Source organism: Salinicola salarius (assembly GCF_002179555.1).
GTDB lineage: Bacteria > Pseudomonadota > Gammaproteobacteria > Pseudomonadales > Halomonadaceae > Salinicola > Salinicola salarius_A.
This window is the reverse complement of the sequence record NZ_NHOU01000023.1, coordinates 1-50,530: the sequence shown is the minus strand read 5'-3', so window position 1 is coordinate 50,530 and position 50,530 is coordinate 1. Positions and strand designations below refer to the sequence as shown.

At 62.1% G+C, this 50,530-nt stretch carries 35 protein-coding genes and 1 pseudogene; 16 read left to right on the top strand and 20 right to left on the bottom strand.

Features of this window, described 5'->3' with window-relative positions; all coding sequences use genetic code 11:
- Positions 1-447: 447 nt before the first annotated feature.
- Together CCD76_RS14970 and CCD76_RS14965 are read right to left on the bottom strand one after the other, a co-directional pair.
- On the bottom strand, positions 448-4,959 hold the full coding sequence (locus CCD76_RS14970) for an O-linked N-acetylglucosamine transferase family protein (protein ID WP_179208941.1): 4,512 nt from the start codon (positions 4,957-4,959) through the stop codon (positions 448-450).
- Between the two features lie 184 nt (positions 4,960-5,143).
- Complete coding sequence (locus CCD76_RS14965) at positions 5,144-6,295, bottom strand: FliC/FljB family flagellin (RefSeq protein WP_087720259.1); 1,152 nt, start codon at positions 6,293-6,295, stop codon at positions 5,144-5,146.
- A gap of 387 nt (positions 6,296-6,682) precedes the next feature.
- On the opposite strand from CCD76_RS14965, the gene CCD76_RS14960 reads away from it, so the two are divergent.
- From CCD76_RS14960 to CCD76_RS14915, 10 genes are all read left to right on the top strand, one after another.
- Positions 6,683-7,255, top strand: coding sequence for a hypothetical protein (locus CCD76_RS14960; protein ID WP_087720258.1), 573 nt, complete (start codon positions 6,683-6,685; stop codon positions 7,253-7,255).
- Positions 7,252-8,073: a cellulose biosynthesis protein BcsQ gene (bcsQ, locus tag CCD76_RS14955; protein ID WP_087720256.1), complete on the top strand. Its 822-nt coding sequence runs from the start codon at positions 7,252-7,254 to the stop codon at positions 8,071-8,073. Before CCD76_RS14960 ends, bcsQ begins: the two co-directional genes overlap by 4 nt.
- Before the next feature lies 1 nt (position 8,074).
- A complete protein-coding gene (gene bcsA, locus CCD76_RS14950; RefSeq protein ID WP_179208940.1) occupies positions 8,075-12,739 on the top strand; it encodes a UDP-forming cellulose synthase catalytic subunit in 4,665 nt (1,554 codons plus the stop codon).
- Positions 12,736-16,944, top strand: coding sequence for a cellulose biosynthesis protein BcsC (locus tag CCD76_RS14945; protein WP_087720253.1), 4,209 nt, complete (start codon positions 12,736-12,738; stop codon positions 16,942-16,944). Before bcsA ends, CCD76_RS14945 begins: the two co-directional genes overlap by 4 nt.
- The gene (gene bcsD / locus CCD76_RS14940) at positions 16,941-17,492 is read left to right on the top strand and encodes a cellulose biosynthesis protein BcsD (RefSeq protein ID WP_087720251.1); all 552 of its coding nucleotides are present in this window, start codon (positions 16,941-16,943) and stop codon (positions 17,490-17,492) included. The genes CCD76_RS14945 and bcsD overlap by 4 nt, the downstream gene beginning before the upstream one ends.
- A 26-nt stretch (positions 17,493-17,518) precedes the next feature.
- Positions 17,519-18,571 carry a glycosyl hydrolase family 8 gene (locus CCD76_RS14935; protein WP_179208939.1) on the top strand — a complete coding sequence of 351 codons (1,053 nt, stop codon included), beginning with the start codon at positions 17,519-17,521 and terminating at the stop codon, positions 18,569-18,571.
- Between the two features lie 426 nt (positions 18,572-18,997).
- On the top strand, positions 18,998-19,231 hold the full coding sequence (locus tag CCD76_RS14930; RefSeq protein WP_087720248.1) for a hypothetical protein: 234 nt from the start codon (positions 18,998-19,000) through the stop codon (positions 19,229-19,231).
- A 597-nt stretch (positions 19,232-19,828) separates the two neighbouring features.
- Positions 19,829-21,142, top strand: a complete 1,314-nt coding sequence (locus CCD76_RS14925; RefSeq protein WP_256961326.1) for an O-antigen ligase family protein — start codon at positions 19,829-19,831, stop codon at positions 21,140-21,142.
- A 76-nt stretch (positions 21,143-21,218) separates the two neighbouring features.
- Entirely contained in the window at positions 21,219-22,574 is a 1,356-nt protein-coding gene (locus CCD76_RS14920; RefSeq protein ID WP_087720246.1) for a UDP-glucose dehydrogenase family protein, read from the top strand.
- 118 nt (positions 22,575-22,692) lie between these two features.
- Positions 22,693-24,126, top strand: coding sequence for a mannose-1-phosphate guanylyltransferase/mannose-6-phosphate isomerase (locus CCD76_RS14915; protein WP_087720244.1), 1,434 nt, complete (start codon positions 22,693-22,695; stop codon positions 24,124-24,126).
- Between the two features lie 89 nt (positions 24,127-24,215).
- Here CCD76_RS14915 and CCD76_RS14910 read toward each other — a convergent pair whose 3' ends face one another.
- The 3 genes from CCD76_RS14910 to CCD76_RS14900 all read right to left on the bottom strand — a co-directional run bounded on the left by CCD76_RS14910 (position 24,216) and on the right by CCD76_RS14900 (position 27,936).
- Entirely contained in the window at positions 24,216-25,622 is a 1,407-nt protein-coding gene (locus CCD76_RS14910; RefSeq protein ID WP_087720243.1) for a mechanosensitive ion channel family protein, read from the bottom strand.
- Between the two features lie 159 nt (positions 25,623-25,781).
- Positions 25,782-26,768, bottom strand: a complete 987-nt coding sequence (locus CCD76_RS14905) for a Bug family tripartite tricarboxylate transporter substrate binding protein (protein WP_087720241.1) — start codon at positions 26,766-26,768, stop codon at positions 25,782-25,784.
- A gap of 193 nt (positions 26,769-26,961) precedes the next feature.
- Complete coding sequence (locus tag CCD76_RS14900) at positions 26,962-27,936, bottom strand: LysR family transcriptional regulator (protein WP_087720240.1); 975 nt, start codon at positions 27,934-27,936, stop codon at positions 26,962-26,964.
- A gap of 217 nt (positions 27,937-28,153) precedes the next feature.
- Between CCD76_RS14900 and CCD76_RS14895 the strand changes: the two genes are divergently transcribed.
- Together CCD76_RS14895 and CCD76_RS14890 are read left to right on the top strand one after the other, a co-directional pair.
- Positions 28,154-29,371 carry a CaiB/BaiF CoA transferase family protein gene (locus CCD76_RS14895; protein ID WP_087720268.1) on the top strand — a complete coding sequence of 406 codons (1,218 nt, stop codon included), beginning with the start codon at positions 28,154-28,156 and terminating at the stop codon, positions 29,369-29,371.
- A complete protein-coding gene (locus tag CCD76_RS14890) occupies positions 29,371-30,336 on the top strand; it encodes a hydroxymethylglutaryl-CoA lyase (protein WP_256961325.1) in 966 nt (321 codons plus the stop codon). The genes CCD76_RS14895 and CCD76_RS14890 overlap by 1 nt, the downstream gene beginning before the upstream one ends.
- 44 nt (positions 30,337-30,380) lie before the next feature.
- On the opposite strand, the gene guaD is transcribed toward CCD76_RS14890, so the two are convergent.
- From guaD to xdhA, 4 genes are read right to left on the bottom strand one after another with little or no spacing between them, the layout of a single operon-like run.
- Positions 30,381-31,706, bottom strand: a complete 1,326-nt coding sequence (guaD, locus tag CCD76_RS14885) for a guanine deaminase (RefSeq protein ID WP_087720239.1) — start codon at positions 31,704-31,706, stop codon at positions 30,381-30,383.
- A 33-nt stretch (positions 31,707-31,739) separates the two neighbouring features.
- Entirely contained in the window at positions 31,740-32,696 is a 957-nt protein-coding gene (gene xdhC / locus CCD76_RS14880) for a xanthine dehydrogenase accessory protein XdhC (RefSeq protein WP_087720237.1), read from the bottom strand.
- Complete coding sequence (xdhB, locus tag CCD76_RS14875; RefSeq protein WP_373419426.1) at positions 32,693-35,257, bottom strand: xanthine dehydrogenase molybdopterin binding subunit; 2,565 nt, start codon at positions 35,255-35,257, stop codon at positions 32,693-32,695. Before xdhB ends, xdhC begins: the two co-directional genes overlap by 4 nt.
- Positions 35,241-36,728: a xanthine dehydrogenase small subunit gene (gene xdhA, locus CCD76_RS14870; protein ID WP_087720235.1), complete on the bottom strand. Its 1,488-nt coding sequence runs from the start codon at positions 36,726-36,728 to the stop codon at positions 35,241-35,243. The genes xdhB and xdhA overlap by 17 nt, the downstream gene beginning before the upstream one ends.
- 317 nt (positions 36,729-37,045) lie before the next feature.
- On the opposite strand from xdhA, the gene CCD76_RS14865 reads away from it, so the two are divergent.
- Positions 37,046-37,693: a TetR family transcriptional regulator C-terminal domain-containing protein gene (locus CCD76_RS14865; protein ID WP_087720234.1), complete on the top strand. Its 648-nt coding sequence runs from the start codon at positions 37,046-37,048 to the stop codon at positions 37,691-37,693.
- Between the two features lie 394 nt (positions 37,694-38,087).
- Here CCD76_RS14865 and modC read toward each other — a convergent pair whose 3' ends face one another.
- The 8 genes from modC to CCD76_RS14825 all read right to left on the bottom strand — a co-directional run bounded on the left by modC (position 38,088) and on the right by CCD76_RS14825 (position 45,317).
- Complete coding sequence (gene modC / locus CCD76_RS14860; protein ID WP_087720233.1) at positions 38,088-39,257, bottom strand: molybdenum ABC transporter ATP-binding protein; 1,170 nt, start codon at positions 39,255-39,257, stop codon at positions 38,088-38,090.
- Positions 39,254-39,967, bottom strand: a complete 714-nt coding sequence (gene modB, locus CCD76_RS14855; protein WP_256961324.1) for a molybdate ABC transporter permease subunit — start codon at positions 39,965-39,967, stop codon at positions 39,254-39,256. The genes modC and modB overlap by 4 nt, the downstream gene beginning before the upstream one ends.
- A gap of 14 nt (positions 39,968-39,981) precedes the next feature.
- Positions 39,982-40,767, bottom strand: coding sequence for a molybdate ABC transporter substrate-binding protein (gene modA / locus CCD76_RS14850; RefSeq protein WP_256961323.1), 786 nt, complete (start codon positions 40,765-40,767; stop codon positions 39,982-39,984).
- Positions 40,768-40,858: 91 nt separating this feature from the next.
- Positions 40,859-41,275, bottom strand: a complete 417-nt coding sequence (locus CCD76_RS14845; protein ID WP_087720222.1) for a winged helix-turn-helix domain-containing protein — start codon at positions 41,273-41,275, stop codon at positions 40,859-40,861.
- Between the two features lie 98 nt (positions 41,276-41,373).
- Positions 41,374-42,792 carry a PepSY-associated TM helix domain-containing protein gene (locus CCD76_RS14840; protein WP_087720221.1) on the bottom strand — a complete coding sequence of 473 codons (1,419 nt, stop codon included), beginning with the start codon at positions 42,790-42,792 and terminating at the stop codon, positions 41,374-41,376.
- Between the two features lie 122 nt (positions 42,793-42,914).
- Positions 42,915-43,310 carry a DUF2946 domain-containing protein gene (locus tag CCD76_RS14835; protein ID WP_087720220.1) on the bottom strand — a complete coding sequence of 132 codons (396 nt, stop codon included), beginning with the start codon at positions 43,308-43,310 and terminating at the stop codon, positions 42,915-42,917.
- 82 nt (positions 43,311-43,392) lie between these two features.
- Entirely contained in the window at positions 43,393-43,953 is a 561-nt protein-coding gene (locus CCD76_RS14830) for a methylated-DNA--[protein]-cysteine S-methyltransferase (protein ID WP_087720218.1), read from the bottom strand.
- Complete coding sequence (locus CCD76_RS14825) at positions 43,950-45,317, bottom strand: AlkA N-terminal domain-containing protein (RefSeq protein ID WP_087720263.1); 1,368 nt, start codon at positions 45,315-45,317, stop codon at positions 43,950-43,952. The genes CCD76_RS14830 and CCD76_RS14825 overlap by 4 nt, the downstream gene beginning before the upstream one ends.
- A gap of 310 nt (positions 45,318-45,627) precedes the next feature.
- Between CCD76_RS14825 and kdsA the strand changes: the two genes are divergently transcribed.
- Together kdsA and CCD76_RS14815 are read left to right on the top strand one after the other, a co-directional pair.
- Positions 45,628-46,473 (top strand): 3-deoxy-8-phosphooctulonate synthase, encoded by an 846-nt coding sequence (kdsA, locus tag CCD76_RS14820; RefSeq protein ID WP_087720216.1) that lies wholly within the window; start codon positions 45,628-45,630, stop codon positions 46,471-46,473.
- A gap of 20 nt (positions 46,474-46,493) precedes the next feature.
- A complete protein-coding gene (locus CCD76_RS14815; protein WP_087720215.1) occupies positions 46,494-47,048 on the top strand; it encodes a KdsC family phosphatase in 555 nt (184 codons plus the stop codon).
- Positions 47,049-47,169: 121 nt separating this feature from the next.
- Here CCD76_RS14815 and CCD76_RS14810 read toward each other — a convergent pair whose 3' ends face one another.
- Together CCD76_RS14810 and CCD76_RS14805 are read right to left on the bottom strand one after the other, a co-directional pair.
- A complete protein-coding gene (locus tag CCD76_RS14810) occupies positions 47,170-47,898 on the bottom strand; it encodes an LrgB family protein (protein WP_087720213.1) in 729 nt (242 codons plus the stop codon).
- Positions 47,895-48,263, bottom strand: a complete 369-nt coding sequence (locus CCD76_RS14805; RefSeq protein WP_087720212.1) for a CidA/LrgA family protein — start codon at positions 48,261-48,263, stop codon at positions 47,895-47,897. Before CCD76_RS14805 ends, CCD76_RS14810 begins: the two co-directional genes overlap by 4 nt.
- Positions 48,264-48,386: 123 nt before the next feature.
- Between CCD76_RS14805 and CCD76_RS14800 the strand changes: the two are divergent.
- A pseudogene (locus CCD76_RS14800) lies at positions 48,387-49,465 on the top strand (IS3 family transposase).
- 252 nt (positions 49,466-49,717) lie between these two features.
- Here CCD76_RS14800 and csiR read toward each other — a convergent pair.
- The gene (gene csiR / locus CCD76_RS14795) at positions 49,718-50,407 is read right to left on the bottom strand and encodes a DNA-binding transcriptional regulator CsiR (protein ID WP_087720210.1); all 690 of its coding nucleotides are present in this window, start codon (positions 50,405-50,407) and stop codon (positions 49,718-49,720) included.
- Positions 50,408-50,530 lie beyond the last annotated feature (123 nt).

The following is a 50,530-nucleotide window of genomic DNA, read 5'->3' as shown; positions in this document are numbered from 1 at the left end:
CGAGGACCTGGAACAGACGCTGAAACGCTATCCGAGTTTTTGCAACTATGATTAAATAACGTATTTCATTTTGTTGAGGATTTCGAAAGGCAGCGTGCCCGTTCCCCATCGATAGCTAAAAGAGCGCAATGGTTTAGAGAATGATGAGTGTAATCGCTTAGAAATTCTTGAACTGCCTTTATATCGTTACTATCTTTTTCTTTTGTCAGTGTGAAATTCCGTCGCGTTAAGAGTGCTATGCTCTAGTATTTGTATATTGCAGTTGTAACATTAAATTTATTTAAAAATATCTTTTTGTGTGTATTTTGTAAAAAATGATGCAGTATCCAAGATTTTTTAACCCTGCTATTGGAAGTATTAAAATTATGGATATGTGTTCTTGAGGTGGGAAGGGTTTATTAATTCATCTCTAGCTGCACAGTTAGCCGCAGCTAGAGATGAACGTATTTACAGGTCCGGCGAGATTTTGTTTATCAGCGCTATGGTCTCGGCGAATTGCTTGCTGAATTTAGAGCTTCTCTCAATAGTTTCTAATATTCTGCCTTTTTCAATTCTTTTTATTTTTTCGCTAAATTTTGTATTCAAATGGGGTGTTTCATTAAGTTTGATTCCAAGAAAATCTTCTGCTCTCTTTGTGTCTAGACTTTCAATGTTTAAGATTATGCTCTTTTTTTTCTTGATCTTTTCTGAAATCAAATTGTTCCATAAGAAGTAATAGGAAATGGAGTTATACAGTTCATCGTCTGTGTTTATGTCGCTAAAAATTTCTTGAGCGAAGCGTATACTTGGCGATAAAGAATTTTTATGCATAACACCTAAATCATAGAAAGAGCTTATGACCTTAATGGGGTCGCGAACTAAATATATAAACTTTGTTTCATCCGAAAACATGTCAATAAATGGCGCGGCGAGCCATGAGGACTCTCCGTCTAGTTCGAAGGGTACCTTGAGGCTGGCAACATATTCTTTATTGAATGTGTTTGTAATGGAGCCAGGCGCCCATTTGTTCCCCGTGCCTAAGTTCCAGCGAAAATAGTTTTCGTGAACAATGTTTAATCCTGATTTTGTCAATAACTCAGCCATAGATTTGGTTCCACTTCTTCCGCAACCAACTATCATATAGTTGAGATCTAACGCATTTTTGTCTCGCAGCCATACCTGTGCAGGCTTATTATTTCTTTTTTTATGGCTGGTTTTATTGCTTTCCCATTTAACCTTGTCCCATCCAGGGGCAATATGACTGATGAGAAAGGAAGACGCTGCCAAGCGTTGCATCTTGGTTTCAAGGTGAGCGCTGCCATGATAATAATTATGCCTTAGGCATGGCTTCGGATGATATATTTGTCTGCTTTGATCATAGTCAAGCTTGAGTAACCTATAGGCCAGTTCTAACCCTTCGTGACCATACATAATCCGATCTTCCCAGCCGCCTATAGCATAAAACTGAATAGATTTATAAGAAGAGTTTCCCTCTAAATTTACTGGCATAATACAAGGTGTTTTTGATGGATTGTAATGAGGCGGTATTGTACCTTCTTCGAAAGGAAGGCACTTTCCCCTAACAGATAAAATATTATTGTTAGCATGAGCGGCTATGTGCGAACTAATAAAATCTTTTTCTGGCAATCCATCATCGTCAACAAACAGTAGCAATGGTGAATTGGCAAATAATGCACCTACATTACGCCCATGTGAAGCACCAGCATTACCCTTTAGCTGTATGTAGTTATTCACGTAGCTATTCAGAAGCGGAAAGTCATCTTTGCATGGACCATTGCTGACAAAAATGATTTGAGCGATGTTTTTTCCTTGCGAATTTAGCGCTTTCAAGCACTCTAAAACTTTTTTGTTCGGTACTGCGCTTACAACGATGATGCTGATTCTTGGAGATTCTACTTTAGAAATCACTTCATGATAACTGAACCAGTATTGGAAGATAGAGCGTTTGTCGCTCCAGCCAATACTCTTTAATTTTTCATCAAGTGAGTGTTCAATAGCCGGTTTTGCTTTGATTGCTTGGATTAATAAGAAGAATGAGATATTGTCTCTGGGGTCTTGGGTTAGTGCTTTTTCATATTTGGAAACTGTCTCTTCCAGTTGCTCTTTGGATTGAAGGTAAAAGTGTTCGGATTCCTCCAAAACCGATTTGAGATCTTGCGATGAGTTTAGCTGAGATGGGGTTTCAGGTGTGTTGGTGTTTACTGCTAAGTTTTCTTTCGCTAGATACTTTTCTGCTTTTTTACCTCCGGTAAAAGAGGCTAATAGGGCATACGCCATATCCTTCACGCCATAAGCCGTGTGCAGCAAAAACGCGAGCCGCGTGCGCTGATTATCGGAGAGCGTTTCCATTCGGGCGTGGCTGGGCAACAGCAGTGCATCGGCACTTGTCAGCTCGGTAGCCTGACGTTGCGTCTCCGGTATGTCCTCGGGGAGGTGGCTGCGGTGTTGCGGCTCGTGTAGCCGATAAAACCGAAAACCGTTTCGGCTTGCCCAGTGTTGCAGTTCCGCCAGGTTGGGTTGGCGTTCGTGGGTGGGCTGAAACGCGACCTCCACCTGGAGCAGCAGGGTCTCTTTCAGCGCCTGGGTGCCGTTGTCGAGGATCGCAGCGGCGTCGTTCAGCGCATCCAGTACCAGCCAGTCGATGGCGGGCAGGCCCTGGATGCTATCCAACGCGATGGTGTTGAGCGGTAGCCGGGTGAGTACCTGGCTGCCTTTACGGATGGCCTCGGGCTGGTGCTCGTCGCCCAGGGGCGCCAGGCTCGCGCTCAAATTGGGATCGAGACAGGCATACAGTTGGCCTGGCTGGCCGTCTCCCAGTGTCGCATTGGGATAGTAATGCACGCCTTTGTATTGCTTGAGCGAGGTATCCAGTGCCTGGCTGCTGGGGTCGAAGGCGATCAGCTCGAGTACCTCCTTCTGCAACAACTGGCGAACGACGTCGCTTTCAAGCAGTTGTCCGCCGTTGTCCACGGCGATGAGCTTGCCTTCGAATTGCCACTGAAATCTCGAGTTGTCCGCGGGGGCCTCGGCGTAATGGATGTTCACCGGCGCGTCTTCGTCCTCGAACCGGGCTTCGCCTTCCTTGTTGAATGTGAGGGCGGTGGGGGCCTTGTCATCGCAGTAACGCTGCCAGATGGCGCGCATGGCGTCGGTGAAATGTTTGGCGAATCGCGGGCCGTCGCATACCGGGGATTGCAGCAATACATCACGCAGGTGCTGACGAATGGTGCTCAGGCTATCAAGGTCGCTGGCAAGTCCGATCACGCGGGCGCGGTACTCCTCCCAGCTATTGACCACCAGTTCCGGCATGCCGGCGTTCACCAGGTGCGTCGCGCTGTGGCGGCCAGCGAAAGTCGGGCCGGGGAGCGTGACCACGGGCACTCCCATGATGAAGGCTTCGCAGGTCGTCAAACCGCCCGAATAGGGCCAGGGGTCGAGAGCGATATCCGCGCGATTGTAGGCGTCTAGCATCTCATGATTGGTGCCCGGCCCCTCGATGATCAAACGCTCGCGAGCGATGCCTTCGTTTTCCAGCAGGGTGTAAAGGCGCTCGCAGAAGCTCTCGCTGGTATAGGGGCGCCCCTTGAGCAGCAAACGGGAATCAGGCAACTCGTGCATGATGCTCGCCCACTGCTTGAGCGTGACATCATTGAGCTTGGTGGGGTTATTGAAGCATGCCAGGGTGACGTAGCCGTTTCGCTTTGCCGGCAGTTCGCCCAATGCGGGCAAATCCTCGGGCGGCTCGAAAACGATGTAATCACCCGGCAGGCGAATGAGTTTCTCGGTGTAGTACTCGTCTTCGCCTTCGGGCGTCTCGACATGATCGCTGATCAGGTAGTCGATGGCTTGCACACCCGTGGTATTGATCAGCCCGCCGACCCATTTGACGATCAATGGCGCCGGTTGCATGGCAATCGCACGCATACGCGTACCGGCATTATGGCCTGAAAGATCGATGAGAATATCGATTTCATCATCGCGAATCAGCTGGATGAGGTCGTCATCGCTCAGGTGTTGGATGGAGCGCCATTTTTGCATCAGCGGCTTGATACGGCGTGTCAGCGAATCGTTGACTTCGCTACTGGTATAGGCAACTAGTTCCAATTGGTTTGGCGGTAGGTTTTCCAGGCAACGCACGATCATCTTGCCTACGGGATGCTTGCGGAAGCCATCCGAGAGCAGGCCGACGTTTAACGGGCGTTGGTAGGATTTGACGGCATCTGTTGGCCGAGATGGGAGTGCATCCGCTTTGGGTGCAAAGCGCTTTTCCCAGGATTTGGCAAAGGCGGCAATTTCGGCGCGGCTGGCGCGAGGATCGTAGTGCAGTGCCGTCAGATGATTGGAATAGGCTATGGCGTTGTGCGGCGCCAGCTCGCTGGCTTTTTGATAGCAGCGATATGCCTCGTCCAGCAGGCCCAGTTCTCGACGCATGTTGCCTGCATTGTTCCAATGTACGAATTGGTCTGGCGCCAAGTCAGTCAGATGGTCGAATATCTGTATGGCTTCGTCATAGCGATAAAGCGCACTCAGGCTGCTGGCAAGCACGTCCATGACCCGCATATTCTTAGGCTCGGCTTGCCAGGCTTGTTGGGCGTATTCGAGAGCCTGTTGTGGCCCACCGAGTTCGAGGTAGAGAGAAGCAAGTGTTACCAGGCCGAATGTGGAGCCCGGCTCCAGCGCCTGTGCCTCCCGGAGATGTTGAAGCGCGTCTTGCAGGCGATGCTGCTTGTGGGCGACATGGCCGAGCCACTCTTCTTGTTCATGATGACTAGGGCGCAATTTCCGCGCTTGCTCCAATGAGGCTCTGGCGTCATCGAACTCTTTCTGGCCAGCCTGCAGCCTAGCTAATGCAAGCCATGCGTCGGGGTCCGTAGGGTGGCGGTGGGTCTGCTTGCGGGCTTGAGATAACGTGAGTCTGTCGTTGGCACTTGCTGGGCGGCGTTGGCGTTTCTTGGGCATAGGGATCGCACGATGACAATGGTCGATACCGCCACTATAAAGCGATGCCATCATGCTAAAGAGAGGAAAAGCCATTCGAAGGGGAGGCTTTTGCGTCTTTTGCGGAAAAAACGAGAAGTATCACTAAAAAAGCGAGCCCGAATGGGCCCGCTTCATTAGTACGACAAAGACTACCTGGGGGGCATTACTGCAGCAGGGAGAGCACAGACTGCGGCGTCTGGTTTGCCTGGGCCAGTACGGATGTACCAGCCTGCTGCAGAATCTGGGCGCGAGTCATGTTGGAGACCTCATCCGCATAATCGGCATCTTCGATGCGTGAACGTGCAGAAGTCAGGTTGGTCTCGGTCGTGTTCAGGTTGGTGATGGCACTATCGAATCGGTTCTGGATGGCACCGAGATCAGAACGTAGACTGTCCACATCGCTCAGCGCTTTATCCAGAGAAGCCAGCGGGCTGTCAGAACGACTACCCACCATCGTGTCACCCGTGGTAACCGACAGGCCGGTCACCTCTCCAGTAGTCTCATCAACATCTACAGTGACTTCAGCGGCGACATAGGCAGTAACACCATCTGCATCGGTGCCTTCAATGAAGAAGTTACCAGCTTCATCCATCTGTAGAGAACCGGCTGCAGTACTTGCAGTGAAGCCTTCAACATCGATGGCCTTAGCTGCAGTCGTTTCAGCGGCACCAACAACATCTGCAAAGCTAGAAGAGCCTGCTGCTGTACCGAAGTCGCTTCCATCCAGGCCAAGCTGAGTTGCCATGGTACCTGTATCGCCAGTTGACTGCGCAACGGTACCCACAGCGCCATTGACGTTGAAATCGTCGAGGCCGAGGGTTTTGGCATTGATTTCTTTGAGGCTGATTTCGATGGTCTCGCCGTCGTTGGCGCCGACCTGGATTTTCAGATCTTCGTTCTTGGCGAGGACATCGACACCGTTGAAGCTGGTCTCGTCGGAGATGCGGTTGATCTCGGTGAGACGCTGACCGATCTCGTTCTGGATGGAGTTCAGGTCATCCTGAGAGTTGGTGCCGTTCTGGGCTTGTACGGTCAGCTCACGAATGCGCTGCAGGTTGTCGTTGACCTGGTTCAGGGCGCCTTCAGTGGTCTGGGCAACGGAGATACCGTCGTTGGCGTTACGCTGTGCCTGAGACAGACCAGTGATCTGGCTGCTCATGCGGTTGGCGATGGCCTGGCCAGCGGCATCATCAGCGGCGCTGTTGATGCGCAGGCCGGAAGAGAGACGCTCCATGGCGGTGGACAGCGAGCTCTGGGACTTGTTCAGGTTCTGCTGACCGATCAGCGAGGTGATGTTGGTATTGATAACTGCCATTGTCGTATTCCTTTCTCACATGAGAGGGCAATTTGGGCCTGATCCGCTGCGCGAAGGCAGGTAATGCCGGATCCTGCTGCAACGGCCCCGTGGCCGTTACCCCTGTTATCGGCGCTACCCAATTTTGCTTTAGGCCCATTTGAGAAATTTTTAATGTGCGTGCGCGCAACGCGGGTCTGATCTTGGGGAGAGGCCTGGCTACCTCATGTGGGGCGGGGCGTGGCGGCTAGCATGGCGCGCCTCGTGCCGGAAATTGGAATCACAAAATCATTCTTTTTGTGACGTTGAATCGGCTGATAGGCATTACTATCGTTACACACTGCTACAAAGAGCCGAGATGCATCGGCCAGACAGCGATAGAAAAAGAAATCGACGCAGGAATACCATGTGACGCTTCCCCAGGATGTTGCAACGCTGCTGGCGGCTACCGGTGTCGCCGAAACGGCGTATCGCGACTTCACCGCCGACGACTTCTCCCAGACACAAGCTGCTTCTCATTGGCGGTTGTTGAGACAGCTCGCGCCACGGGATGTCTCTCCGGTAGTGCCGGCTTCGGCCACGCCTCGTGCGGCAGCCACGATACCGACGCCGAACAATGGCGATACGCCGCGCCGTTCTGCCGTCTTCTCTCCGGCGGCGTTCGATAGTCAGGCGCCTGCCGGCTTCCGTGATGATGCTTTCATGGTTTCCTCGTCGGATTCTGAGCCTTCCCAGCCCGGGAATCGCGAGCGATCGCTATTGGCCATGGCTGCTTCTGCCAGTGGGCCGGCCATGGTTTCGGGCGACAGTGAGTCGGTCAGCGAACGGAAAGGCATGGGTCCGAGCCGCGATCAGGCTGGGCCGACTGCGGAACGTCGCCGGGAGGGCGCTTTTTTGCATTTGTCGCTGAGGGGGCAGGCAAGCGAGCCACCCCGGCAGGAAGCCTCGTTGGCCAGTGTGTTGCAAAGGGTCTCTTCATGACGCTGATCAATCTGCTTTCCCCCAAGGGCGGCGTGGGGTGTACCACGCTATGCGCCAACCTGGGTGTGGCGCTGCAGCAGCTTGGCTATCGGGTGGTGCTGGTGGACCTCGATCCGCAGAACGCGCTGCACCTGCATTTTCATTTTCCCGCCACCGACGGGCGGGGCCTGGTCGATCGTTTCGATTCGGTGAGCGATTGGCAGGATCTGCTGATGGACCCGGCGGAAGGGCTGGAGCTTCTGCCTTTCGGCTCTGCCTCCGATGCGCAGCGGGATCGCTTCATGGCGATGCAGCATTTCCCAGGCGAGTTGTCGCGTCGCTTGCGCGCGCTGGCGCGGGAGCCCAACACCCTGATCCTGGTGGATGTCAATGTCACGCCGTTGCGAACGGCATCGCCGCTGATCGACGAGGCCGATCTCAACCTGCTGGTATTGATGGCGGATGCCGGTTCCGTGGCCATGCTGCCGCGTCTGGAAGCCCAGGAAGGAAGCCTTCGCCGGGCGGGCGGAGAGGGGCGCCTCGGCTACCTGATCAACCAGATCGATACGCGGTCGCGACTGAAGCACGAGATCGCCGAGCTGATGCTGGCGCGGCTGTCGCCATTGCTGGTGGGGTCGGTGCATCGCGATGAGGCCATCGCCGAGGCGCTGGCGGAGCAGCGCAGTCTGTTCGAACAGGCGCCGTTCAGTGCCGCCGCCAAGGACATCGGGGAAGCGGCGCGTGCGCTGGCACAGCGATTCCCGCTTCGTTTCAGCGGCCTGCCGCCGACAGGCTCGCGCCGGGCCGGGTCGATACCGAATGCATCGGGGCAGCCCTGACATGTCAAACGGTTCTTCTCGTCGTCGCGAGACGGCTGGTCAATCGTGGCTATCCCGATCGATGGCGGTGGTGGCCCTGCTGGTTACCTTGCCGATCGTCCTGCTGACCGTGACCACACCGATGTCGGTTACGCATCAGGGGATGTTCGGCCTGATCACGATCGTGGCGATGCTGGTGCTGCTTCGGCTCCGGGCGCGTTCCAAGCCTATCGCTGTCTTCCTGATCCTGCTCTCGGCGGCGATCTCGACCCGCTACCTCTATTGGCGCGCCACAGAAACGCTGGTGTTCCAGAGCTGGCTGGAGACGGTACTGGGCTATGGCCTGTTCGCGGCGGAGCTCTATGCCTGGCTCATCCTGATCTTCGGCTATATCCAGAATATCTGGCCGCTGGAGCGCAAGGTGGTGCCATTGCCGGCGGATACGTCGACATGGCCGAGCGTGGATGTCTATATCCCGACCTACAACGAGAGCCTGGAGATCGTCCAGGACACGGTGCTGGCGGCGCAGAACCTGGATTACCCGCGTGACAAGCTGCGAGTCTATCTGCTGGACGACGGTCGGCGGGATGCGTTTGCCGCGTTCGCCGCTGCCGCCGGGGTGGGCTACATCACCCGGGAAGACAATCATCACGCCAAGGCCGGCAATCTCAACCACGCCATGACGCTGACCCAGGGCGAGCTGATCTGCATCTTCGACTGCGATCATGTCGCGACTCGCGGCTTTCTGCAGATGACGACAGGCAGCTTCCTCGTCGACGACGACCTGGCTCTGATCCAGACGCCGCACCATTTCTATTCCCCGGATCCGTTCGAGCGCAATCTGAGCGTGGGCCATCAGATGCCCAGCGAGGATGAGCTGTTCTACGGTCTGATCCAGAAGGGCAACGACTACTGGAACGCCACTTTCTTCTGCGGCTCCTGTGCGGTGATCCGCCGCTCGGCGCTGGAAGAAATCGGCGGATTTGCGGTCGAGACCGTCACCGAAGATGCACACACGGCGCTCAAGCTGCAGCGACGCGGGTGGAAAACCGCCTATCTGGGCGTGCCGCTGGCGGCGGGTCTGGCGACCGAACGTCTGTCGCTGCACGTGGGGCAGCGAATGCGCTGGGCACGGGGGATGACGCAGATCCTGCGGCTCGACAACCCGTTGTTCGGACGCGGGCTGTCGATGATGCAACGGCTCTGTTATCTCAACGCCATTCTGCACTTTCAGTTCGCCTTGCCGCGTATCGTCTTTCTCACGGCGCCGCTGGCCTATCTGCTGATCGGCCAGAACATCATCGCCGCATCGGCGGGGATGATCTTAGTCTACGCGCTGCCGCACCTGGCCCATACCCTGGTGCTCAACTCGCTGCTGCAGGGGCGCTATCGATTCAGCTTCTGGGCCGAGATCTACGAGACCGTGCTGTCGTTTCATCTGGTCAAGACCACGTGGGTGACGCTGTTCAACCCGCGGCGCGGCAAGTTCAACGTCACCGACAAGGGCGGGCTGTTGCCGGAGGGGTTCTTCGATTTCAAGATCGTGCGTCCGCATCTGATCGTCGCCGGCTTGCTCGTCGTGGCGATCGCCTGGGGCGTGGTGAGGCTGGTCTGGAACGATTCGTTCGGTATCGAGCGCAACGTCATGCTGCTCAACCTGTTCTGGGCCGGTTTCAGTCTGCTGATGCTGCTGGCGGCCATTGCGGTGGCGCGGGAGTCGCGGCAGGTTCGGACCACCGTGCGGGTGGATGTCCAGTTGCCGACGGTTGCCTATCGCACGGATGGACACGCCGAGACCGCGGTCACCCGGAACCTGTCGATGGGTGGCGCGCTGGTGGAGCTAGCCGGCCAGATGGACGGCGAACCGGTGGAGTGGATCGAGCTGCGTCAGGGGAGGCGGCTTACGAGTTTCCCGGTCACCGAGGTGCGCCGCGAGGGGCGTCAGGTTCGCTTGAGCTTTGGCCGTCTGGATGTCGGGCAGCGGCGCCATCTGGTGCGGGCGGTCATGGGGCGGGCGGATGCCTGGCTGCCACGGGAGGATCATGTCGATCATCCGCTCCGGTCCTTGTGGTGGGTCGTCAAGGCCGTGTTCGGGCTGTTCTTCACCTCGTGGCAGCAGCGTCGTCATGCCGACGCCGGAGAAGCGCGAGCCGCCGGTTCCTACTGGGCGGCGGGCCGCTGGTTGGCGTTGGCCGGCCTGACAGCCTTGCTGCTGCTGACGGCGCGTTCGGCGCTGAGCGACGAGCCAACCTCGGGATCCGGCCTGCCGATGCCGGTCATGAGCGACGAGGGCGGGCTTACCTTTGCGCCGGCATCGTCGCAGGCTTCGGTTTCGTCTTCGGCGTCGGGGGAACTGGGCGGCGAGCGCTGGGAAAGCGTCACGCTGGGGCAGTTGACGGGAGGAGAGGATATTTTGCTGACCGGCGCCCAGGGCCGCGCCGGGGTGGCGTTTTCCCTGCGTGCCGACGAGCTGGCGACCCAGGCGTCGCTGATGCTGAACATGCAGATGCCCGCTGGCGAGATGAGCGAGCGTCGACGATTGAGTGTCTCCCTCAACGGGCAGCCGCTGCGTAGCCAGATGCTGGAGTATCAGCCGGGAGAGCGGTTCACGCTGGAACTGCCGATAACGCCGGCGCTGCTGGTTTCCCATAACCGTCTCGATTTCGCGCTCTCCGGGCAGAATGACGATCAATGCGTGGTCCCATCGGGCTCGGGGCAGGCGGCGTTGACGATCGAGCGAAGCTCGCTGCTGCAGCTGGCACTTCGCCGCCTGCCGTTGCAGCGTGATCTCGCCAATTTCCCGCTGCCGTTCTACAGCGATGTCGCGGTATCTCCGGCGATGGCCCAGGTCGTGCTGCCGGCATCTTCCAACGAGACGACATTGCAGGCGGCGACACTGCTGGCGTCTTACCTGGGCAGCCGGACCGAGTCCCGGGAGCTGACGTTTCGTGTTTCGCGGGGCCGGCTGCCGGATGCCGATGCCATCGTGCTGGCGACGGGCAATGATTCGATTGCCGGGCTGGATGCCTCGCAGTTGACCGGCAACGGGATCAGCCTGATTCCCCATCCGTTGAACCCGGCGCATAGCCTGATGATCCTGCATGGAGACTCTCCCGACGAATTGCTGGGCGCCGTGCGGGATTTCGTCATCAATCGACCACGGTTATCCGGCGTGGAGCGCAAGGTGCAACCGGTCGAAACACCAGTGTATGCCGATGGCGCGCCCAACTGGATTTCGTTGAGACAGCCGGTGGCGCTGTCTTCGCTGGCAGAGCCGGAGGAGCTGCAGAGCGAGGGCATCGCGCATCCGCCGATCAATGTCAGATTCCGTGCGGCGCCGGATCTTTTCCTGTGGCCGGGCCAGAATCTGCCGCTGGCGCTCGAGTACACCTTCCCCAGTGCCGATTGGCTGGATGAGTCGGGGTCGCGGCTCGATGTCATCCTCAACGGGACCTATCTGGGGTCGCTCGGAGTCAATCAGACCGGTGTGATCGAACGTTTGTGGGGGGAGCTGGGCGGTGACACCCGCCGCGAAGGCGGCGTCATTCGCATTCCGCCTTATCTGATTTACGGCGAGAATACCCTGAGCCTCTACTTCAACCTGAAGGCGAAGGAGGACATGGGCTGTCTGGCGTTGAACGGCAGTACCGGCCGCGCTCCCGGCAGTGGTCAGTCTGCCGCCCGTGGCGTAAATGACCGGAAAGCCGGTCAGTCAGACGAGGGACAGCCGCTCGAAGGGCTGCGGGTTGGAGAACAGTCCGTCGCAGGGCAATCGGCTGGAGAGGCGCCGTTCGAAGAGAATGCCATCGGCGACGATGCGCTGAGCCGGATTTCACCGGACTCGACGCTGGATCTCAGCCAGGCGCGTCACTTCGCGACGCTGCCCAATCTCTCCTATTTCGTGGGCGCCGGCTTTCCGTTCACGCGACGCCCTGACCTCGCGGATACCGCGATCCTGTTACCGGCAGAACCGGATGCCAGCGAGCTGGAGACTGCCCTGAACCTGGCGGCGCGTCTTGGCGAGTCGACCGGCGTGGCGATGCATCGCGTCGCGGTCGGGTTGGGAAATCCGGGCCTGGCTCGCTATGCCGATCGGGATCTGCTGGTCATCTCGCAGACTCGGGCACCGCTGGTCGCGACCCTGCTGGATGAGGGAGCAGTAGGGCTTGAGGACGGCAGGCTGAGCGTCAGAAATCCGGATTGGATACAGCGCGCGACGGGCTGGCTGGAAGGGCAGTGGCGTACCGATCATGACCAGCTGCGCCGGGCGCTGGTGAGCCGTCGTCATGTCGATGCGCTGGTGGGCTTCGAGTCGCCGTGGCAGGTCGGGCGCAGTGTCGTGCTCATCACCGCCGACGAATCCGAGGCGCTGCCGGGGCTGGTGGACGCGCTGGACGATCGGCGGGTCAGCCAGGCGGTGCGCGGTGACGTCGCCCTGGTCGATGGCGACGGCAGCGTCGCGGCCTTCAGCGTCGCCGAGCGCTATCAGGTCGGCAACCTGCCGTGGCCTCAACGCTGGTACTGGGTTTTCGGCGAGCGCCCGTGGTGGCTGATGTGGCTGCTGATCGCGTCTCTCGTCCTCTGCACTGCCGTGCTGTATCCGCTGCTCAAGCGTAGGGCGATTCAGCGTCAGGCGACGATCTCCCCTCGGGATTCGGGAACATCTTCAGTCGAGGCCGGTTCATGAAACGCAGTGGATGGTATGGATTGGTATTGCTCGGCGTACTGGGAGGGAGCGCGCCGCTGTTGGCCCAGCCGGTGGATGACAGCTTGCAGCCGCTGTTCGACCAGGCGGCCTTCTGGCAGTCGCGCCAACGCGCCGATCTCGCGCAGGAGTCGCTGGAACGCGTTCTGACAGTGGACCCGCAGAACCGCGAGGCTCTGTTCCGTCTGGGGCTGCTGGCGATCGACAACGACGACATGTCGTCGGCGGATGAGTGGCTGGCGCGGCTTCAGGAGATGGCACCGGACGATCCCCGTGTCGAGCGTCTGCGCCAGGCGAAGACGCGGCGCGATATCGACCCCGCCGGGCTGGCTCGGGCAAGGGCGCTGGCCAAGGCCGGCAACGTGCAAGGGGCGCTGCGGGACTACGACCGGTTGTTTGGTGACGACGGCCCGCCGTGGGATCTGGCTCCCGAATACTACGAGACGCTGGCCGGTACCGATGGCGGTTGGTCACGTGCCAGCGCAGCGCTTGCCGCGCTGCATCAGCGCGATCCGGAAGACGCGCAGCTGTCGTTGGCATTGGCGCGGGTGCTGAGCTATCGCGCCGAATCCCGGCGTCAGTCGATCGAGCAACTGAGCCAGATGGCGCCGAGCTCCGCGACACGGGCCGCCTGGCGCCAGGCTTTGCTGTGGCTGGACGCGGACACGACCGATCAGAAACTGTACGAACGCTATCTCCAGCGTTACCCCGACGATCAGGCCGTTCGCGAGTACTTCCTGGCAACGACGGCCGAGCCGGAAGCCGACCCCGTGGCAGAGGCCCGTGGCGAGGGATACGAGGCGCTCGACGATGGCGAACTGGCTCAGGCCGAAAAGAGCTTCGAGACGGCGCTGAATACCGACGCCGAAGACGCCGAGGCGTTGGCGGGGCTCGGGCTGGTGGCGCTGCGCCGACAGCAGTTCGCTCAGGCCCGGGATCAGCTGGGGCGCGCCATCCAGATGGCGCCTTCTCGTGCCGAACAGTGGCAGGACGCGTTTCGCAGCGCCAGCTTCTATGCGGAGATGGCCGAGGTGCGTCGCCTGGCGGCGAATGCCGATATCGAGGCAGCCCTGGATCGCGTTGCGCCGCTGACGCGAGAAAGCGGCGCCGACGGACGCGCGGCGCGGCTGCTCGAAGCCGATCTCCTGCATCGGCAGGGTAACGACGAGGCGGCGGAGCAGCGTTACCGGCAGGTGCTGGCGCAAAATGTCGGTAACGTCGAGGCCATCCAGGGGCTCGTCGGCGTGCTGCGCGATCAGCAACGCTGGCAGGAAGCGGAGACGCTGGCCGGGCAGTTGCCCGAGAAGGTGCGTGCCGCGCTGGGTGATCCGCGTCGCGACCGGGCGCTGGCGCTACGCGAGCAGGCCAATCAGCTCGTGGCCGCAGGCGACAACGATCAGGCACATCAGCTGTTCAGTCAGGCGATTCAGCTGGCACCGGAGGAGCCGTGGATCCGGCTCGATCTGGCGCGGCTGTACCAGGCCGAAGGCAAGCCCTATCAGGCCAGTTTCGTGATGTCCCAGTTGCTGGGCGACGAAGCGACGCCTGAAGCGTTGCACGCGGGGGCGGTGCTGGCCGCCGAGCAGCAGCGCTGGGACGATGCCGATGCGCTGTTGCGGCGAATACCGGCCCGGAGCGAGGCGGCGCAAGCGGTGGCGGATCTTCAGGAGCAGGTGGCGTTCCAGCGCCAGCTGGCGAAGGTGAAGCAGCGTGTCGCTTCCCGTGATCCGGAGGCGCGCCAGAGACTGTACCAGTGGTATCGCAATCCGCCGTCTTCGCCTGACGCCCTGGGTAGCGTGGCGCTGGCGTTGGCGGATGCCGGCCAGCCGGGCATGGCGCTGGAAATGGTACGGCGCAGCCTGGCCCAGGATGACGTCTCGAAGACCCCCATGGCATATCTGAACCATGCTCTGGTGCTGGCCAGGGCGGGCCATTTCGAAGAGGCCCGCACGCTGCTGTCGCGGCTGGATGCTGCGGCTTCTTCCCCGGAGCAGCGAGCGATGGTGAGCCGTACCGCCGGCGGCGTGGCCATTACCCAGGCGGACCAGCTTCGCCTGCAGCAGCGCTATGCCGAGGCCTACGACGTCCTGCAACCGGCGCTGCAGGCATCGCCTGACGACCCGCAACTCTTGCTGGCGCTGGGGCGGCTCTACAGCAGCGGTGCCATGCCTGACGCTGCCGCGACCGTCTATGATCATTTGCTGAAGTCCGAGCCTGACAACGAGGAGGCGCTGGCGGGTGCCGTCAACGCGGCGCTGGAGCAGGGGGACGATCAGCGAGCTGAGGCATTGCTGGTCGATCATGCGCCGATCTCCTCGCCATCGCTGGTGATCCTGGCCGCACGGACGGCGCGCGCCCAGGGGGATCGCCAGCAGGCCATCCGCCTTCTGGAACAGGCACGCGACCGCCAGGTGGTACTCACCGGCGGGGAGACGCTATTGCCGGGAACGGCGATGGCGTCGGATCGGCTCGTCATGGCGGGAAATCCGTTCCGTCAGACCCGCCAGGCGGTGCGAGCAACCGGTAGCCGTTGGGATGTCATTACCGGGACGGACCCGGCCAGCGACGGCGTGGCCGAAGAGACGGCGAGCGGGGCACTCGAAGCCGACCCGACCCTGTCGGAAATCGATCGGCTGCTTACGGAGCTGCACGGCGAAACCGCGCCCCGATTGGTCTCCGACACGACCTTGACGCTTCGGGATGGCGAGTCCGGCCTGAGTGAATTGACCGCGTTGGCCAGCACGATGACGTTCAAGGCGGCGCCGTTCAAGCGTGGGCGTCTCGAGGTTTCGGTATCGCCGGAGTTCGTGTCGGCGGGAGAGGCCGGCGCCAGCGCCAATGGGCGTTACGGCAGCAATGCCTTCGTCACGGCGGCGGAAACGCTGCAGGGCCGCTTGACCGATGTCTCTTCGATTCTGGATGGCATCCAGGAAACGGCGAACAGCTATCAGGCGTTGTCGATTCAGAACCAGCAGAATCCCGACGACCCGTTGACCGAACTGCAACTGGCGCAGGCTGCGGAGGCTTTCCAGCAGGCGCTCTCGAGCGATCCGTTTTTGCAAGCCGGTATCGATACGACATCGTTGACAGAAGCGCAATTAACGCAGTTCCGCACCGCGATCACCGGCTTCGTCGTCAGTGACGATCTCTCCGAGTCGGAGCGTGCCCAGTTGCTGGGTGATATCGATAGCGTATTCGCCGCTGATTTCTCCAATCTCGATGCCGAAGAATTCACCGCGGCGCGAGAAGCCCTGCAGGAGAGCCTGACGCGGATTCAACAGGGTATCGGCCGCCGGTTGGCGGCGGTGCCAGGTGCCGCGCGCGATCCGGGTTCGATCACTGATGCCGGGGCGGGATTGAACGTGGCCTATCGAGCGGACGAGTTCGAGGCCGATATCGGCACCACGCCGATCGGGTTCGAGAAATCCAACATCGTGGGGGGCGTCACCTGGCGCCCTCAGGTGAGCGAGAATACCCGTCTCAGCGTCACTGCCGAGCGGCGCGCCGTGAAGGACAGCGTGCTTTCCTATGCCGGCGTCAAGGATCCGCTGACCGGTGAAACCTGGGGGGCGGTGACGCGAACCGGCGGCAAGGTCGGGATCGAGTACGACAACGGCAAGAGCGGCGCTTACGCCAGCGCTGGCGCCTACGTCTACCAGGGCGAGAACGTCGCCGACAACCATTCTCTCGATCTCAACACCGGGGCCTATGTACGGCCGATCAACGAGCCCGACCGCCAGTTGCAGATTGGGGTCAACCTCGGATACATGAGCTTCGACAAGAACCTGCGCTACTTCACCTATGGTCATGGCGGGTATTTCAGCCCCCAGGACTACGTGAGCATCGCGTTTCCGATCAGCTATCAGCAACGCCGGGATCAGTGGACCTATCGGGTCAGTGCCGCTCCCGGTTTCCAGCGTTACGAGGAAGACGACGCGGACGTGTTCCCGGAAGACGGCGACGCGCAAGCGTTGCTGGATACGCTGGCGACAGTCGGCCTGGTGGGGCAGTCGCGTTACGACGGCGAAGACGAGTCTGGATTCGGCATGACCCTGGATGGGGATGTCAGCTACCAGCTGGCTCCGGATCTCAGCGTCGGGGGCAGGGTGGGTTACGACACCTTTGGTGATTACTCCGAAACCTCGGCATCGGTTTACCTCAACTATCAAATGGGAGCGTCGCCATGAACCAGCGCGTACCTGATCCCTCTTTCGACATCACCGGTTTGCTGCATGCGCGGAGCGGCGGCAAGGTCGAGGCGCCATCCGTTGCCGATAGTCCGAGTACTACGGCTGCGTGGCGGCCCGGTCACATGCCGCACTGGCCGAAGATTCTCGATGTACTGATCGATGAGCTGATCCAGGCGGCCGGCGAGGCGGAGGCGCAACCGTTCCTGCTACATGTCGGGCAGCGGCTCGCCGACGAGCTGCCACTGGGTCGGCCGCAGACGCTGACGGCGCTGGAGTCGGAGATCGACCAGCAGTTGGGCGAGCTTGGCTGGGGCGGGTGCTCGATTCGTGATGCCGGCCGGCATCTGGTCATCGAGCACGCTGATCATCCATTGATGGGGGCCGGCGCCGAGAGCGAAGTGGCGCTCCTGCGTCTGCTGGGGCTGTCCTGGGTGCTGGGCGGTCTCTACAAGGGGTGGCTCGACGCCCAGGGCGGCCATGCGGAGATCGTCTGCGAGCGTTGCCAGTCTCATCGGCCATTGGTCTTTTATTACGGAAACGCATGAACGGAAACTGCGTGAGCGGAGAGCACATGAACGGGAAGTCCGTGAAAGCGGCGGTAATCTATCTGTTGGGCGGACTATTGGTGCTGCTCGGTCTGGCGTCGATGCCGGCTTCGGCCAACGCGAATTTCGCTGTCGGCGATCCTGGCTGGGAGGCCTACAAGAAGCGATTTCTGTTGCCGGAGGGTCGTATCGTCGATACTGCCAACAACAACATCAGCCACACCGAGGGGCAGGGATGGGGGATGTTCCTGGCGGTGCAGTTCAATGATCGCCAAGCATTCGATCGTATCTGGCAGTGGACCGAAGCCCACCTGGCGAGGCAGGACATCGCGCTGTACGCCTGGCGCTACGACCCGAATGCCCAGCCGCCTGTCGCCGACAACAATAACGCGACGGACGGGGATCTGTTCGCGGCCTGGTCGTTGCAACTGGCAGCAGATCGCTGGGGCGACGAAAGATATGCTCAGCGCTCCGAGGCGATTCGTGGCGCCATACGGGATCATCTGATTGCCGATGTCGGCGGTTATCAGGTGCTGCTTCCCGGCCTGGATGGCTTCCGGCACAAGACGTTCACCGATATCAACCTCTCTTACTGGGTGATCCCGGCGCTACGTGATTTTGCCGCGCGTCACCCGGACGAACCGTGGCTTGCCGTCATCGACAGTGGCCGGCAGCTGCTCGAGCGAGCGCAATTCGGCTCGAGCCAGCTACCTGCCGACTGGCTGCGGCTGCAGACCTCGGGCGAATTGCGCCCCGCCGAAGGGTGGCCGCCGCGCTTCGGGTTCGAAAATATCCGCACGCCGCTTTACTTCACGTGGGGTGGACTGCGGGACATCGATACGCTGGAAGACATCGCCCGCTTTTGGGACCAGTCGGCGCCTCCCGCCTGGGTTGACGTCGAATCGGGAGACACGGCCGAATATCCGATATCCCAGGGTGGGAAAGCGATCAGTGCGCTGCTCAGCGGCCGTCCCTGGGCGATCGATATAACGCCAGCGGCGGGCGAGAACTATTATTCGGCGACATTGTTATTGTTGACTCGGGTTGCTGCCGCCCAGATAAGCCTGAGCGCCGGATAGGCGCTCGATTAAAGCCTTTTCTCTCTGAATGGGGGTGAGAAATGGGGGCGAGAGCCGCCATTGCGCCCCTGTTTTACCCCTCGCCAGGAGGCTGCCGGCTGGGGTTGATCTTGCCCGTAGCACCTTGGGCGGGCTGGAGGGGGCGAGCGTTGGATGCGCCAACGGCTTCCCCTTCAGCCCGGCTGGACTTGATAGCCGAGGCGGAATGAGATTCACTGGCCTGCCTGAACGGGTGACGGCTTTGGTGATTTCCGAAGCGAGTTTGGCTAGACTAGGCGAAATTTCGGATAGCTAACGACTCTATTTTTACCGCCAGCCAATCATTCACCCGCTTTACGTTGGTAGCGCCCATTACTTATCAGATTTGTATCGGCCCATGTTCGGGTCATTTTTCAGGATATCCAATTAATTATTATGCCTCGCACGATGGATGAACGTGAAAAACTTCGTAAGTTTCGTGAACTCGATGATGCTTTTGCCCAGGCGCTCCGTGATCTCGACGGTGGGTCTCGATCCGGTCGATCGGTAGAAGCGGAGCCGGAAAATACGCTTCCGGCGTTCGAGGAACGCCTGCACAGCCTGATGGCCGAGTACGCGTTGAGCCAGGGCTGCGTGCATGAAATGCTGAGCACGTTACTGGAGTACAAGAGAATTCGATGAGTATCATTATCCGGATGAGATGGCTTGCTTCGATGACAGCAGGTTGGTTTTAAACTGGTATTTTCATTAACTCTTTATGAGACTGCCGAGGCGCTCAGTGTGTTCACTGGTGCATGTCATGTTATCGATATGGTCATCAAGCCGGATTTTCTGCCGTCAGGGTATTAACGGAAAATAAGATATAACGTTGTTACTGTAAGACCGGTGCAGCGTCAGGCGGCTCTCTGTTTTATCCGTTCTGTTCTACCCGTTCTACTGAACTCGCGGTGAAGAAGCCATCGTGAATCCGCTTTGCTGCCATTCGCCGAGGATGCGGTGATGCCAAGGCAGCGGCTATGGTGGCTCCAGGCGCTGTGGTAGCTCCAGGCAGGGGATGAATCCTGCTGCTCATTCGGACATCTGGAGTCCAGCGAACCATCGAAAGCCGCCTCTCCGGTGAGATCCCGGCATTATTCTGCTGACAATTTATCGAGGGTTCATTAACCTCGCTGCCTACCGGAAACGCGTGAGCCCGGTGGGCGCGCGGTTTGTGGTGATCTGGTGGTGAACGGTCAACGACGCCGCATTTGCGGCGTTTTCAATTTGTGAGGTAACGGCATGGGTTGGGATTGCCCCAAGAGTCTCTGGCGGCTGGGGTTTGCATTGGTGTTGGTGTACGCCGCGCTGGGTATCGCGGCACATCCGCTGAAAGACGTCATCGAGCCTTACATGGCGTTTCTAGGGCTGGTTTCCCTGCTGATTTTTGGGGGTTGGCGCCGAAGGAGCGCTGCCCTGGGATTGCTGGTTGCGATCTGCCTGGTGCAGCTCCTCAGTTGGTGGCTTGCCATCGCTGATCATCCGCAGTGGGCCAGGCCCAACCCGGATACCGAGCGGATGGCGAAGCTTTTCATCTTCATTGCCATTGCCTGGTGGCTGCGTGGGAGTCTCCGCCATGTTTTCTGGGTCTGGGGGCTGGCGCTGCTGGCCTTCCTGCTGACGACGGTGATCTTCCCGGAAGGGCGTGACTCATGGATCACCGGCCTGCAGGGTGAGCGTGTCGGCTTTGGCATCCAGAACAATCAGCATGCTTCGATGTTGTTTGGGGTCTCGCTGCTCGGGCTCATGGCCTTCGCCAAGCGTTTCTGCTGGTCCGGCGGGCTTCGGTGGGGGCGTGCATGCCTCTGGCTGGGGCTGACGCTGATGACGCTGGTGGGAATCCTGTTCGGCCAGACTCGAGCCGTCTGGCTGGCGCTGCTGGTGTCCTCGGTCGTTGCGTTGGCAGTGCTCGGGTGGTACGCCAGGAAGCGTTACCAGATCCGTCTGTGGAATCGAACGACAATCTCCATCGGTGTTGTCCTCGTGGTGGCTGGCGGGGTGGTCGCCGTTTCGTTCGGGCATGTGCTGACTGACCGCGTGTTCACCGAAGATCAGGTCATCGCGCAGTTGCTCTCCGGGAAGCTCGATACGCTCCCCTATACCAGTATCGGTATTCGGATTCATTCCTGGGTCGCGGCCACGCACTGGATCGCTGAAAGACCGTGGCTGGGGTGGGGTAGCAATGGGCGCGAGCTGGTCATCGAGCATACGCCGTGGCTTCCCGAGTTCGTGAAGGCCCACTTCGGTCATTTGCATAATTTCCTGCTGGAAACGCTGGTCAATTATGGCGTGCTTGGCTTGGCCGTGATGGGCGCGCTGGTCGCGTGGGTTGCTGTCATCAGCTGGAAAGCCTGGAAACGGGGCGACATGCCCAACGACGTGGCGTTGTTTGCGCTGGCTTTCTTCTTTTATTGGCTGGTGGTCAATCAGTTCGAGTCCTATCTCTCCTTCTGGACGGGCATCTACGTGCACAACCTGATCGTGGCAGGACTCCTCACGCTGTACTGGCGTTCGCCGGGCGATTCGGGCCTCTTCCGCAAAAACCGATTACCATGAGGCCTGAAATGGGCACCAAGCGCGGTCAGCCGCGCTTTTTACACGCTGATTGCATACGACGGTTGAAGGGATAGCAATGCGAATCACGATTTTCGGTACCGGATATGTAGGCCTGGTGACCGGCGCCTGCCTGGCTGATGCCGGCCATGAAGTCATGTGCATGGATATCGACGAAGGAAAGGTCGCGCGCCTCAAGCAGGGCGAGATTCCGATCTATGAACCCGGGTTGGAAACGTTGGTCACCGAGAATGTCGGCCAGCAGCGTCTATCGTTCACGACCGATGCGGCGGAGGCGGTGGCGTTCGGCACGTTGCAGTTCATCGCGGTGGGCACGCCGCCCGATGAAGATGGCAGTGCCGATCTGCAGTATGTGTTGGCGGTCGCCAGAACCATCGGCCAGCACATGGATGATTATAAGGTCGTGGTCGACAAGTCCACGGTGCCGGTCGGTACGGCGGACCGCGTTCATGAAGCCATCGCCAGCACCCTGGCCGAGCGTGGCATGGCGCTTGATTTCGATGTCTGCTCGAATCCGGAGTTTCTCAAGGAAGGTGCCGCCATCGAGGACTTCACCCATGGCGCGCGTATCGTCGTGGGCACCGAGTCGGATCGGGTCAAGTCGTTGATGCGGGAGTGTTATGCCCCGTACAACCGCCGCGTCGAGAAGCTGATGTTCATGGACGTGCGTAGCGCGGAGCTGACCAAGTACGCCGCCAACGCCATGCTGGCGACCAAGATCAGTTTCATGAACGAGATCGCCAACCTGGCCGAGCGCTTGGGAGCGGATATCGAACAGGTTCGGCGTGGCATCGGCAGTGATCCGCGAATCGGCTACCACTTCATCTATCCCGGCTGCGGGTACGGCGGCTCCTGCTTCCCGAAGGACGTTCAGGCGCTGGCGCGGACGGCCAGCCAGATCGGTTACGACCCGCAACTGCTCAATGCCGTCGAAGCCGTCAACGACCGCCAGAAGGCGACCCTGTTCAGCAAGCTGAGCCAGGCATTCGATGGGCAACTGGAAGGCAAGACGGTGGCGGTCTGGGGGCTGGCGTTCAAACCCAACACCGATGACATGCGCGAAGCTCCCAGCCGCCATCTGATGGAGGCGCTCTGGGCGGCCGGCGCCAAGGTTAAGGCGTACGACCCGGAGGCAATGGAAGAGTGTCGTCGCATCTATGGTGAACGGGACGACCTGATGCTGGTCGATGGGCGCGACGCGGCATTGAACGGGGCCGATGCCCTGGTGATCTGCACGGAGTGGAAATCCTTCCGGACGGTGGATTTTGCCCATCTGCAGCGCACGCTGAAGACGCCGGTCATCGTGGACGGGCGCAACCTGTTCGAGCCGGCACAAGTCCGCGCGGCGGGGCTGCTCTACTTCGCGGTGGGGCGTGGCGATTCGCTGCAGGTCGGTCAGCGCAAGGCCCACTGAAGCCAGGCAGTTTCATGTCATCGCCTCAAGCCCGATACCGTTTGGTGTCGGGCTTTTTTGTCGCTAGGCTCGATAGCGTCGAACGCTCTTCCATCACAGCAAAGCCAAGGATGTGCCCATGCTGATTCCCGTTGTTCTGGCCGGCGGTTCCGGCTCTCGCCTGTGGCCGATGTCACGGGCGAGTCATCCCAAGCAGTTCCTTCGGATCACGGGGGCGCGCAGCATGCTGGTGGAAACGCTGGCGCGCTTCGAGCCCCTGGATGTCGCGGAGCCGATCGTCGTCTGTCAGGAGGCGCACCGCTTTCTGGTGGCCGAGCAGTTGCGTGAAGCGGGCTGGTCGGCGGATATCCTGCTCGAGCCGGCGATGCGCAACACCGCACCGGCCATCGCGCTGGCCGCGTTGCAGGCCATGAGCCGTGATCCGGATGCGCTGATGCTGGTATTGCCGGCCGATCATGCGATCGCCAGCCCCGATGCGCTGATCCGAGCGCTGGTGCCGGCGCAGGCAGCGGCCAGGCAGGGCAAGCTGGTGACGTTCGGCGTGACGCCGACCCGTGCGGAGACCGGCTACGGTTATATCGAAATAGGCATCGAGACCGGTATCGACGTCGAGTCAGGCGAAGCGTCCGGCACCGAGGCGATGCCGATCCGGCGCTTCGTCGAAAAGCCCGATGCGGAGACCGCACAGGCGTATGTCGCCAGTGGCCGCTACCTGTGGAACAGCGGCATGTTTCTGATGCGAGCGGACCGCTACCTGCAGGAACTCGAGCAGCAGCGTCCGGCGATGCTGGAGGCGGTCACGAAAGCCTGGGAAGGGCGCCAGGCCGATCTCGATTTCCTGAGGGTCGCGGCAGAGCCCTTCGTCGCCTGTGACGCCGAGTCGATCGACTGCGCGGTGATGGAGAATACCGCGGACGCCAGCGTGGTTGCGCTCGACGCCGGCTGGTCCGATGTCGGCTCCTGGCAGTCGTTGTGGGAGATCTCCCCGAAGGATGGTAACGACAACGTGCTTCGCGGTGATGTAATCGCCGATGACGTGAACGGCTGCCTGCTTCACAGCGACAGCCGTCTGGTGGCGGCGGTTGGCATACGCGATCTGTTGGTGATCGAGACGCCGGACGCGGTGATGGTCGCGCATCGGGACGCCGCGCAGGCGGTCAAGGTCATCGCGGAAACGCTCAAGCGCCAGAATCGCCCCGAGTGGGACCAGCATCGCCGTGTTCATCGCCCCTGGGGCAGCTATGACGGCGTGCATGCCGCCGAGCGGTATCAGGTCAAGCATATCCGGGTGACTCCCGGCGGCCGGCTGTCACTCCAGAAGCACCTCCATCGTGCCGAGCACTGGATCGTGGTACGCGGCACCGCTCGGGTGACGCGCGGCGGGGAGATATTCCTGCTGGAAGAGAACCAGTCCACCTATATTCCCCTTGGCGTGGTTCACCGTCTCGAAAACCCCGGCAAGATCGAGCTGGAATTGATCGAAGTGCAGAGCGGCAGCTATCTCGGCGAAGACGATATCGAGCGCTTCGACGACGCCTATCATCGCGATTGAGCGCGGCTTGAGTGCGACTTGAACGTCAGAACGTCAGAACGTCAGAACGTCAGAATGTCAGAACGTTACTTGAACGTCAGGGTCGAGACTCAGGAACCCGGCTGGCCGTCGGCGTCATTGGGTAGCGCGTTCTCGCCCATGGCTTCCGTCAACGGCGGCTGAGGTTCGTTGCTGCCGTTGCGCAATGGCATCTCCAGTCGCACGGTGGGGAGGTACTCCGGGTAGTGCCGGCAGATGAAATCGATCAGCCCTTCACGGATCGCGCAGCGCAGGTCGAAAGTGTTGGGCCCGCCGGTGGCGCTGACCAGCACGCGCAGCTGCTTGTTGCGCTCGGTCATTTCCAGTGTCTGCACGACGCAGACGCGACGGTTCCACAACGGCGACGCTTCCGCCAGCCGTTGCGCTTCCTCTCGCAGCGGCTCCATGGGCAAGTGGTAGTCGGCGTACAGGATGACCGTTCCGATCAGGTCCTTGTCGCGGCGTGTCCAGTTCTCGAACGAGTGGTCCACGAAATAGGTGATCGGCAGGACCAGCCGCCGCCAGTCCCACAATCTCACGACGACATAGGTGAGCGTCAGTTCCTCGACCCAGCCCCATTCGTCTTCGACGATTACCGCGTCGTTCAGTTGTACCGGCTGCGTCAGTGCGATCTGGATGCCGGCGATCAGGTTGCCCAGCACCTTCTGCGCGGCGAAGCCCAGTACCACACCGAGAATACCTGCCGAGGCCAGAATGCTGGCGCCGAGCTGGCGGACTTTTTCGAACACCATCATCATCGAGGCGACCGCCAGGATGATGATGATGAAGTTGATCAACTTGCGCAGCACGGTGATCTGGGTATGCACCTTGCGTGCGATGGCGTCTTCCTCGTCACCGAAGCGGTAGCGTTCGCTCAGCGCTCGCTCGCTGATGTTGACGCCGTGGATCAGTATGCCCGCGATGCTGGCGATGAGGATCAGGCTGGCGAGGTTGTGCAGCGCCGCGTCGAGGCGTACCGAGGTGACGAAAATCGGGAACAGCGAAAAGAGCACGAAGACGGGTATCAGCGCTGCCAGGCACCTCACCATGAACGGCACCAGGAAGCGTTCCAGCATCGACTTGCGTCGATCGGCCCAGCGATCCATGACCCTGACGAGACGTCTCGCCACCCTCACGAGCAGCCAGACACCCAGCAGCGCCGCGCAGAAGTGCGCCGCTGTCATGATCAGCGAGTGACCCTGCACGGCTGGCGGGATCAGAAAATACGCCGCGCCAAACAATCCGTATGTCCACAGGACGCCAACCAGCGGTGGATGGATGGCGATCGCCGTCGTGCTCATCAGGTGCAGACGACTGTCGTTGAGCCTTCGCAGGCGGAAGTGAATGTACTTGAGCAGCACATGGGCGACGAGGGTCGCGCCGATGATGACCGCTGCCATGATCCAGAACGGCAGCGCAGCGAGCCACTGCGCGATCAGGGTATTGATAAACGCCGCGTTGGTAACCGATGCATTCATGAATGAGCCCGTTGATGACGAGGATCGATTCATTCAAGCGTAGGCGCTTTGGCTACAACTTTCGTCGCGGCAGGCAGTTTTGTGGCCGAGAGCCTTCGCGGCTCGCAGGCAAACGCGCCCGCCCGGGAACCCGAGCGAGCGCGTGGGGCCAGCCTCCGGTTACTGTGAAAGGCCGATCTGGCGGGAGATATCCTCGATCTGGGTAATCTGCTCGTTGACGAACGTCGTGAAGGCTTCGCCGTGCATCTCGAATGGCATCAGGCCGTTCTGCGTCATGACGCCTTTCCACTCGTCGCTCGAGTAGAGCGTGTCGATGGTGTCGACCCACCACTCATAGGCGTCTTCGGAGACGTCCGCCGGCATGTAGAACCCGCGCCAGTTGGGGGCGATCGTATCGATGCCCTGTTCGCGTGCCGTCGGCCACTGGTGCAGTTTGCCGGGCAGGCGCTCTTCGGAGAGGATCGCCAGGGGGCGCAGGTCGCCGGACTCGATGAAGCTGACCACCTCCGAAATGTCGCCGGTGAAGGCGTCCACATGGCCGCCCAGGGTCTGGGTCACCGCCTCGCCGCCGCCGTTGTAGCCCAGGTAGGCGATGCGGGCCAGATCGTCGACGCCAGCCTCGTTGGCGGTCATCAGCAGCTTCAGGTGATCCCAGCCGCCGGAAGCGGTGCCGCCGGTGAAGGTCAGGGCGCGCGGGTCTTTCTTGAGCGCTTCCATGATCTCGTTGAGCGACTGATAGGGAGAGTCGGCCGCGACCGCAATCACGCCGTAGTCCGCTCCCAGCGTGCCGATCCAGTTGACCATGCCGGCATTCATTCCCGGGAACTGGCCACGTGCCAGGCCGGTCGTGGTCACGGTGCTGGCGGCGACGATCAGGTTCTCCTGTCCGGCGCGCTTCTGGACCACGTGGGAGAAGCCGACGCCGCCGCTGGCACCCGGCATGTTGGTGGTCTGCACGTTGCCGTCGACCAGGCCGAGATCGCCGAGCACCCGACCGACGGAGCGGCAGGTGAAGTCCCAGCCGCCGCCGGGATTGGCCGGGGCGATGCAGTCCACCTTGCCGCTCTGCTCGAAGGCCTGGGAGGTGCTGGCGGCGCTCAAGAGCAGGCCACCGGCGATCAGCGTTTTCAGGCTACGTGGGGTCATGGCGTGTTCCTCTTCGTGTTGTTATCGAGCTGCGCTTTCGTTCGCTGCTCGTTGCTCGTTGCCTTCTGGCCGCTGCCACGATCGATCGACGGCGAACGTGGCGCAGCGGTGTGTCTCGAGAGGACTCTAGCGAGCGGCGTCGGCGGGAAAAATTGGCATTTGGACAAGCGAGCCTTCGCGCTTTCCGAAGGGTTTACACCTTCGTCGTAACGCCAGCGGAAGCCGAGTTGCCTGTGGTGTCTTCGACCTCGGCATCGAAATCGGAGCCGGCATCGCGCGAACTGGCACCTGCGAGATGCTCGACCATCTGGCGGGCGATCAACGGCAGGGCATCCAGGTCGCGGACGCCGATGACCAGCTCTCGTTCCGCCCACTCGTCGATCAGCGGAATCGTCGCCAGCGACAGGCTTTCCCGATAGGCGGCGACGGCGCGGGCCGGGAGAATGCCGATGCCCATGCCGCGATCGATCATCCGGCAGATGCCTTCGAAGCTGCGCACCTGGATGCGCATCCGCAGCGGCTGCGCCAATCGCTGGGAATCCTGGTGCAACAGGGCGTGGAGCGAGGAGTCCTGCTCCAGACCGATGAAGTCGTAGTCCAGCGTCTCGGCGAAGGAGAGGCTTTGGCGAGTGGCCAGCGGGTGATCCCGGGCCGTGACCAGGACCAGGCGATCCCGGCGATAGGGGTGGATCGACAATCCTTCGGCGGGAATATGGGCGGAGAAGATGCCGATATCGGTAAGGCCGTCGCGCACCGCCGCGATGATCTCGTGACTCAAGCGCTCCTGCATGTCGATACGAATCTGCGGATAGCGCGCAGTGAAATCGCTCAGGTCATCGGGAAGGAATTCGATCACCGCCGAGGTGTTGGCATGCAGGCGCACGTGGCCGCGGATCCCCACGCTGTACTCGCTCAAATCGGCATTGAGATGATCGAGGCTGTCGAGCATGTGGCGCGCGTGATGGAGCAGGGCGTGACCGGCGGGCGTCAGCTCGACGCCGCGCGGGCGCCGGTAGAGCAGTGTCGTCGAAAGCTGTGTCTCCAGATCGCTGATCCGCTTGCTGACCGCCGCCAGCGCCAGATGTTCGCGCTCGGCCGCGCGGGTCAGGCTGCGCGAATCGGCAATCGCAACGAATAGCTTGAGGGTGACGAAGTCGAGTCGTTTCATGACGATAGGTATCGGAGCGGAGCGTTTGACGCCCCCACTGTAGCGTTCGCCGCTGACGAAGCCTAGCTTGACGATCGCCTAATTGTTGCCGCGCGCCGGCTGGGTCAACCTCTGATCATCGATAGAAGACACATCATTAGCGATGCCCCGACATCGTTGGACATTCACGGAGGAGAGCGACATGGCGACCAGCGACGACAAGGCGACCGGTGACGGCATGGCGGTCAGCGACAATGCGCAGGCGCTGGCAGGACTCAAGGTGGTGGAGCTGGGCCAGCTGATCGCGGGGCCTTTCGCCAGCAAGTTGCTGGGGGAATTCGGCGCGGACGTGGTCAAGATCGAGCCGCCGGGAACGGGCGATCCGCTGCGCAAGTGGCGCGTGCTCAAGGACGACACCTCGCTGTGGTGGCACGTCCAGACCCGCAATAAGCGCTCGCTGGCACTCGATCTGCGCTCCGAGGAGGGCCAGGAGATCGTGCGGCGTCTGGTCGACGAGGCGGACATCGTGATCGAGAACTTTCGCCCCGGCACGCTCGAGAAGTGGGGCCTGGGTTGGGAGACGCTGAGCGAACGCAACCCCGGCCTGATCATGGTGCGTATCTCCGGCTACGGCCAGACCGGCCCCTATCGCGACCGCCCGGGGTTCGGCGTCATCGGCGAGGCGATGGGCGGCCTGCGCTATCTTTCCGGCCACCCGGACCAGCCCTCCGTGCGGGTGGGAATCAGCATCGGCGATTCGCTGTCCGCGCTGTACGGCGTGATCGGCGCCTTGCTGGCGCTGCAGGAGCGCCATCGCAGCGGGCAGGGGCAGTACATCGATGTCGCGCTCTACGAATCGGTGTTCGCGATGATGGAGAGCCTGATTCCCGAATACGACGGCGCAGACGTGATCCGCGAGCCCAGCGGCAGTGCCTTGCCGGGCATCACGCCCTCCAATGCCTATCCCTGCGCCTCGGGTGATGGAGAGGGCGAGGAATACGTACTGATCGCCGGCAACGGCGACAGTATCTTCAAGCGCCTGATGGCGGCGATCGGCCGCCAGGATCTCGCCGACGACCCGCGCTTCGCCCACAACGATGGCCGCAGCCGCCACGCCGAACTGATCGACGGGGCGATCGCGGACTGGACCCGGCAGCACGAGCGCGACTACGTGCTCGACGTGCTGGAGAGCGCCCACGTGCCGGTGGGCTATCCCTATACGGCCAAGGACATCGTCGCCGATCCGCACTACTTGGCGCGGGAGATGATCGAGACCATCCGGCTGGGCGATGGCGAATCGCTCAAGGTGCCTGGCGTGCTGCCCAAGCTGAGCCGCACGCCGGGACGGATCGACGGTGGTGGTCCGGCGCTGGGGCAGCATACCCAGGATGTGCTAGACGAGCTGGGAATTGACCGCGAAACCCAGGCCAAAATGCGCGAAAGAGGAGTGATCTGATGACCGATTCGATGATTGATTCGATGACCGGGACGAACACCCAGGCCCGCGTCGCCATCAATGATGTGGCGCCGCGAGACGGCCTTCAGATCGAATCGCGCTTCGTGCCGACGGAAGAGAAGATTCGGCTGATCGATGCGTTGTCCCGTACCGGGCTGGCCAAGATCGAAGCGACCTCGTTCACCTCGCCCAAGGCGATTCCCAACCTGCGTGACGCCGAAGAGGTCATGCGCAGTATCGAGCGCGTGCCGGGGGTCGACTATGTCGTGCTGGTGCCCAACGAGAAGGGCGCCGAACGCGCGCTGGCCTGCGGCGTCGACGAGATCAATCTGGTGCTGTCGGCCAGCGACAGCCATGGTCGCGCCAATCTGCGCATGACGGCGGAACAGTCGCTCGAACGCTTCGCCAATATTCTCGAGATCACCAAGGGTAGCGAGGTGTTCGTCAACGCCTCGATCTCGACGGCCTTTGGCTGCCCGTTCGATGGCGATGTGCCGTTCAAGCGAGTGCTCTCGATCACCGAAAAGCTGCTGGCGCTGGGCGTGCAGGGAATCTCTCTCTGCGACACCACCGGCATGGCCAATCCGCGCCAGGTCGCCGATCTCTGCCGCGAGACGCTGAGCCGCTGGCCGTGGCTGCCGGTGACGCTTCACGTCCACAACACGCGCGGCATGGGGCTGGCCAATGCGCTGGTGGCGTGGCAGAACGGCATCACCCGGTTCGATGCTTCGCTGGGCGGCCTGGGAGGCTGCCCGTACGCGCCCGGCGCCACCGGCAACGTCTGCACCGAAGATCTGGTTCACATGTTCGCGCAAATGGGCGTCGATACCGGCGTGGATCTCGAACGGCTGATCGCCGCCGCCGAGCTGCTGCCGGCGATGATCGGCCACGACGTGCCGGGCCAGGTGGTCAAGGCCGGCACCTCGGACCGGCGCTACCCGCTACCGTATTCCGCTCGAGCGTAGTCTCGACTGGTGCGTAGTCTTTCAACAATAGCCTCGACGGGCGATTACGCCGCTGCCGCATCGCGGTCGTGAACCAGGCGCCCGTTGGCCCAGGTTGCCGCGACCGTGCGGTCGTCGCCCAGCATCATCATCGCGAACAGGCGCTCCGACAGGGTGGTGGTCTGCGACAGGCGGCGCGCCATCAACGGGGTGGATTCGGGATCGAGAACGACGATATCCGCCTCGAACCCCGCCTGCAGGCTGCCGATCCTGTCATCCAGATGCAGCGCCCGCGCGTTGCCGAGGGTGAGACGGTAGAACCCTTGCCAGCCGGTCAGCGCCTGGCCGAGCAGCGCCCCTACCTGATAGGCGCCCTGCAGGGTGCCGAGCCCGGACAAGGTGGTTCCCGCGCCGACATCGCTGGCGAGCGATGTCGCGAGCCCCGCGTCCCGACACGCCAGGCGATCCATCAATCCGCTGCCCAGAAACAGGTTCGAGGTCGGGCAGAAGGCGACGTTGGCGCCACGCTGGGCCAGCCGCCGACGTTGCTCGTCATTCAGGTGAATGCCGTGGGCGAAGGTGCTGCGCGGCCCGACCAGATCGTACCGCTCGTAGACGTCGAGATAGTCCCGGCTTTCCGGGAACAGCTCCGCCACCCAGGCGACTTCGCCGCGATTCTCCGACAGATGCGTCTGCAGATAGAGATCCGAAGCGTTGCGCAGCACGCCGCCGACGGCGTCGAGCTGCTCGCGGGTGGAGGTCGGCGCGAAACGTGGAGTCAGGGTGTAGCTGAGCCGATCGCGGCCGTGCCAGTCGGCAATCAGGCGTTCGCTGTCGCGTACGCCGCCGTAGGTATCGTCGGTCAGTGCCTCCGGCGCGTGGCGGTCCATCAGTACCTTGCCGGCGATCATGCGTAGCTGGCGACGCTGGGCGGCGCTGAAGAAGCTGTCGACCGACACCGGGTGCGAAGAGCAGAACACCTGAGCGGTCGTGGTGCCGACGCGCAGCATCTCGTCGAGGAAGCGCTCGGCGCCGGCCTGGGCATAAGCGGCGTCGGCAAACCGGCATTCGGCGGGGAAGGTGTAGTCGTTGAGCCAGTCGAGCAGCTGGCGGCCGTAGGACGCCATGATGTCGAGCTGTACGTAATGCACGTGGCTATCGATGAAGCCCGGCATCATCAGCTTGTCGCGGTAATCGACGATCTCGATGCCTGCCGGCAGCCGGTCGACCAGCGCCTCGAAAGCGTCGACGGCCTGAATATGGCCGTCGACGATCCAGATCGCGCCATCCTCGAGATAACGCGTGGTATCGGGCAGCGGCGTCGCCTCCTCGCCGGGATCGCCGAGGCAGGTGAACAGAGGGCCGCGAAGCAGGCGTTGGTGCGTGTTCATGATCTCTCTACCTATGATTTTCGACCGCAAGGCTCACGGTCGCGTTGCTCGGTGTCGAGCGGCTGAAAAGGTGTGACGCAGGGTTTCCGGTGCGATGCCGCGCTGCGCCGGCCTGTTCGATGGTCGGGACTGGGCCAGCAGTTCGGCGGCAACGCTGATCGCGATCTCCCGGGGGCGCTTGGTTTCGGTCGCGCCGAGGCCGATCGGACAGCGAACCCGAGCCAGCGCGGCGTCGTCGAACCCGGCAGCAATCAATCGCGAGCGGAAGCTGGCCCATTTGCTCTTCGAGCCGATCATGCCGATGGAGTTCAACGCCTCGCGACCCGGGTTCTCCGGCGATAGCAACGCCGCGATCAGGTCGCGGTCCTGCGCGTGGTCGTGGGTCATTATCAGCACATGGCTGGCGGGTGGAATGGCCGCCACGGCCCGTGCCACGCCTTCGGCATCCGGTGATAGCCGCATGGGCCGCACGCGGGCGGGATAGCCTTCATGGTCATGGTCATGGCCGTTCTCCTGCTCGTTCTGAAACGGAAAGGCTTCGGCCCGGCTGTCGTACCAGTCGATGCGCCAGGGCAACGGCGCGAGCAGTTCCACCAGCGCCTGGCCGACATGCCCCGCGCCGAACAGTGTCAGGTGGCTTTCGGCGCCGACGAAGACTTCGATCAGCACATGCACGAACCCGCCGCAGCACTGGCCGGAGCGCCCGCCCAGCGGAAACGCTTCCAGGTAGGTGCCGGACGAGACGGGCGTCGTCGCCAGATGCTGGCGGGCGATCTCGATCACCTGCTGTTCGAAGTGGCCGCCGCCCAGGGTGTCGATCACGTCTGTCGGCGTGATGATCAGCTTGGCGCCGGGTTCCCGCGGGGTCGAACCGGCGGCGCTGACCACGCTGGCCAGCGCATGGGGCGTCCCGCTTTCCTGCAGCCGATGCAGCGCGGCGTGCCAGCTTTCGCGCCGATCTCGGGTTTCGAGAGAGCCGCCAGCGCTCATCGCGACGCTCCGGCGTTCGGATCCTTGGTTCGCAGTGCTTCGGCTCGCAACGCTTCGGCCGCCATCAGCACGCGTTCCGGTGTGGCGGGGGTGTCCAGTGGCGGGCTGACGCGATAGTCGGCAAGGCTCGACAGGGCGTCGCGCAGCGCCGACCACACCGAGATGCCGAGCATGAACGGTGGCTCACCCACGGCCTTGGAGCGATAGAGGCTGGCCTGGGAGTTGGGATGGCCCTCGAGCAGTTCGACATTGAAGATCGGCGGCAGGTCACCGAAGGTCGGGATCTTGTAGGTGGCGGGGCCGTCGGTCAGCAGACGGCCCGCGTCGTTCCACTTCAGCTCCTCGCTGGTCAGCCAGCCCATGCCCTGGATGAAACCGCCCTCGACCTGGCCCAGATCGATCGCCGGATTGAGCGAGTCGCCGACGTCATGAAGAATGTCGACGCGCTCGACCCGATATTCGCCGCTCAGCGTATCGACGCTGACTTCGCTGACCGAGGCGCCGTAGGCGAAGTAGTAGAACGGCCGGCCCTGGCCGCTATCGCGATCGTAGTGAATCAGCGGGGTGGAATAGAAACCGGTCGCCGACAGCGAGACCCGGCCGAGATAGGCGGCCTGGATCAGTTCTCCCCAAGATACCGCGGGCGTCACCGCGCCGATGTCGGAGACGAGTTCCCCATTCTCGAGGCGCAGTCCTTCGCGATCCAGCCGATAGTGCTCGGCGGCGAAGTCGAGCAGGCGCTGGCGGATCTGCGTGGCGGCATCGCGCGCGGCCATGCCGTTGAGGTCCGCGCCGCTGGAGGCCGCCGTGGGCGAGGTGTTGGGCACCTTGTCGGTGCGCGTGGCACTGATTCGCACCGATTCGAAGTCGATGCCGAGTTCCCGGGCGACGACCTGGCACACCTTGGTGTGAAGCCCCTGGCCCATCTCGGTGCCACCGTGATTGATCATCACGCTGCCGTCGGTATAGACGTGGAGCAGGGCGCCGGCCTGGTTGAGATGCTTGGCGGTGAACGAAATGCCGAACTTGACCGGCGTCAGCGCCAGCCCGCGCTTGATCACGGCGCTCTGACGATTGAACGCACGAATCTCCTCCCGTCGCTGCCAGTAGTCGCTGCTGCGTTCCAGCCGCTCGATGATCTCCACCATCAGCGAATGCTGATCGACCTGCTGGCCGTAGTGGGTGGTGTCGCGACCGCTGCGATAGAGGTTGCGCTTGCGCACGGTCAATGGATCTTCGCCGACATGGTGGGCGATATCGTCCATCGCCCGCTCGACGATCATCATGCCTTGCGGGCCACCGAAGCCGCGAAACGCGGTGTTCGAGGCCGTATGGGTGCGGGCGCGATGGCCGGTCACCCGCGCGGCACCCAGCGAGTAGGCGTTGTCGGCATGGAACATGGCGCGGTCGACCACCGCTTCGGAGAGATCCGGCGAGTGGCCGCAATCGCCGATCAGCGTCATGTCGCCGCCGATGATCACGCCGTCGTCGTCGAATCCCAGCCGATAGCGGTTGTGAAACGGGTGGCGCTTGCCGGTGGCGCGAGTGTCGTCGGCGCGCGGCAGGCGCAGGCGGATCGCCCGACCGGTGCGGCGTGCCAGCAGTGCCGCCATGCAGGCCCACGGTGCGGCCTGGGTCTCCTTGCCGCCGAAACCGCCACCCATGCGCCGGTTCTCCACCGTCACGGCATGAAACGGAATATCGAGCACCTCGGCGACCAGCTTCTGGGTCTCGCTGGGATGCTGGTTGGAGGTGTAGACCGTGACGCCTTCGTCCTCGCCGGGCACGATCAGACAGGCCTGGCCTTCGAGGTAGAAATGCTCCTGGCCGCCGACGAACTGCTCCGCCTCGAGCACATGGGGCGCGCGCTCCAGCGCCTGCTGCCAGTCGCCGCTCATCTGCACGTGCGTCGGGCGCACGAACTCGCCGGCATCGGCGGCGGCAACCGGATCGAACCGGGGCGGCAGCGGCTCGATCTCCACGACCGCGGCCTTCACGGCGCGGCGCGCCTCGAGATAGCTGGTGGCGGCAACGGCGAACAGCGGCTGGCCGACGTAGCTCACCTCCTCGTCGGCGAACATGGAGTCGCCGGGGAAGACCGGGCCGATATCGCGATGCCCAGGGATATGCTGCGCGGTGATGACGTCGATGACGCCGGGCATTTCCCGCACCGCGCCGAGATCGAGCCGCGTCACCCGGCCGTGGGCCACGTCGCTGAGGCCCACCATGGCGTGCAGTGTGCCGTGCGGCGCCGGCAGGTCGTCGATGTATCGGGCGCGTCCGGTGACGTGCTTGATGCCGCTTTCGTGGGCCTGGGCGTGGTTGACATCACGTCGCTTCGGGCGCGGTGAGACGGTATCGCGCGCTACCGGTTCGTCGCCTTCGAGGCGGCCGATCTCTCCGTCAGTGCCCGTCGATTCGGATTCGATCCGAGGCGCCAGCGAGGGTTCGGTCATGGGCGCTTGCTGCGGCTGGTCCGCTCCGGCCGTGGCGGTTTCGGAGGTGGCTTGTGAATCCGTAGCACGCGAAGCATTGAAGACCCGCTTAGTGAGCGTACGCATCGAGAGTGACCTCCTGCGTGGGCGTGGTCGAATCGGTATTGGCGAGCGTCAGCCGCCAGCGTTCCAGCAGATTGGTGGCCGCAGTCAGGCGATAGTCGCGGGAGCCGCGGGCGTCGCTCATCGGCGCAAGCGACTCGCGCAGTGCCTGCTTGGCGGCATCGAAGGTCTCTGCGTCGGGTTTCCGGCCTTCCAGCGCGGCCTCGACGGCAGTCACTCGCAGCGGTATCGCTGCCATGCCGCCGTAGGCGACACGCACGTCGGTCAGAACGCCGTCTTCCCGTCGCCAGCGAAACGCCCCCAGCAAGGTCGAGATATCGTCTTCACGTCGCTTGGAAAGCTTCCAGACGCGCTGTTCGAAACCGGGCGGGGGTTTGGGCAGATGAACGGCGGTGACGCATTCGCCCGGTTCGAGCGCGGTCTTCTTGTAATCCAGGAAGAACGATGAGAGCGGCAATTCGCGCACGCCCTCGGGGCCGGCCAGCCGCAGCCTGGCATCCAGCGTCAGCAGCACGGGCGGGGTATCGCCGATGGGCGAGGCGTTGGCGATATTGCCGCCCACGGTGCCTCGGTTACGGATCTGGGCCGAGCCCAGCCGGGTCAGCAGATGCGCGAACGCCGGATAGTGTTCGGCCAGCAGCGGCTCCCATTCGCGGTAGGTGACCGCCGCGCCGATCCACCAGCCGTCGGCGGTTTCCTCGATCTGGCGCAGTTCCCGGACCTGACGCAGATCGATCAGCGTCTCGAAATGCTCGAGCCGCTGAGTGACCTCGAGCCAGAGATCGGTGGCGCCAGCCACCAGCCGGGCGTCAGGGTGGCGCTGCATCGTGTCTATCAGGTCGGCCAGCGTTGACGGGGTGAGATAACGTTCCTGGCTCTCGCTGTTCTGATTCTTGCTGCCCACTAACGGCGCCAGATTGCGGATCTCGCGTTCGAGCTCGGGATCATCGGCCCAGGGCGGGCGAGTGTCGGCGCGCTCGCCCATGCTCAGGGCGGCGTCCCGAATGGGCCGGTAGCCGGTGCAGCGGCACAGGTTGCCGCCCAGGGCCGCTTCCAGACGATGGTCGTCCAGCGGTTTCCGTGGTGCCGGTGTGGCGCGCTGCTGTTCGTGCAGCGTGAACAGCGACATGACGATACCGGGGGTACAGAATCCGCATTGGCTGCCATGACAAGCCACCATCGACGCCTGCGAGGGATGCAGGGCGTCACCGCGAGCGAGCCCTTCGACGGTGACCAGGTGCGCGCCCTGAAGCTGGTGCGCAGGCGTGATGCAGGCGTTGACGGTGCGGTAAGCGAGCGGCTGCCGGTCATCTTCCGGGGAGGCGATGGCGACGGTGCAGGCGCCGCAGTCGCCGGAAGCGCAACCTTCCTTGGTGCCGCAGTGAGAAAGCGGTCCGCGCAGCAGTTCGAGCACGCTCGTGTCGGGCGCGGCGGCCACGCGTTGGCGTTGGCCATTGAGAAAGAATTCGATCATCGGAGATCTGCCGTTGTCATTGTACGGGTCGCCATTCGACGCCGGGACGAAGGCCGGCGACCTTGCAGGGGAATCCTGACCGATCGGTCAGCTTTTGTCAGCCTCTTTGATTATGCCGCTCATGGCAAGCTCTCTTTTTACGGCCAGTTACGGCCAGTTACGGCCAGGCGAGTGCGCCATCGGCAGACAATCGTCTGGATTCAGCATAGCATCGGCGTCGGTTATCTTGTGGCGAGGAAATGACCCGGAGGCCGTGGGTCTCAAGCGCCTGGAGCGTTGTCCGGGTTCAATCTGGTTGAAGTGCTTAAGGAGTCCAGGTGGGCAATCACAATCTTCCCGAAGCCACGGTTCGGGAGCGCAACGAGCAGCGCATTTTCGATGCTGCGGAGAGCGTATTCGCCCGGCATGGCTACCGTGGTGCGAGCATTCAGGCGATTGCGGCGGCGGCCGGTATTCCGAAGTCGAACGTTCTGTATTACGTCGGCAGCAAGCGGCGGCTCTACATCACGCTGCTGGAGCGCACGATGTGGCGCTGGAACGAGATGCTGAGCGATATCAGCGCCGACGATGATCCGGCGGAGGTGCTGGAGGCTTTCATTCGCAGCAAGATGCGCCTGAGCCAGACTCACCCGCAGAGCTCGCGACTGTTCGCCAGCGAGATACTTCAAGGGGCGCCGTTTCTGAAGGAATCGCACTTCGGTGACATGCGGGAATGGGTGGAATCCCGCACCCAGGTTTTCCGCGAGTGGGCGGAGCGAGGGTTGATGGACCCGGTGGACCCGGTGTGGCTGATTTTTCTGATCTGGTCGGCGACGCAGCACTACGCCGACTTCGAAACGCAGATCGTCGGCATCACTCAACGCAAAGCGCTCGATGCCGAGGATTTCCGCTCGGCCAGCGACTTCCTGTGTCAGGTCATCTTGAAAGGCTGCGGCGTGCGCCAGCGTGATGCATCGACCCCGTGATCGGTGCGGGAATCAGGAAGAGCGGGAAAGCAAGAGAGAGCCAGAGCGAAGCCGATGAAAGCGAAACAGGTGAAAACCAAGGGGAATGGGTAGATCACCATTCGACCCGAAATCGGAAGCGAGTCCATTCGCGCTCAACTTCCTGTCGAGTCTCAACCTTGAGGGCCGGCAACGTCCTGTTGCACTGCGGTCGATCCCTGGATGCTGTCCCTAATCGCACTCCGTGCGAATTCACATCGTCCTTGAAGGTGCTTCCTTGCTGCAGCGGCATCCTGCCATCGGCAGTTTATACGAGGTTCTATTCATAAAGCGAATAGGAAATTATAAGTAAAACATTAAGTTACAAAGAAATACGTTCGATTTCCGATCCGCTCGCCAGTCTTTTTCGAGTTTTCTACAAGCCCTTGTTTCCAGACTGGAATCGCGAATCGAACGCGACGCTCCGGATGAGCCCGATGACGATCATTCCCGCTTTTAGTTGCATTTCGTCACAAGCCTGGCGGGTGAGCCGGGCACGCAGCCGCTGCCGACCCACACGCAGCCGCACTTCGCTGGCACTTGGCGCCTGGGGCGATGGCTCGATCGCCTCGATCACGGCACTGAGGCCGTTGCGGTAACTCGTCCCCTCGGGCATGACATGGGCAAGCGCCACGTCGCGCACGCCGACGCGCAGGCGTATCGGCGTGCCGGGCGGCTGTTCGATCGCCGGAATGCGCAGCGTCTGGCCATCGTCGAGAGCAACCCGCGTCAGCGAATAGCGGCTGTCATGGTCGACCACCTTGGCGCTGAGGCGTGTGGCGGCGTCGAAGCCGCCCAGCCGGTCGGTCAGGTCCAGCCGCATCATCAGCTCGTCCAACTGACCATGAGCCGTCAGGCGCCCCTGCTCGATGAGCGCCAGGTGATCGGCTATCGCCGAAATCTCCGCGGTATCGTGACTGACGTAGACCACCGGGATGTCGATTTCCCGGGTCAGGCGGACGAGATAGCGCAATAGCTCCTGCTTGCGCTCGCCATCCAGCCCGGTCAGCGGCTCGTCCATCAATAGCAGGCGAGGCTGGGTCAGCAGCGCTCTGCCGATAGCGACGCGCCGCGCTTCGCCACCGGAAAGCGTGCCCGGCAGGCGTCCCAGGAGAGGCTCGATGCCCAGCAGCGACACCAGGTCATCGAAACACGGACGAGCGCTCGGCGGCATGCCATAGGTGAGATTGCCGCGAACCCGATAGTGCGGAAACAGCCGCGCCTCCTGAAACACGACGCCCAGCTGACGCTTGTGGATCGGCACGTGAGTGCGGTTCGCGATGTCTGTCAGGGTACGCTCGCCGAGCCGGACGCGACCGGCATCGGGGCGATCGAGACCGGCAATCAGCCTCAGCAGGCTGGTCTTGCCGCTGCCCGACTGGCCGAACAGGGCCGTCACGCCGCTGGCAGGCACCGAAAGCGAGATATCGAGGCTGAAGTCGCCCAGACGCTTCTGTACGTGGCATTCCAGGGCATCGGCGCCGCCTCGGGCCGGCGCCGCCTGCAGATGCGCGAGAGGGGGTGAATGGCGGGAAGCGTCGCTCATCGGTCACGCTCCTCGAGACGCAGCCTGGCACGGCGGGCCAACCATTCCGACGCGATGAGCGAGAGCATGGCGATCGCGATCGACAGTACGCAGAGTCTGGCGGCGGCGGCTTCCTTGCCCGGCGTCTGGATCAGGGTATAGAGCGCCAACGGCAGGGTGCGGGTTTCGCCGGGGATGTTCGACGCAAAGGTGATGGTGGCGCCGAATTCCGAGAGCGCGCGGGCGAACGCCAGTACCGTACCGGTCAGCAACCCCGGTATTGCCAACGGCAGCGTGATCGTGAACAGCACCCGCCATCGATTGGCGCCCAGCGTGCCCGCGGCGGCTTCCAGCTTGGGATCGACGGCCTCGAGCGAGAGCCTGACGGCGCGAACCAGCAGTGGAAACGCCATCACGCCACCGGCGACGGCGGCGCCTTGCCAGGTGAAGGGGAGCGAGAAGCCGAATCCCTGATTCAGCCACTGGCCCAGCCAGCCGTTGCGTCCCAGCGAGAGCAGCAGCAGATAGCCCACGACCACCGGCGGCAGAACCAGCGGCAGATGCAGCAGACCGTCGAGCAGTGCCTTGCCGCGAAATTCGTGACGCGCCAGCAGCCAGGCGACGGCGATGCCGGGGATCAGGATCCAGCCGACAGCGCTGCCGGCGATCTTCAGGCTGAGCACGATCGCCTGCCATTCGGCATCGGAGAGCGCCATCGCCTCAACTAGCATCCAGGCCTCGGGTCTCAGTTGGCGTCGACGGGCGTAAAGCCGTAGCGGGAGAAGATCGCCAGCGCGTCATCGCCGGCCAGCCATTGACGGAACGCGTCGGTCGCATCGCTCGGTGCCGGATTCACCATGGCGAGCGGATAGGTGATGGGGTCGTGACTGTCGTCAGTGAAGACACCGATTTCCCTGACCCGGTCGCTCGCCCTGGCATCGGTTTCGTAGACGATCCCGAGCGGCGCTTCGTCGCGTTCGACCAGGGCCATTGCAGCGCGCACGTTGTCGCCGTTGGCCAGGCGGGATTGCAGCCCATCCCATTCGCCAATCGCCTGCAATGCCTGCCTGGCATAGATGCCGGCCGGTACGTGGCTGGTTTCGCCCACCGAAAGCCGCTCGCCATCGCCGAGGCGTGAGGCGATGGTGATCTCACCGCCCGGCGTGAAATCCGCGATGTCGCTGGTGGCGGGGGCGATCAGTACCAGCCGGTTGCGCAGCAGATCCACGCGTTCGCCGACCGGCACGTTCTGCTTCGCGAGCCAGTCCATCCATTGTTCGTTGGCGGAGATGTAGATATCGGCGGGCGCGCCGTTGGCAATCTGGCGCGCGAGCGTCGAAGACGAGGCGTAGATCGGGACGATGTCGACGTCGTGATCGGATTCATAGGATCGGATCGCCTCGTCCATGGCATCGGTCATCGACGCGGCGGCGTAGACCTGAACCTGCTCGTCGGCGGCATGAGCGGCAAGCGGCATGGAGAGCGCCAGCGCCAGAAAACAGAAAGGAGTCTTGCGTACCGGTGAAGTCACGATGTTCTCGTTATGTCTGAATGGAAATAACGGGAAATCACTATAGCGGTCGGTACCGCGACGGTCGAGGAAAAATCGGGCAGCGCGGCGCTCAATCGGGTTCGTTTTCCGAATCCGGCCTCGCATCGGCGAGCGGGGGCGGCTCGGCCTGGTGGCGGGTAGAGAGGCTGTCCAGCAGGGCTCGGCCGCTGGCATGTTCCGTCAGGTCCGCGGTCAACTGGCGGTAATGCCGGATGATGTCTCGGCCTAGATCGGTCAGCGTGGCGCCACCGCGCTGGGTGCCGCCGGTGGCGGTATTGACCACCGGCGCCGCCAGGTGGCGGTTCATGGTATCGAGCAGTTGCCAGGCCTTCTTGTAGCTCAGGCGCATCTCGCGGCACGCCGCCGCGATCGAGCCGTGTCGCTCGATCGCTTCCAGCAGGTCGATCTTGCCGGGGCCGATCACGATCTCCTTGTCGGCGACCAGGCGAATCTGAAAGCGTGGCGTGGGGTGGTGCGTACGGGTCATGGCGATATACCTGGCATGCGAAACGGCCTTTCTGGCGTGAGCCGAAGGTTTTAGCACAGGTTGGCCTCGCTCTCAGCCAACGTGATCACATCCGGCCGTCAGATCGACGTCACGACCGTGGCGGGGCGGGCGAGCCGCCAGCGTAGCCAGTCGACCACCACGAACACGGCAAGGCTGGCCCCCATGACCGGCAGCGAGTACCCCAGCGCGACGGCGATAGCGGCAACCGCCAGCTTCGCTCGCGTGCCAAGATCTCGGTAGATCGCCGTGAAAGCTTGCGGCGCGTTGGCGCTGGTGGAAGCGGCACCGGCAAGAGACGGGCGGCGGCGCCACCACATTGCGTAGCCCCAGCACACCAATGTCGCGAGGCCCGTGGCGAAGGCGATCAGTACCAGCTGGTTGGGCAGCCCGAACAGTATGCCCATGTGCAGATCGATGCCCCAACGAGTCAGCTTGGCCGCCAGCGGGAAGGTGGCGAAATCGGCCCGATCGGTGACGGCAAACGTTTGCGGATCGAGCGCCACCTGATCGACCTGGGTCGGCCATTCCCTGGCCACTTCACGAATGGTCCAGGCCTGTCGCGGTGAGGGCGGCGGCACGATTTCGACGCTGTCGGCGTCGATGCCGGCGGCTCTTGCCGCGTTCAAGGCGTGATCGAAGTCGCCAGGCGACAGCGGCGAGGGCTGTGCCATGTTCATCCCGGCGTGTCCGGCAGTGGCATGATGCGCCGCATGCGGATCGGCGTCCCGCTCCGAGCCGGAATGCGAGGCTGCAAGATCGGTGGAGACAGCGGGTGTCCCCCAGTCCCAGGCATGACGCAGCTGAGCGATGTTGCCGCCGGCCCACTGCGACCAGGTCAGCCCCGTTGCCGAGAAGAACAGCAGACCGATCAGCGCCACGATGCCCAGCGTGGCATGACGCCGGCGCAATCGTTGCCGGCCTGCTGCCCGCCGTGTGATTCGGCGCTGGCGCCACCACAGGAAGGCGCCGCTGAGTGCGGCGATCCATAGCCAGGACGCCGCCAGTTCACTGTAGAGTCGGCCGATATCCCCCAGCAGCAGGCTGCGGTGGAACTGATCGATGGCGGTGCGTAGCGGTAGTATGCCGCTGGTGCCGTAGACCGGCATGTCGCCGCGAATCTCCAGTGTGACCGGGTCGACGAACAGCGCCCGGTGTTCGGAGGGGCCGAATGCTTCGCCACCGAACAACACTCGAGTGGTCGTTCCCGGCTCTGGCGCAGGACGAACGGCGGCGGGTGCGGCAGCGATGCCAGCGACATGCTGGGCCGCTTCGATCTGGCGTGACAGCGGTTGGGATTCGCCGCGACTCTGCGTGGTCAGGGCGTCTTGATAGAGCCAGTTTTCGAGCTGCGGCGTCAGCGCATAGGCAATGCCGGAAAGCGCAGCCACGAGCAGGAAAGGGCCGACGAACAGGCCGACGTAAAAATGAAGGCGAGTGATCAATGCCACCCACGAGGGAGGCAGGCGGCGGCCGGTCGCCGACGAGACGGTATCCATGGATGAACTCCGAACCTGAATGATTTTCAGCGTGAGTCCCGGCCGAAGGCCAGGAGCACGTACGACGCCGGCAATGCAGCCCCGGGAGGCGGCAGTGGCGGCGACAGGAGACGGAAAGGACTTCAGGCGCGGGGTGGCGCGCGGGAGGCGTAGCGGGGATAGACCGGTGTGGTGGAGGGCAAGACCACGACGACGGGCGGATGGAAGGTTGCTGGCGGTGGCGTCGACGGCGGCAGCACTTGCGGAAGCGCGAGCCCCGGCACGTGCAGGAAGAGTTCGCAGTAGCCACACGCGGCCATGTCGAAATGGTGGAGGAGATGGGCATCGTCCACCGCCCGCGGCTGGCCGTGGGCGTGAGGTTCGGCGTCGCCATGACGGGGCATTTCCGCCATGGTGCCGACCGGCATTTCCATCAGCCGCTGCATCTGGCTGATCAGCGGCCCCGTGAACGCCAGCAGCATGGCGAACAGCGCGAGCACGGTCAGCGGGCGATACCAGCGGTGCCAGAAAGAGGTCATATCCGTTCCAGGACGACGTCGTCAGGCCGCGACTCTACCCGTTGAGGGTTTGGCCGCCAATTGTCGCTGGCGGGGTGTGTGATTATGTCGCACCGAGGGTGAGCTGCTCCGGCTGCTGGTCTTCGTCGATGAGGACCCGCTCGTGCTGCAGAAGCCAGCGCTTGCGATCGAGCCCGCCAGCGTAGCCGGTCAGCTTGCCGTTGGCGCCGATGACACGGTGGCAGGGCACGACAAGACATAGCGGGTTGCGCCCGTTCGCCGCGCCGACGGCCCTCACCGCGCGTGGCGCGCCGATGGCGACGGCGATTTCCCGATAGCTGCACGTCTGGCCGTAGGGAACGCTCTGCAGGGCTTGCCACACGCTCAGCTGGAAATCGGTACCGCGTGGTGCCAGAGGCAGGTCGAACGTCGTCAGCTCGCCCAGGAAATAACGCTCCAGCTGGCTGGCGCAGCGCGCCGTGAGGGCATTGCCGCGCTCGACCACGTTCGGGCTGCTCGAAAAGGCGAGCCAGGTGAGGCCGTGATCGGTCGCCCGTATCTCGATGGGGCCGAGCGGGACTGTCTCGGGCGGCCGATAGATCTGGACGTAGTCGTCGTGACGCAGCGGCAGGCGCGAATCACTCAATGGCGAGAAGGTGTTCATATCACTCGATTCCACAGTTGTAGCGTGAGATAGCTGCGCCAGGGCGAGGCGGCGGCGAGATCCAGCGGTGTCGTCAGGGCCGCGAGCGCACGGCGCACGCCGACATCGCCATCCAGCCAGATATCCGGGTTTCCGTTGCCGCGAAAGTCGGCGACGTTGGCTGTCCAGGGGCCGATTCCCTTGAGCGAGCACCACTGCTGGGGATCGTCGCCGATCTCGCCGCTGGCGTAGGCGGCAGCCAGACGGCGCACGGTGTCCCGGCGGTTGCCGGGGAGCTTCAGAAAATCCAGATCGCTGGCGGCGATGGCCTCGGCGGTGGGGAAGCGTCGACGACCTTCTTCATCGCTTTCACCGAGCCGGTCGACGAGCTGCTGGATCAACCGGTTGGCGGCGGCCATCGACACCTGCTGGCCGAGTACCGCGCGGATACCTGCCTCGAAGACATCCCATGATCCCGGCAAGCGCAATCCTTCGGCCAGCGGAAGCGCTGGAACGGATTGGTGCAGATGGGCTTCGATGGTCTGTGTGTCGGCGTCCAGATCCAGCATTCTCCGGATTCGACGAACGATCGCATGGAGATCGCCCAGTTCGCTCAACACCAGAGTGACCTCGAACTGATGCCGCCTGGCGTCGTGGCGGGCTTCGAAGTGTCCCGTCGTCGTGCCATGGCGGATCGTGCGGCCCAGCGTATCCTCGCTCACCCATTCGAGGCCCGCGATGGCATGCAGCGCATGAAAATGACGTAGCCGTTGCCACTGGTAGGGCGGGCGGTAGGCCAGCTTGAGCGTCAAGGCGGCGCTTTTTCGGCTTCGGCGGCGGCGGATCTCGGTGGGCGTCAGCGCCATCTGGCGTTTGAAGGCGTCGTTGAAGCGGCGCAGGCTCGAAAATCCGCTGGCATGGGCGACATCGACCACCGGCAGCGTGGTTTCGTGAAGCAGCTTCTTGGCGAACAGGCACTGGCGGTAGAGCGCGTAGGCCTTGGGGGATACGCCGAAGCGGCGCTGAAACAGCTGGCGCAGGTAGCGCTCGCCGATGCCCAGTCTCTCGCAAAGCCGTGCGACGTTGCCATCCTGGAGGGCGCCGCTGTCGATCAGGCTGATCGCCCGGGTCAGCGTGGTCCGGGCACCCATCCAGGCGGGTGAATCCGGCGCGCTGTCCGGCCGGCAGCGCAGGCAGGGGCGAAAGCCGGCGTTGGCGGCGGCGACCGCCGATTCGAAGTAGCGCACGTGGCGTTCCTGCGGAAGCGTCGCCGGGCAGACGGGGCGGCAGAAGATACCGGTGGTGCTGACGGCGATGAAGAAGCGGCCGTCGAAACGCGCATCGCGCGCTAGCCGCGCGCTTCGGCATTGCTGAGGGTCGAGCATGGCATGCGTCCTGGTCGTCGTCGCGAGCTCATTCGTCTCGAGTTCATTATAGTGCGCGGCGATGGGGCGACTGGCCGGATCCGGCACTGAATGCCCGTGTCGGATAGAGCGGCGAATCGTCGGCACGAAGATCGGCCATAGGTCGGTGCATCAATAGGACGGAGCATCAATAGAGCGTGCATCAGCATCAATAGGGCGGTGCATCAGCGAAAGGTAAAGATTACCGTCAGGATACTCCCTCCCGCGAGGCGAATTTCGCTAAGCTGTCGGCTCGTGCAGGATCGCATTTCATGGATAGTGAGGAGGCTTGATGAAATCCGTATCGGTCGGCGGGCTGGCAGTCACCAACGACGCGCCCTTTACCCTGTTTGGCGGCGTCAACGTGCTGGAGGATCTGGACAGTACGCTCGAGGCGTGCGAGGCCTATGTCGAGGTGACGCAGAAGCTCGGCATTCCCTTCGTGTTCAAGGCTTCCTTCGACAAGGCCAATCGTTCGTCGATCCACTCCTTCCGTGGGGTCGGGCTCGACGAGGGATTGAAGATCTTCGAAGCGGTCAAGCACAAGTTCGGCGTGCCGGTCATCACTGACATGCATGAAGTCCACCAGGCGCAAGCCGTGGCCGAAGTGGCGGATGTGATCCAGTTGCCGGCGTTCCTGGCCCGTCAGACCGATCTGGTCGTCGCCATGGCGAAGACGGGCAAGCCGATCAACATCAAGAAGCCGCAGTTCCTGAGCCCGGGCCAGGTCAAGAACATCGTCGACAAATGTGCCGAAGCGGGTAACGAGCAGGTCATCCTGTGCGAGCGCGGCAGTTGCTTCGGCTACGACAACCTCGTCGTCGACATGCTGGGCTTCCGTGAAATGATGGACGTCAGCGGCAACGCGCCGGTGATCTTCGATGTCACGCACAGCCTGCAGCGTCGTGATCCGACCAGCGCGGCCTCCGGCGGTCGCCGCCGCCAGGTGCTGGAGCTGGCGCGTTCGGGGATGGCGGTCGGCCTTGCCGGGCTCTTTCTCGAGGCGCATCCCGATCCCGACAACGCGCGTTGCGATGGCCCCAGCGCGCTGCCGCTGGACAAGCTCGAACCCTTCCTGGCCCAGATCAAGGCGGTCGACGACCTGGTCAAGAGCCTGCCCCGGCTCGAGATCGACTGATGGCATCTCGGGATCAAACGATGGCGCGCCCGGATCGTCGCGCCCAGATCGAGCTGGTGCTGTTCGATGTCGATGGCGTGCTGACCGACGGCACGCTGTTGATCGGCCCGGAAGGAGAAGCGCTGAAACCGTTCAACGTTCGCGACGGCGTCGCGGTTGGCCTGTTGCGCCAGCATGGGATCAGGAGCGGCGTGCTCTCGGCCAAATCGAGCCAGCCCTTGATCACGCGAGCCACGCAGCTCGGCATGGACGTGATCAAGATCGGCTTCAGCCACAAGCTCGAGGCCATCCGCCAGATTGCCGAGGAGGAGGGCATCGCCGCGGATCGCATCGCCTTTGCGGGAGACGATATCATCGATATCCCGGTGATGCGGGAAGTCGCCACGGCCTACGCGCCGGCCGACGCACACTCGCTGGTCATCGAGGCGGCCGATCATGTGACGAAGGCGCAAGGCGGGCGTGGTGTCGCACGCGAAATTGCCGAAGATCTGCTCTCGGCACGTGGTCTCGATCTGCACCAGATGTACGCCCACCTGCTGGGAGACGACGACGCGCTGCGCCGGATGGTTCAGTAGGCATGTCGGCTCGTTGGCGTTTTTCAAAGCGCCAGCGGTTGTTTGAGGCTTCTGGAATCTGCAGCAAGATATCGGCTCGACGGCCCGGTCACCGCTCGCTTCGGGGCGGTGACCGGCAATTTCACAGCCCGAAGAGATGGACGATGGGAGGCAGCACGAATGCCGTGACCAGCCCCGAAAGCCCCATCGCCAGCCCGGAAAAGGCGCCGGCCACTGCCCCGACGGAAGCAAAGCAGTAGGCAGTGCCGAAGCCATGTGCCGCCAACCCCATCGAGTATCCCTGAACGGTCGGGTCGGTAATCCGGGTCAACCGGAATATCCAGGGGCCGACGATGCAGCCCACGACACCGGTCAACAGCACCAGGCCCGCGGTCAGCGAAGGGATGCCGCCGAGCTTTTCGGCGATGCCCATGGCGATGGGCGAAGTCACCGATTTCGGTGCCAGCGAGAGCACCGTCTCGGTGTCGGCGCCGAGGATCATGGCGATGCCGACGGCGGAAACGACCGCGGTGGCGATACCGGCCATCGTGCCGATGGCGATGGGCCACAACATGCGGCGCACGCGTTCGCGGTGATCGTAGAGCGGAATGGCCAGCGCGACCGTGGCTGGCCCCAGCAGAAAGTGCAGGAACTGGGCGCCGGCGAAATAGGTGGGGTAGTCCGTGCCGGTCACCAGCAAAAAGCCGATCAGCAGCGCAATGGCGACGATGACGGGATGAAGAAGTGGCGTTCCGCCCGCCCAGCGGTTGATTCTGGTGGCGACGATGAAGGCCAGCAAGGTCGCCAGCAGATGCAGAAGCGGGCTGGCGGAAAGGTAGACCCATACCTGCTCGAGACCAAGGCCGTTCATGCGTCATGCTCCTTGGCAGGTGTCCTTTTTCGAGCGAGGCGCTGCAAGGTCTGGCTGGTCACCAGAATCGTTACCGACGTCGATACGATCAGCGTGACGACCAGGATCCAGATTTCTCGACTGATCAGGCCGAAATGCTGGATGAGCCCTACGCCGGCGGGTACGAACAGCAGCGTCAGGTATTTGAGCAGGCCTTCGCCCATGGTCCGGAGGCTTCCCGGCACACTGCCGCGGATCATCAAGCCAATCAGCAGAATCAGCATGCCCAGGACCGGCCCGGGAACGGGAAGGGTGAAGGCACGGCTGATGACTTCTCCCAGAAACTGACAGCCGAGCAGAATGCTCATTCCGATAATCAATGACATCTCGTCACCTTAGACTTTGGTCTAGATTTCGAGGCATTGTACCACTGACCTTCTCCCCAGAAACCGGTCCACCAATGATGTGAGTTTTTCGCTACGTTTACCTTGATGGCATGTGGTCTTGCGATGAAGCGTAACCGACATACCGAAGAGCAGATCATCACCATCCTCAAGGCCAACGAGCGCGGGGTCTCGATCGCCGAGCTGGCTCGTCAGAATGGCGTGACCGAGCAGACCCTTTATCGCTGGAAGGCCAAGTACAGTGGCATGGAGGTCTCCGAGGCCAAGCGCCTGCGCGAGCTGGAGGCCGAGAATGCCCGACTGAAGAAAGTGTTGGCAGAAAGCGCCCTCGACGATGCCGCGCTCAAGGAGATCGTCTCGGGAAAGTGGTGACGCCCGAAGCGAAGCGGCGTGCGGTACATTATCTGGTGGCAGGCGGCTGGCTCAGCCAGCGCGGCGCCTGCCGATTGCTGGGCCTGGCAAGGTCGGTAGCCCGGTACCAGGTGATGCCGCGTGACGATGCGCCGCTTCGGGCACGCCTGCAAGCCTTGAAGACCTGCTACCCCCGCTACGGCTAATTGCTGCTGCACGCACTGTTGCGTCAGGAAGGCCTGGTGATCAACCGCAAGCGTACCTACCGGCTGTACTGCGAGCATGGCCTCCAGATCCGGACCCGACGGCGCAAGCGGCTGATCCGGCCGAGGACACCGATGCCACTGCCGGGCCGCCCCAACCAGCGCTGGTCGATGGACTTCGTGTCGGACCAGTTGGCCTCGGGACGCCGCTTTCGTGTGCTGAACATCGTGGACGATTTCAGCCGCGAGTGTGTCGGCCAGTTGGTGGATACGTCTATCTCAGGACGTCGGCTGGCCCGGTTCCTGGACGAGATCGCGCAGCAGCGCTCACTGCCAGCCTCGATTGTTTGCGATAACGGGCCGGAGCTGACCAGCAAGGCAATGTTCTTCTGGGCGCGTGAGCGGAAGGTGACGCTGGCCTTCATCCAGCCGGGCAAGCCGACGCAGAATGCGTTCATTGAAAGCTTCAACGGCAAGTTCCGGGACGGCTGCCTCAACCAGCACTGGTTCCTGAGCCTGGCGGATGCACGACACGAAATCACGCAATGGAGGGCCCACTACAACCATGTCAGACCGCACAGCTCACTGGGTTATTTACCACCGATAGCGTATGCCGAGCAGTGCGCATGAGGAGCGGTTTCTTACATTGATAGCGGACCTAAACCAGGGGGAAGGTCAAAACCTCCAATATTCTTTGGCTACTTCCTCCATTGCAATATGGGGCGGCTCGGGTATTCAAGTATGTCAGAGTTGCCATCATCCTAGCTTTTATGTCGGCCCTTCAAGGTATGCGTGCGTGTAGGCCGTAATAAAGAGGGTGAGGCGTTTATGGTGCGCCATCTGCTCGACTAAACTCGCACGGGAGTATCGGTATAGCATGTATCATACCAAGCCACGATCCGTTAACACTTGTTTTATGACCGGCACCGGTGTCATTAAATGATCCAACATCATCTCACGGGCCTTTGAAGCGTCGCGATCCAAAATCACTTCGGTGAGGGCGGCATGCTCTTGTCGCTTGGTCTCCAATGCATCTTCTGAAAACACTGTCTGGCATAGCCACAGGTGGCGATACCGCTCGGCTTGATCAAATAGAGCCCTACGCGCTTGTAAAAGATGTGGGGAACAGCAGCCTGCAGCAATTGCGCTATGAAATGCCTTATGGCGCGCATCCCAAACATCCAGCATGTCATCAGCGCTATTGATCTCCATTACCTTGGCCAGCGTATGGGCCTTGGCAAGTATTTCTGCTTCCCAGTCGTCGTCTCCACGGGAGATGGCTAGTTCCAGCACAAGCCCCTCTAAGTGGGCGCGAGCATCATAGATCGCTTCAAGCTCTTGTACCGACATCCCTGCCACTCGATAGCCGCGTTGGCTTGCCGCTGTAACTAGATGCTCGCTGACCAACTGAGATAGCGCTTCACGCATAGGGCCAATGCCAAGGCCATAACGGACTTTCAGGCGGCTCATCAGTAGCTTTTCACCAGGTGCATAGACGCCACGGATGATATCGCTCTTAAGTTGCTGGTATGCACTTATGGCGAGATTGGGTCGTGGGCTAGCGTTGGTCATGTCGCGATTCCATGAGGGTGTATGCCAATCATAACGGAATCTCACTGAGCCAGGAACAAAGGCAAAACATTCAAATAGAGAAATAACCTAGATGTCGGGTCCCGCGTGATTGACAACCCGTTT

Bases quoted from the DNA above. Each gene is read 5' to 3' on its own strand.
- CCD76_RS14890 (WP_256961325.1), top strand. From the start codon at position 29,371: ATGACCGATTCGATGATTGATTCGATGACCGGGACGAACACCCAGGCC.
- CCD76_RS14935 (WP_179208939.1), top strand. From the start codon at position 17,519: ATGAACGGGAAGTCCGTGAAAGCGGCGGTAATCTATCTGTTGGGCGGA.
- CCD76_RS14825 (WP_087720263.1), bottom strand. From the start codon at position 45,317: ATGCTCGACCCTCAGCAATGCCGAAGCGCGCGGCTAGCGCGCGATGCG.
- CCD76_RS14810 (WP_087720213.1), bottom strand. From the start codon at position 47,898: ATGAACGGCCTTGGTCTCGAGCAGGTATGGGTCTACCTTTCCGCCAGC.
- CCD76_RS14915 (WP_087720244.1), top strand. From the start codon at position 22,693: ATGCTGATTCCCGTTGTTCTGGCCGGCGGTTCCGGCTCTCGCCTGTGG.
- kdsA (WP_087720216.1), top strand. From the start codon at position 45,628: ATGAAATCCGTATCGGTCGGCGGGCTGGCAGTCACCAACGACGCGCCC.
- CCD76_RS14900 (WP_087720240.1), bottom strand. From the start codon at position 27,936: ATGAAACGACTCGACTTCGTCACCCTCAAGCTATTCGTTGCGATTGCC.
- xdhC (WP_087720237.1), bottom strand. From the start codon at position 32,696: ATGAGCGCTGGCGGCTCTCTCGAAACCCGAGATCGGCGCGAAAGCTGG.
- bcsQ (WP_087720256.1), top strand. From the start codon at position 7,252: ATGACGCTGATCAATCTGCTTTCCCCCAAGGGCGGCGTGGGGTGTACC.
- bcsA (WP_179208940.1), top strand. From the start codon at position 8,075: ATGTCAAACGGTTCTTCTCGTCGTCGCGAGACGGCTGGTCAATCGTGG.
- CCD76_RS14905 (WP_087720241.1), bottom strand. From the start codon at position 26,768: ATGACCCCACGTAGCCTGAAAACGCTGATCGCCGGTGGCCTGCTCTTG.
- xdhB (WP_373419426.1), bottom strand. From the start codon at position 35,257: ATGCGTACGCTCACTAAGCGGGTCTTCAATGCTTCGCGTGCTACGGAT.
- xdhA (WP_087720235.1), bottom strand. From the start codon at position 36,728: ATGATCGAATTCTTTCTCAATGGCCAACGCCAACGCGTGGCCGCCGCG.
- CCD76_RS14945 (WP_087720253.1), top strand. From the start codon at position 12,736: ATGAAACGCAGTGGATGGTATGGATTGGTATTGCTCGGCGTACTGGGA.
- CCD76_RS14835 (WP_087720220.1), bottom strand. From the start codon at position 43,310: ATGACCTCTTTCTGGCACCGCTGGTATCGCCCGCTGACCGTGCTCGCG.
- CCD76_RS14845 (WP_087720222.1), bottom strand. From the start codon at position 41,275: ATGACCCGTACGCACCACCCCACGCCACGCTTTCAGATTCGCCTGGTC.
- CCD76_RS14830 (WP_087720218.1), bottom strand. From the start codon at position 43,953: ATGAACACCTTCTCGCCATTGAGTGATTCGCGCCTGCCGCTGCGTCAC.
- CCD76_RS14925 (WP_256961326.1), top strand. From the start codon at position 19,829: ATGGGTTGGGATTGCCCCAAGAGTCTCTGGCGGCTGGGGTTTGCATTG.
- CCD76_RS14970 (WP_179208941.1), bottom strand. From the start codon at position 4,959: ATGCCCAAGAAACGCCAACGCCGCCCAGCAAGTGCCAACGACAGACTC.
- modC (WP_087720233.1), bottom strand. From the start codon at position 39,257: ATGAGCGACGCTTCCCGCCATTCACCCCCTCTCGCGCATCTGCAGGCG.
- csiR (WP_087720210.1), bottom strand. From the start codon at position 50,407: ATGACCAACGCTAGCCCACGACCCAATCTCGCCATAAGTGCATACCAG.
- CCD76_RS14805 (WP_087720212.1), bottom strand. From the start codon at position 48,263: ATGTCATTGATTATCGGAATGAGCATTCTGCTCGGCTGTCAGTTTCTG.
- CCD76_RS14815 (WP_087720215.1), top strand. From the start codon at position 46,494: ATGGCGCGCCCGGATCGTCGCGCCCAGATCGAGCTGGTGCTGTTCGAT.
- CCD76_RS14910 (WP_087720243.1), bottom strand. From the start codon at position 25,622: ATGAATGCATCGGTTACCAACGCGGCGTTTATCAATACCCTGATCGCG.
- modB (WP_256961324.1), bottom strand. From the start codon at position 39,967: ATGCTAGTTGAGGCGATGGCGCTCTCCGATGCCGAATGGCAGGCGATC.
- CCD76_RS14920 (WP_087720246.1), top strand. From the start codon at position 21,219: ATGCGAATCACGATTTTCGGTACCGGATATGTAGGCCTGGTGACCGGC.
- CCD76_RS14840 (WP_087720221.1), bottom strand. From the start codon at position 42,792: ATGGATACCGTCTCGTCGGCGACCGGCCGCCGCCTGCCTCCCTCGTGG.
- CCD76_RS14895 (WP_087720268.1), top strand. From the start codon at position 28,154: ATGGCGGTCAGCGACAATGCGCAGGCGCTGGCAGGACTCAAGGTGGTG.
- CCD76_RS14930 (WP_087720248.1), top strand. From the start codon at position 18,998: ATGGATGAACGTGAAAAACTTCGTAAGTTTCGTGAACTCGATGATGCT.
- guaD (WP_087720239.1), bottom strand. From the start codon at position 31,706: ATGAACACGCACCAACGCCTGCTTCGCGGCCCTCTGTTCACCTGCCTC.
- bcsD (WP_087720251.1), top strand. From the start codon at position 16,941: ATGAACCAGCGCGTACCTGATCCCTCTTTCGACATCACCGGTTTGCTG.
- CCD76_RS14965 (WP_087720259.1), bottom strand. From the start codon at position 6,295: ATGGCAGTTATCAATACCAACATCACCTCGCTGATCGGTCAGCAGAAC.